The organism is Streptomyces sp. NPDC048288 (assembly GCF_043201555.1).
Taxonomy (GTDB): Bacteria; Actinomycetota; Actinomycetes; order Streptomycetales; family Streptomycetaceae; genus Streptomyces.
The window spans coordinates 1-50,681 of the sequence record NZ_JBICZD010000023.1; the positions used below are offsets into that span (position 1 = coordinate 1).

At 69.2% G+C, this 50,681-nt stretch carries 79 protein-coding genes and 3 pseudogenes (1 of these 82 running past the window's edge); 28 read left to right on the top strand and 54 right to left on the bottom strand.

The window, feature by feature from the left end; all coding sequences use genetic code 11:
- From ACGFZS_RS46695 to ACGFZS_RS46755, 13 genes and pseudogenes are all read right to left on the bottom strand, one after another.
- Positions 1-1,576: pseudogene (locus ACGFZS_RS46695) on the bottom strand (peptidase M23); the annotation flags it as partial.
- Positions 1,577-1,591: 15 nt separating this feature from the next.
- Entirely contained in the window at positions 1,592-2,017 is a 426-nt protein-coding gene (locus ACGFZS_RS46700; RefSeq protein WP_393800300.1) for a hypothetical protein, read from the bottom strand.
- Positions 2,018-2,031: 14 nt separating this feature from the next.
- Entirely contained in the window at positions 2,032-2,472 is a 441-nt protein-coding gene (locus tag ACGFZS_RS46705; protein WP_393800301.1) for a hypothetical protein, read from the bottom strand.
- A 120-nt stretch (positions 2,473-2,592) separates the two neighbouring features.
- On the bottom strand, positions 2,593-3,177 hold the full coding sequence (locus ACGFZS_RS46710; protein ID WP_393800302.1) for a phage tail protein: 585 nt from the start codon (positions 3,175-3,177) through the stop codon (positions 2,593-2,595).
- A gap of 10 nt (positions 3,178-3,187) precedes the next feature.
- Positions 3,188-3,643, bottom strand: a complete 456-nt coding sequence (locus tag ACGFZS_RS46715) for a hypothetical protein (protein WP_393800303.1) — start codon at positions 3,641-3,643, stop codon at positions 3,188-3,190.
- Positions 3,644-3,646: 3 nt separating this feature from the next.
- Positions 3,647-3,883 carry a hypothetical protein gene (locus ACGFZS_RS46720; RefSeq protein WP_393800304.1) on the bottom strand — a complete coding sequence of 79 codons (237 nt, stop codon included), beginning with the start codon at positions 3,881-3,883 and terminating at the stop codon, positions 3,647-3,649.
- A 15-nt stretch (positions 3,884-3,898) separates the two neighbouring features.
- Positions 3,899-4,237 carry an HK97 gp10 family phage protein gene (locus ACGFZS_RS46725; protein WP_393800305.1) on the bottom strand — a complete coding sequence of 113 codons (339 nt, stop codon included), beginning with the start codon at positions 4,235-4,237 and terminating at the stop codon, positions 3,899-3,901.
- Positions 4,234-4,575, bottom strand: a complete 342-nt coding sequence (locus ACGFZS_RS46730; protein ID WP_393800306.1) for a hypothetical protein — start codon at positions 4,573-4,575, stop codon at positions 4,234-4,236. Before ACGFZS_RS46730 ends, ACGFZS_RS46725 begins: the two co-directional genes overlap by 4 nt.
- Positions 4,575-4,949, bottom strand: a complete 375-nt coding sequence (locus ACGFZS_RS46735; protein WP_393800307.1) for a hypothetical protein — start codon at positions 4,947-4,949, stop codon at positions 4,575-4,577. Before ACGFZS_RS46735 ends, ACGFZS_RS46730 begins: the two co-directional genes overlap by 1 nt.
- 5 nt (positions 4,950-4,954) lie before the next feature.
- A complete protein-coding gene (locus ACGFZS_RS46740; RefSeq protein ID WP_393800308.1) occupies positions 4,955-5,494 on the bottom strand; it encodes a hypothetical protein in 540 nt (179 codons plus the stop codon).
- Position 5,495: 1 nt separating this feature from the next.
- Positions 5,496-5,876, bottom strand: coding sequence for a hypothetical protein (locus ACGFZS_RS46745; RefSeq protein WP_393800309.1), 381 nt, complete (start codon positions 5,874-5,876; stop codon positions 5,496-5,498).
- Positions 5,877-5,927: 51 nt separating this feature from the next.
- Positions 5,928-6,785: a P22 phage major capsid protein family protein gene (locus ACGFZS_RS46750; protein ID WP_393800310.1), complete on the bottom strand. Its 858-nt coding sequence runs from the start codon at positions 6,783-6,785 to the stop codon at positions 5,928-5,930.
- A gap of 15 nt (positions 6,786-6,800) precedes the next feature.
- Complete coding sequence (locus tag ACGFZS_RS46755) at positions 6,801-7,619, bottom strand: hypothetical protein (protein WP_393800311.1); 819 nt, start codon at positions 7,617-7,619, stop codon at positions 6,801-6,803.
- Between the two features lie 155 nt (positions 7,620-7,774).
- Here ACGFZS_RS46755 and ACGFZS_RS46760 point away from each other — a divergent pair, with 155 nt between their 5' ends.
- The 5 genes from ACGFZS_RS46760 to ACGFZS_RS46780 are packed head-to-tail and all read left to right on the top strand — an operon-like array spanning position 7,775 to position 12,423.
- Positions 7,775-8,677 (top strand): hypothetical protein, encoded by a 903-nt coding sequence (locus tag ACGFZS_RS46760; RefSeq protein WP_393800312.1) that lies wholly within the window; start codon positions 7,775-7,777, stop codon positions 8,675-8,677.
- 2 nt (positions 8,678-8,679) lie between these two features.
- Positions 8,680-9,207: a hypothetical protein gene (locus ACGFZS_RS46765; RefSeq protein ID WP_393800313.1), complete on the top strand. Its 528-nt coding sequence runs from the start codon at positions 8,680-8,682 to the stop codon at positions 9,205-9,207.
- Between the two features lie 26 nt (positions 9,208-9,233).
- Positions 9,234-10,460, top strand: coding sequence for a PBSX family phage terminase large subunit (locus tag ACGFZS_RS46770; RefSeq protein WP_393800314.1), 1,227 nt, complete (start codon positions 9,234-9,236; stop codon positions 10,458-10,460).
- Between the two features lie 14 nt (positions 10,461-10,474).
- Positions 10,475-12,196: a hypothetical protein gene (locus ACGFZS_RS46775; protein ID WP_393800315.1), complete on the top strand. Its 1,722-nt coding sequence runs from the start codon at positions 10,475-10,477 to the stop codon at positions 12,194-12,196.
- Between the two features lie 17 nt (positions 12,197-12,213).
- A complete protein-coding gene (locus ACGFZS_RS46780; protein ID WP_393800316.1) occupies positions 12,214-12,423 on the top strand; it encodes a hypothetical protein in 210 nt (69 codons plus the stop codon).
- A 5-nt stretch (positions 12,424-12,428) separates the two neighbouring features.
- Here ACGFZS_RS46780 and ACGFZS_RS46785 read toward each other — a convergent pair whose 3' ends face one another.
- From ACGFZS_RS46785 to ACGFZS_RS46880, 20 genes are all read right to left on the bottom strand, one after another.
- Positions 12,429-12,596: a hypothetical protein gene (locus tag ACGFZS_RS46785; protein WP_393800317.1), complete on the bottom strand. Its 168-nt coding sequence runs from the start codon at positions 12,594-12,596 to the stop codon at positions 12,429-12,431.
- 108 nt (positions 12,597-12,704) lie between these two features.
- Entirely contained in the window at positions 12,705-12,899 is a 195-nt protein-coding gene (locus ACGFZS_RS46790) for a hypothetical protein (protein WP_393800318.1), read from the bottom strand.
- Positions 12,896-13,189, bottom strand: a complete 294-nt coding sequence (locus ACGFZS_RS46795) for a hypothetical protein (RefSeq protein WP_393800319.1) — start codon at positions 13,187-13,189, stop codon at positions 12,896-12,898. Before ACGFZS_RS46795 ends, ACGFZS_RS46790 begins: the two co-directional genes overlap by 4 nt.
- A 20-nt stretch (positions 13,190-13,209) precedes the next feature.
- Positions 13,210-13,593 (bottom strand): hypothetical protein, encoded by a 384-nt coding sequence (locus ACGFZS_RS46800; protein ID WP_393800320.1) that lies wholly within the window; start codon positions 13,591-13,593, stop codon positions 13,210-13,212.
- A 143-nt stretch (positions 13,594-13,736) separates the two neighbouring features.
- Entirely contained in the window at positions 13,737-16,070 is a 2,334-nt protein-coding gene (locus ACGFZS_RS46805) for a type IV secretory system conjugative DNA transfer family protein (protein ID WP_393800321.1), read from the bottom strand.
- A 62-nt stretch (positions 16,071-16,132) separates the two neighbouring features.
- Complete coding sequence (locus ACGFZS_RS46810) at positions 16,133-16,516, bottom strand: hypothetical protein (protein ID WP_393800322.1); 384 nt, start codon at positions 16,514-16,516, stop codon at positions 16,133-16,135.
- Between the two features lie 21 nt (positions 16,517-16,537).
- Positions 16,538-18,310 (bottom strand): hypothetical protein, encoded by a 1,773-nt coding sequence (locus ACGFZS_RS46815; RefSeq protein WP_393800323.1) that lies wholly within the window; start codon positions 18,308-18,310, stop codon positions 16,538-16,540.
- Positions 18,311-18,448: 138 nt separating this feature from the next.
- Positions 18,449-19,042, bottom strand: a complete 594-nt coding sequence (locus ACGFZS_RS46820; protein ID WP_393800324.1) for a hypothetical protein — start codon at positions 19,040-19,042, stop codon at positions 18,449-18,451.
- Between the two features lie 3 nt (positions 19,043-19,045).
- On the bottom strand, positions 19,046-19,561 hold the full coding sequence (locus ACGFZS_RS46825; protein WP_393800325.1) for a hypothetical protein: 516 nt from the start codon (positions 19,559-19,561) through the stop codon (positions 19,046-19,048).
- Positions 19,558-20,463: a hypothetical protein gene (locus ACGFZS_RS46830; RefSeq protein WP_393800326.1), complete on the bottom strand. Its 906-nt coding sequence runs from the start codon at positions 20,461-20,463 to the stop codon at positions 19,558-19,560. Before ACGFZS_RS46830 ends, ACGFZS_RS46825 begins: the two co-directional genes overlap by 4 nt.
- The gene (locus tag ACGFZS_RS46835) at positions 20,460-21,365 is read right to left on the bottom strand and encodes a GIY-YIG nuclease family protein (protein ID WP_393800327.1); all 906 of its coding nucleotides are present in this window, start codon (positions 21,363-21,365) and stop codon (positions 20,460-20,462) included. The genes ACGFZS_RS46830 and ACGFZS_RS46835 overlap by 4 nt, the downstream gene beginning before the upstream one ends.
- Before the next feature lie 55 nt (positions 21,366-21,420).
- Positions 21,421-21,675 (bottom strand): hypothetical protein, encoded by a 255-nt coding sequence (locus tag ACGFZS_RS46840; protein WP_393800328.1) that lies wholly within the window; start codon positions 21,673-21,675, stop codon positions 21,421-21,423.
- A gap of 24 nt (positions 21,676-21,699) precedes the next feature.
- Positions 21,700-21,828: a hypothetical protein gene (locus ACGFZS_RS46845; protein ID WP_393800329.1), complete on the bottom strand. Its 129-nt coding sequence runs from the start codon at positions 21,826-21,828 to the stop codon at positions 21,700-21,702.
- On the bottom strand, positions 21,825-22,028 hold the full coding sequence (locus ACGFZS_RS46850) for a hypothetical protein (protein ID WP_393800330.1): 204 nt from the start codon (positions 22,026-22,028) through the stop codon (positions 21,825-21,827). Before ACGFZS_RS46850 ends, ACGFZS_RS46845 begins: the two co-directional genes overlap by 4 nt.
- 118 nt (positions 22,029-22,146) lie before the next feature.
- On the bottom strand, positions 22,147-22,278 hold the full coding sequence (locus ACGFZS_RS46855; RefSeq protein WP_393800331.1) for a hypothetical protein: 132 nt from the start codon (positions 22,276-22,278) through the stop codon (positions 22,147-22,149).
- The gene (locus tag ACGFZS_RS46860) at positions 22,275-22,667 is read right to left on the bottom strand and encodes a hypothetical protein (RefSeq protein WP_393800332.1); all 393 of its coding nucleotides are present in this window, start codon (positions 22,665-22,667) and stop codon (positions 22,275-22,277) included. Before ACGFZS_RS46860 ends, ACGFZS_RS46855 begins: the two co-directional genes overlap by 4 nt.
- A complete protein-coding gene (locus tag ACGFZS_RS46865) occupies positions 22,667-23,272 on the bottom strand; it encodes a hypothetical protein (protein WP_393800333.1) in 606 nt (201 codons plus the stop codon). The genes ACGFZS_RS46860 and ACGFZS_RS46865 overlap by 1 nt, the downstream gene beginning before the upstream one ends.
- Positions 23,269-23,481, bottom strand: coding sequence for a hypothetical protein (locus ACGFZS_RS46870; protein ID WP_393800334.1), 213 nt, complete (start codon positions 23,479-23,481; stop codon positions 23,269-23,271). Before ACGFZS_RS46870 ends, ACGFZS_RS46865 begins: the two co-directional genes overlap by 4 nt.
- A gap of 23 nt (positions 23,482-23,504) precedes the next feature.
- The gene (locus ACGFZS_RS46875; RefSeq protein WP_393800335.1) at positions 23,505-23,795 is read right to left on the bottom strand and encodes a hypothetical protein; all 291 of its coding nucleotides are present in this window, start codon (positions 23,793-23,795) and stop codon (positions 23,505-23,507) included.
- Positions 23,792-24,292, bottom strand: a complete 501-nt coding sequence (locus ACGFZS_RS46880) for a hypothetical protein (RefSeq protein ID WP_393800336.1) — start codon at positions 24,290-24,292, stop codon at positions 23,792-23,794. Before ACGFZS_RS46880 ends, ACGFZS_RS46875 begins: the two co-directional genes overlap by 4 nt.
- A 246-nt stretch (positions 24,293-24,538) precedes the next feature.
- Between ACGFZS_RS46880 and ACGFZS_RS46885 the strand changes: the two genes are divergently transcribed.
- The 5 genes and pseudogenes from ACGFZS_RS46885 to ACGFZS_RS46905 form a co-directional block, all read left to right on the top strand.
- Positions 24,539-25,270: a GntR family transcriptional regulator gene (locus ACGFZS_RS46885; RefSeq protein ID WP_393800337.1), complete on the top strand. Its 732-nt coding sequence runs from the start codon at positions 24,539-24,541 to the stop codon at positions 25,268-25,270.
- Between the two features lie 160 nt (positions 25,271-25,430).
- Positions 25,431-25,742, top strand: coding sequence for a hypothetical protein (locus ACGFZS_RS46890; RefSeq protein WP_393800338.1), 312 nt, complete (start codon positions 25,431-25,433; stop codon positions 25,740-25,742).
- A 233-nt stretch (positions 25,743-25,975) separates the two neighbouring features.
- Entirely contained in the window at positions 25,976-26,977 is a 1,002-nt protein-coding gene (locus ACGFZS_RS46895; protein WP_393800339.1) for a hypothetical protein, read from the top strand.
- Between the two features lie 71 nt (positions 26,978-27,048).
- Positions 27,049-28,452 carry a DNA-methyltransferase gene (locus tag ACGFZS_RS46900; protein WP_393800340.1) on the top strand — a complete coding sequence of 468 codons (1,404 nt, stop codon included), beginning with the start codon at positions 27,049-27,051 and terminating at the stop codon, positions 28,450-28,452.
- A 658-nt stretch (positions 28,453-29,110) separates the two neighbouring features.
- Positions 29,111-30,036, top strand: a pseudogene (locus ACGFZS_RS46905) (IS5 family transposase); the annotation flags it as partial.
- Here the strand turns inward: ACGFZS_RS46905 and ACGFZS_RS46910 are convergent.
- A complete protein-coding gene (locus ACGFZS_RS46910) occupies positions 30,035-30,799 on the bottom strand; it encodes a hypothetical protein (RefSeq protein WP_393800341.1) in 765 nt (254 codons plus the stop codon). The pseudogene ACGFZS_RS46905 and the gene ACGFZS_RS46910 sit on opposite strands and share 2 nt — an antisense overlap.
- A 232-nt stretch (positions 30,800-31,031) precedes the next feature.
- Here ACGFZS_RS46910 and ACGFZS_RS46915 point away from each other — a divergent pair, with 232 nt between their 5' ends.
- The 13 genes from ACGFZS_RS46915 to ACGFZS_RS46975 all read left to right on the top strand — a co-directional run bounded on the left by ACGFZS_RS46915 (position 31,032) and on the right by ACGFZS_RS46975 (position 38,261).
- Positions 31,032-32,336 carry an exonuclease domain-containing protein gene (locus tag ACGFZS_RS46915; RefSeq protein WP_393800342.1) on the top strand — a complete coding sequence of 435 codons (1,305 nt, stop codon included), beginning with the start codon at positions 31,032-31,034 and terminating at the stop codon, positions 32,334-32,336.
- On the top strand, positions 32,333-32,731 hold the full coding sequence (locus ACGFZS_RS46920; protein WP_393800343.1) for a hypothetical protein: 399 nt from the start codon (positions 32,333-32,335) through the stop codon (positions 32,729-32,731). Before ACGFZS_RS46915 ends, ACGFZS_RS46920 begins: the two co-directional genes overlap by 4 nt.
- A 568-nt stretch (positions 32,732-33,299) precedes the next feature.
- A complete protein-coding gene (locus ACGFZS_RS46925) occupies positions 33,300-33,833 on the top strand; it encodes a DUF3560 domain-containing protein (RefSeq protein ID WP_393800344.1) in 534 nt (177 codons plus the stop codon).
- Positions 33,830-34,243, top strand: a complete 414-nt coding sequence (locus ACGFZS_RS46930) for a hypothetical protein (protein WP_393800345.1) — start codon at positions 33,830-33,832, stop codon at positions 34,241-34,243. The genes ACGFZS_RS46925 and ACGFZS_RS46930 overlap by 4 nt, the downstream gene beginning before the upstream one ends.
- A complete protein-coding gene (locus ACGFZS_RS46935; protein ID WP_393800346.1) occupies positions 34,244-34,381 on the top strand; it encodes a hypothetical protein in 138 nt (45 codons plus the stop codon).
- The gene (locus ACGFZS_RS46940) at positions 34,378-35,157 is read left to right on the top strand and encodes a hypothetical protein (protein WP_393800347.1); all 780 of its coding nucleotides are present in this window, start codon (positions 34,378-34,380) and stop codon (positions 35,155-35,157) included. Before ACGFZS_RS46935 ends, ACGFZS_RS46940 begins: the two co-directional genes overlap by 4 nt.
- Positions 35,158-35,160: 3 nt before the next feature.
- Positions 35,161-35,334 (top strand): hypothetical protein, encoded by a 174-nt coding sequence (locus tag ACGFZS_RS46945; protein ID WP_393800348.1) that lies wholly within the window; start codon positions 35,161-35,163, stop codon positions 35,332-35,334.
- Positions 35,335-35,336: 2 nt separating this feature from the next.
- Positions 35,337-35,807 (top strand): hypothetical protein, encoded by a 471-nt coding sequence (locus tag ACGFZS_RS46950; RefSeq protein WP_393800349.1) that lies wholly within the window; start codon positions 35,337-35,339, stop codon positions 35,805-35,807.
- Positions 35,807-36,166 carry a DUF4326 domain-containing protein gene (locus ACGFZS_RS46955; protein ID WP_393800350.1) on the top strand — a complete coding sequence of 120 codons (360 nt, stop codon included), beginning with the start codon at positions 35,807-35,809 and terminating at the stop codon, positions 36,164-36,166. The genes ACGFZS_RS46950 and ACGFZS_RS46955 overlap by 1 nt, the downstream gene beginning before the upstream one ends.
- Positions 36,163-36,744, top strand: a complete 582-nt coding sequence (locus tag ACGFZS_RS46960; protein WP_393800351.1) for a hypothetical protein — start codon at positions 36,163-36,165, stop codon at positions 36,742-36,744. Before ACGFZS_RS46955 ends, ACGFZS_RS46960 begins: the two co-directional genes overlap by 4 nt.
- Complete coding sequence (locus ACGFZS_RS46965) at positions 36,741-37,154, top strand: hypothetical protein (RefSeq protein ID WP_393800352.1); 414 nt, start codon at positions 36,741-36,743, stop codon at positions 37,152-37,154. The genes ACGFZS_RS46960 and ACGFZS_RS46965 overlap by 4 nt, the downstream gene beginning before the upstream one ends.
- A complete protein-coding gene (locus ACGFZS_RS46970) occupies positions 37,151-38,092 on the top strand; it encodes a hypothetical protein (protein WP_393800353.1) in 942 nt (313 codons plus the stop codon). The genes ACGFZS_RS46965 and ACGFZS_RS46970 overlap by 4 nt, the downstream gene beginning before the upstream one ends.
- 10 nt (positions 38,093-38,102) lie before the next feature.
- Positions 38,103-38,261 carry a hypothetical protein gene (locus tag ACGFZS_RS46975; RefSeq protein WP_393800354.1) on the top strand — a complete coding sequence of 53 codons (159 nt, stop codon included), beginning with the start codon at positions 38,103-38,105 and terminating at the stop codon, positions 38,259-38,261.
- On the opposite strand, the gene ACGFZS_RS46980 is transcribed toward ACGFZS_RS46975, so the two are convergent.
- Positions 38,239-39,186: a hypothetical protein gene (locus ACGFZS_RS46980; protein ID WP_393800355.1), complete on the bottom strand. Its 948-nt coding sequence runs from the start codon at positions 39,184-39,186 to the stop codon at positions 38,239-38,241. The two genes, ACGFZS_RS46975 and ACGFZS_RS46980, sit on opposite strands and share 23 nt — an antisense overlap.
- Positions 39,187-39,601: 415 nt before the next feature.
- Here ACGFZS_RS46980 and ACGFZS_RS46985 point away from each other — a divergent pair, with 415 nt between their 5' ends.
- From ACGFZS_RS46985 to ACGFZS_RS47005, 5 genes are all read left to right on the top strand, one after another.
- Complete coding sequence (locus ACGFZS_RS46985) at positions 39,602-39,823, top strand: hypothetical protein (protein WP_393800356.1); 222 nt, start codon at positions 39,602-39,604, stop codon at positions 39,821-39,823.
- A 95-nt stretch (positions 39,824-39,918) separates the two neighbouring features.
- The gene (locus ACGFZS_RS46990; protein ID WP_393800357.1) at positions 39,919-40,293 is read left to right on the top strand and encodes a hypothetical protein; all 375 of its coding nucleotides are present in this window, start codon (positions 39,919-39,921) and stop codon (positions 40,291-40,293) included.
- A complete protein-coding gene (locus ACGFZS_RS46995; RefSeq protein ID WP_393800358.1) occupies positions 40,290-40,589 on the top strand; it encodes a hypothetical protein in 300 nt (99 codons plus the stop codon). The genes ACGFZS_RS46990 and ACGFZS_RS46995 overlap by 4 nt, the downstream gene beginning before the upstream one ends.
- 178 nt (positions 40,590-40,767) lie before the next feature.
- A complete protein-coding gene (locus ACGFZS_RS47000; protein ID WP_393800359.1) occupies positions 40,768-41,274 on the top strand; it encodes a hypothetical protein in 507 nt (168 codons plus the stop codon).
- Positions 41,275-41,326: 52 nt separating this feature from the next.
- A complete protein-coding gene (locus ACGFZS_RS47005; RefSeq protein WP_393800360.1) occupies positions 41,327-41,734 on the top strand; it encodes a helix-turn-helix domain-containing protein in 408 nt (135 codons plus the stop codon).
- An 84-nt stretch (positions 41,735-41,818) separates the two neighbouring features.
- Here the strand turns inward: ACGFZS_RS47005 and ACGFZS_RS47010 are convergent, their stop codons facing one another.
- The 19 genes and pseudogenes from ACGFZS_RS47010 to ACGFZS_RS47100 all read right to left on the bottom strand — a co-directional run.
- A complete protein-coding gene (locus ACGFZS_RS47010; protein ID WP_393800361.1) occupies positions 41,819-42,463 on the bottom strand; it encodes a nuclease-related domain-containing protein in 645 nt (214 codons plus the stop codon).
- The gene (locus ACGFZS_RS47015) at positions 42,460-42,873 is read right to left on the bottom strand and encodes a hypothetical protein (RefSeq protein WP_393800362.1); all 414 of its coding nucleotides are present in this window, start codon (positions 42,871-42,873) and stop codon (positions 42,460-42,462) included. The genes ACGFZS_RS47010 and ACGFZS_RS47015 overlap by 4 nt, the downstream gene beginning before the upstream one ends.
- The gene (locus ACGFZS_RS47020; RefSeq protein WP_393800363.1) at positions 42,870-43,298 is read right to left on the bottom strand and encodes a hypothetical protein; all 429 of its coding nucleotides are present in this window, start codon (positions 43,296-43,298) and stop codon (positions 42,870-42,872) included. The genes ACGFZS_RS47015 and ACGFZS_RS47020 overlap by 4 nt, the downstream gene beginning before the upstream one ends.
- Positions 43,295-43,597: a hypothetical protein gene (locus ACGFZS_RS47025; protein ID WP_393800364.1), complete on the bottom strand. Its 303-nt coding sequence runs from the start codon at positions 43,595-43,597 to the stop codon at positions 43,295-43,297. Before ACGFZS_RS47025 ends, ACGFZS_RS47020 begins: the two co-directional genes overlap by 4 nt.
- Positions 43,597-44,265 carry a helix-turn-helix domain-containing protein gene (locus ACGFZS_RS47030; RefSeq protein WP_393800365.1) on the bottom strand — a complete coding sequence of 223 codons (669 nt, stop codon included), beginning with the start codon at positions 44,263-44,265 and terminating at the stop codon, positions 43,597-43,599. The genes ACGFZS_RS47025 and ACGFZS_RS47030 overlap by 1 nt, the downstream gene beginning before the upstream one ends.
- Positions 44,262-44,468, bottom strand: a complete 207-nt coding sequence (locus ACGFZS_RS47035) for a hypothetical protein (protein ID WP_393800366.1) — start codon at positions 44,466-44,468, stop codon at positions 44,262-44,264. Before ACGFZS_RS47035 ends, ACGFZS_RS47030 begins: the two co-directional genes overlap by 4 nt.
- Positions 44,469-44,566: 98 nt before the next feature.
- Positions 44,567-45,064, bottom strand: a complete 498-nt coding sequence (locus ACGFZS_RS47040) for a LuxR C-terminal-related transcriptional regulator (RefSeq protein ID WP_393800367.1) — start codon at positions 45,062-45,064, stop codon at positions 44,567-44,569.
- Positions 45,039-45,362 carry a response regulator transcription factor gene (locus ACGFZS_RS47045; protein ID WP_393800368.1) on the bottom strand — a complete coding sequence of 108 codons (324 nt, stop codon included), beginning with the start codon at positions 45,360-45,362 and terminating at the stop codon, positions 45,039-45,041. Before ACGFZS_RS47045 ends, ACGFZS_RS47040 begins: the two co-directional genes overlap by 26 nt.
- The gene (locus tag ACGFZS_RS47050) at positions 45,359-45,919 is read right to left on the bottom strand and encodes a DUF1643 domain-containing protein (protein WP_393800369.1); all 561 of its coding nucleotides are present in this window, start codon (positions 45,917-45,919) and stop codon (positions 45,359-45,361) included. The genes ACGFZS_RS47045 and ACGFZS_RS47050 overlap by 4 nt, the downstream gene beginning before the upstream one ends.
- Positions 45,916-46,416 (bottom strand): hypothetical protein, encoded by a 501-nt coding sequence (locus ACGFZS_RS47055; RefSeq protein WP_393800370.1) that lies wholly within the window; start codon positions 46,414-46,416, stop codon positions 45,916-45,918. Before ACGFZS_RS47055 ends, ACGFZS_RS47050 begins: the two co-directional genes overlap by 4 nt.
- Before the next feature lie 19 nt (positions 46,417-46,435).
- On the bottom strand, positions 46,436-47,305 hold the full coding sequence (locus ACGFZS_RS47060; RefSeq protein ID WP_393800371.1) for a hypothetical protein: 870 nt from the start codon (positions 47,303-47,305) through the stop codon (positions 46,436-46,438).
- Between the two features lie 39 nt (positions 47,306-47,344).
- Positions 47,345-47,533: a hypothetical protein gene (locus ACGFZS_RS47065; RefSeq protein ID WP_393800372.1), complete on the bottom strand. Its 189-nt coding sequence runs from the start codon at positions 47,531-47,533 to the stop codon at positions 47,345-47,347.
- Positions 47,527-47,826: a hypothetical protein gene (locus ACGFZS_RS47070; protein ID WP_393800373.1), complete on the bottom strand. Its 300-nt coding sequence runs from the start codon at positions 47,824-47,826 to the stop codon at positions 47,527-47,529. Before ACGFZS_RS47070 ends, ACGFZS_RS47065 begins: the two co-directional genes overlap by 7 nt.
- A gap of 138 nt (positions 47,827-47,964) precedes the next feature.
- A complete protein-coding gene (gene ssb / locus ACGFZS_RS47075; RefSeq protein ID WP_393800374.1) occupies positions 47,965-48,468 on the bottom strand; it encodes a single-stranded DNA-binding protein in 504 nt (167 codons plus the stop codon).
- The gene (locus tag ACGFZS_RS47080; RefSeq protein ID WP_393800375.1) at positions 48,465-49,433 is read right to left on the bottom strand and encodes a hypothetical protein; all 969 of its coding nucleotides are present in this window, start codon (positions 49,431-49,433) and stop codon (positions 48,465-48,467) included. The genes ssb and ACGFZS_RS47080 overlap by 4 nt, the downstream gene beginning before the upstream one ends.
- Positions 49,434-49,606: 173 nt before the next feature.
- Positions 49,607-49,867: pseudogene (locus tag ACGFZS_RS47085) on the bottom strand (WhiB family transcriptional regulator); the annotation flags it as partial.
- Positions 49,864-50,379, bottom strand: coding sequence for a RusA family crossover junction endodeoxyribonuclease (locus ACGFZS_RS47090; RefSeq protein ID WP_393800376.1), 516 nt, complete (start codon positions 50,377-50,379; stop codon positions 49,864-49,866). The pseudogene ACGFZS_RS47085 and the gene ACGFZS_RS47090, both read right to left, overlap by 4 nt.
- Entirely contained in the window at positions 50,376-50,588 is a 213-nt protein-coding gene (locus tag ACGFZS_RS47095; RefSeq protein ID WP_393800377.1) for a hypothetical protein, read from the bottom strand. Before ACGFZS_RS47095 ends, ACGFZS_RS47090 begins: the two co-directional genes overlap by 4 nt.
- Positions 50,581-50,681, bottom strand: partial view of a DUF5131 family protein gene (locus tag ACGFZS_RS47100; RefSeq protein ID WP_393800378.1) — the final stretch only. The gene runs 826 nt beyond the window's last position; 101 of the gene's 927 nt are visible here — the last part of the coding sequence; its start codon lies beyond the right edge, outside the window; it ends in the stop codon at positions 50,581-50,583. The genes ACGFZS_RS47095 and ACGFZS_RS47100 overlap by 8 nt, the downstream gene beginning before the upstream one ends.

The following is a 50,681-nucleotide window of genomic DNA, read 5'->3' on the forward strand; positions in this document are numbered from 1 at the left end:
GCGCCTTGGTGACGTTCGCCTGAGCCTCGGCCAGGGCTCGCTGCCGGTCGGCGACCTGCTGGTCGGTGTCCGCGACTTTCTGCTTCGCGTCCACCACAGCCTTGGCGCCCTCAACGCCCGCCTTGTTCGCGGACGCCGTGTCCTTCTCCAGGCGCTGGGTGGCCAGCTGCTGCTCGCTGAGGGACTGGACGGCCTGGTCCTTGGCGAGTTCGGCCTGCTGGATCTGCAGTTGGGTGGCGGAGGGGTCGGAGCGGACCCGGGCCAGGTCCTCCTCGGCCTGCTGCACGGCGAGCGTCGCGGCCTGCTCGGACAGCCGGGAGTCCGCCAGGCTGTTGTTCATGTCCTGCAGGTCCCGGGTGGCCTGCCGACGCGCCGCGGTCAGGTCGAGTTGGGCCTGCTTCGCGTCGCGCTGGGCGGCGGTCAGGTCCCGTTCGGATGCGGCGACCTGCTGCTGGGCCTGCTTGACCCGCTCGGCGGCCTGGACCTGGGCGTCCGTGAGGGACTGCTGGGCCTTGGCGAGGGAGCGCTGCGCGTTCTCGACCTGCCGGGTCGCGGAGGCCGCCTTGGTGGCTTCGCTGGCCGCGGGCTGGAACGCTGCCTTGATGGCGTCGCTCACCCCGGACGTGCCGACCTTGATGGCGGCGAACGCAGTCCCCAGCAGCGCCACGGCGGGCGCGGCGGTCGCGGCGAGCGGGCCCATCTGGGCGATCGCCGACGCGAGGGAAGCGACCGACGGGAACGCGGCGATCGCCGCGGCCGCGAGCCTGGCGATCCGGGAGGAGAAGACGCCGAGCCCGGAACCGCCACCACCGTCGCCACCCAGACCGTTCAACCCTGCGGCGAGCGCGGCCAGGCCGATGGAGCGGACCCGAACGTTGACCGTGCGATCGCGGGTGAGGAACCGCAGCGAGTTCGCGGCGCCTTCCGTGTCCGCGCGAGCCTGGATCGTCATCTGCCGGCGGCGGGTCAGGTTCGCGATCGAGTCGGCAGCGACGCGGGTATCGACGTCGGTTCCGATCCGGATGGTGCGCCGCTGGATCAGGTTCTTGATCTCGTTGGCTGCGACGCGGGTATCGACGGTCGCCCGGATGTTGACGACCCGGTCCGCGGTCAGCTTGTCGAGTTTCGCCTTGGCCCGGTTGTAGGCGGCCTCGTTGATGGTGGGCAGGATGTTGATGTTCCGCTGCCCCGTCAGCGCGTTGATCTGGCCGCGGGCCTTGCTGTCGTCCAGGACGACGGTGACCTTGACCCGGCGGTCCTGCGTGAGCCGGGCCAGGCTCGCAGTGGCGGCCTTGTCGTCGAGTTCGACCGTGACCTTGAGGGTGCGGTCCTCGGTGAGTTTCCGCAGCTGGGTGGTGACGGCCTTGTCGTCGAGGGTCGGCTTGATCCGTACCCCGATCGGCTTCGCGAGTTTCTTGCTGATCGCGTTCCGGATCAGGTCCCCGGCCAGATCACCGGCGGTCTTGGCGGGGTCCCGGATCGCGGAGGGCAGCTCGGTGCGCAGCCGGTCGCCGAACTGGCTCATGTCCGGGATCAGCGATACCCGTGTCGAGCCGACCAGCGTTGCGTCCGACATGCTGCCCTCCCTCCCCTACTGCGGCTGTTCCTGCTGCTGCCTGACTTGCTCGAGTTCGCGGATCCTGGCCATCCACTGGTCGATCTCCGCCTGCTGCGCCGCCTGGTTGACCGGCCCCTGCTGGGGGGCGAGGCGGTCCAGGACGGCCCGGTTGCGGGCGTTGCGGGCCTCGGTGAGTTGGTCGCGTTCCTCGTCCGCGGCGAGCTTCGGCGGCTCCACCGGGCTCATGGCGGGGGGTTCGCCCTTCAGGTGGGCCTTCCACTGGATCTGGGCCAGCAGCTGCAGCAGGTTCACCGTGGTGGCCTGCATGTAGCTGACCTGGTTCCAGCGGCGCCCCTCCCGGTCACCGGAGGCCGCGGCCTTGGTGGCGGAGTCCTCGGGGAGGGCGACGACCAGGTCCCGTAGTTCGGACCAGGTCATCGTTCCCTCACCCCAGGACATGGCCCAGAACTCCTCTAGGCGGCGGCCGGGGTAGTAGCGCTGGAGGTCGGCCCGGACGGCTCCCGCGTGCTCTCGGAGGAGGTGGAGGAGCCAGAGTCTTCCCCCGGCTCGCTCCCGGCCTCCTTCTGCAGCTCCTCGAGGAGTTCGACCAGTTCACCGACGGTCAGCTTGGCGACCTTGACGAGGTCGTCGAACGCGCCGGCCGGGGTGGCGATCTGCCGCAGTACGTGGATGTTCTGGTCGCCTTCGGCTTCCTCGACGCTCTCGACGATCTCCAGGGGCCAGTAGTCCCGGGTCAGGAACGAGCACACCCGCTCTTCGGGGACGACACCCTCGGGCTGGTCTCCGGCGAGGGGGATCTCGAAGACGACGTCGACGTACTTGATGCCAGCGGCCTGGGCGCGCTGGGCGCGCATCTGCTGCAGGCGGATGACCTTGCGGTTGGGCTTGGACACGGCGGGTTTTCCTCTTCTTGGGCAGGGGCCGGGCGGGGGTCTTGCAAAGGGGGTGGTGGCCCGCTCGTGCCGCCCCCGCCCAAGGGATGTGAGCGCGAGCGGGCCACCAGTTCAGGGGGGTCAGGTCAGGGAGACGTTGGTGAGGAACCGCTGGACGGCCTGGCCGCCGGACGGGGCGGCGAGCGGCTTGAAGGTGAGCTCGAAGCTGCTGGCGTCGTCCGCGCTGCGCTTGCGGTTGCCGCGGTCGGACACGTCGACGCGGGCGATCATGATGCGTTCGATCTCGTCGCCCTCGATGATGTCGATGCCGAGCGCCCGCTCGATCCCCGGGGAGGCCTGGCCGGTACCGAAGGACAGGAACTGGGGGACGGCCGGCGGGCCGACGGCGGCGGCGGTGCTGGTCATGTCGTCGGCCTCGACCGCGTAGTACAGCTGGAGGAGGTCCGCGGTGGTCTCCAGGAACGTGATCTTGAAGGATCCGTCGCGGGACTTCACCCGGGTCTTCACCGGGGCCTCCTCACCCCACGCCATGACCTCGGTGCGGTCCTCGCCCAGGGCCTCCTCGAGACCGTCCGGGTGCATGTACCCGAGGTCGACCCAGCCCGTGCCCCACGCGGCGACCGGCGTGGTGGGCATGGTCGTGCCGACGGGGGCGACGTAGCACTTGCCCTTTACGCCGATCTTGATGTTGTCTGCGTTGCCCACGACGGGCCTCCTAGCTCTGGGTTCGGGGTGGGCGCACGCTCATCCCCAGGGTCATGCCGACCCGGCGGACACCCGTGTTGGGTTCCTCCGGGCGGTCCTGCGGTCCGGTCTCCTCCGAGGTGCCGACGACGATCCCGTCGGCGGTGGACTGGCCAGCCAGCAACTCCCACTCCGCGCGCACCCGGAGCGCGAGCCGCGTGGCCGCACCGAGAGCGGGCTTGGCGGGGGCGTAGCAGTCGACTGAGAACCGGGGCTGGTCGATCGCGCTGCTGTCCGCCCAGCCGCGCAGGCCTGCGGGGCCGCCGATCCGCAGGATGCGGACGATCCCGCCACGCTCGGCCAGCATCTGGTCGAACTCCTCGCCCTCGGGGAGTTCACCCACCACGTACGCGGACGTGCCGAGGGCGGCCTGCAGGAGGTCGATACCGACCTGCTTGCCGTCGGGGAGCTGGACTGGCGTGGTCACGGGTCAGGCCTTCGTACGGGATGTCTTGGCCGGGCCGGTGGACGCCTCGGTGGACGGGGTGGTGTCGTCCGGCTTGCTGCTGGGGGTCTCCTGCTCGGCGGGCGTCTCGTCCTCGACGGGGACGGCGAAACCGCGCCAGGTGTGCAGGGTGTCCCGGCGGACCTCGACGATGTCCCCGGGCTTCTTCGTCCCGTGCCAGAACGTGAGCCTGAGCTTGACCAGCTCGGCGCCGTCAGCCATGGCGGTACTCCTTCATCAGTGGTCGCCCCCAGCTGCGTCGAGAGCGGTCGAAAGGGTGTAGTGGGGCGGGTGGATGGCCCGGCCGGTGCGGTCGGTCTGCCGGGTGCCGTGCTCCACGTAGATCGCGTACGGCACGTTGGCTTCCACGGAGACCTCGCCGTCCGGGCCCGGCTCGGGGACACGGTGGATGGACGCCTTGTACCGGCCGGTGTCCACCGGGGCGGTCGCCTGGGCGACCTGCACGACGCGGTCCATGCGCTGCTCGAGGTCGTCCTGCACCACCCGTGTGTGCGGCAGGTTGTGGATGGCGTCCTCGTCCAACTCGACCGTGATGCTGACCTCGGTGCCGCTCATCCGCCCTTCACCTCCAGCAGGTTCACGGCCTGCCCGGACAGCGGGCCGGCGCCTTCGGCGTGCGCGGGCGCCCCGTCGACCTCCCACGTCCGGCCGTCCCACTGCACGCGCATGCTGGTGGTGATCTCGATGGCGCGGCGGGGCATGAGGAGGACCGCGCGGGTGGTGGTCTGGTCTCCGGCCTGCCTGCTGCGGGAGTTGGAGGTGTAGTCGATGGTGCAGCCCGGCACCGGGGTGGATGTCGGGTGGTCCCAGTCGCGGACGGTGGTGTTGTAGTCGCCGGCCACGAGAGCGGCTTCGAGGACGGTGACCGTCTGGCGTCCGATCGGCCCGGGCATCAGCCCACCACCAGAGGCCACATGGTCAGCAGCCCGGAGTTCCGGAGGACGGTGACGGCCTGCGGGGCGATCCTGGGTGCGGCGCCGGCGCCTTCGCCGACGGTGCGACGGGTGAACGACCTCGAACCCGCGCTCATGGACTGGAGGTCGTTGTTCGCGCCGGTCTCGTCGTCGCGGTCCATCATCCAGTGGACCTGCCGGACACACGCTTTGCGCAGGACTTCCTGCACGTCGGCGTCGGTGGGGTCGTACATGGCGCCGATCAGCGCGCCGTCGAGCGCGTCGGAGGCCTGCTCGAGCAGGCGCAGCGCGTTCGCCGGGGCAGGCTCGGGGGCGAGCCATTCCTCGAGGTCGCTGATCGTCGCGTACGCCATGGCCCCTACTCCCCTGCCTCGGCGTCGTCGAGGACCTGGACGTAGTCCTGGCAGTCGGCCTTGGTGGCGGTCTCGGCCTGCTCCGGGTCCATGCCGCGGGTGGCCGCGTAGGCGCGCCAGTCGGCGACCGGGGCGTTCTTGGCCGGCCGCTCGAGATTCTCGCCGTCGGCGGGCAGTTCGTCCTGGGCGCTGTCGCCGAGGTCCTCCTGCGCGGCCACCCACTCACAGAGCTGGGTGAGCGACAGGGTGGACGCCTGGGTGGCGTTCAGGCCGAGCGCGACCGCGTAGGTCGCCCACTCCCCTGCTGACGCGTCCTCGCCCGGCTTCTCCCCGGGGCTACGCCGGTGCGTGCCGACCCGGTTGACGGTGTCCGCCTCGGAACCGTGCTGCACGACCAGGGACTTGTCCCCGGCCTCCACGTCGGCCGGCTCGCCGTCCGCCGGGTGCAGCTGCCCGGAGGCGACCTGCTTGGCCATCTGCGGGGAGAGCGGGTCGTCCAGGGTGAGCCGCAGCCCACCCGTGCCGATGTACTCGCGGGAGGCCACGTCAGTTCCAGGCCTTCGGCATCCGCAGCACGGTGATGCTGCCGGTGAAGCCGGCGTCGAAGTCGACGTACAGCTTCGAGCCGTCCTGCTGGAACCGGGCGCTCGTGAACGGGCCGATGAACTCCAGGCCGGTGGTCGCGGCCACCGAGACCGCCAGGTCGCCCTGGCCGGCCATCCAGGCCTGGGTGCCGGAACCGGCGCGGACGGTGACGTTGTGCGCGGCGGAGTGGGTGTTGGCGACCCGCAGGATCGTGTGCTCCGGGTCGACGACGTCGATCTCGACACCGTTGGTGACGAGGGTCGCGTCGATGGTCGTGCCGGCCGGGCTGGTGAGGTGGCTGTTGGGCACGAGGTTGCTGTAGCTGACGACGGTGCGCGCCATGGTGGGTCCTCCTAGGGGATCAGCGCACGAAGGGTTCGGTGCCCTAGGGGCTTAGGCGGGGTTGATGAACGCGACGGCGATGCCGGTGGGGCGCAGGAGCTTGCCGCCGTAGACGTGCAGGCCGCGGATCGCGTCGGCGATGGTGGACTGCAGGCGCAGGGCCTCGGTCTCGAGGATCTGCTCGGCGTAGGTGATGGCGCCCGGGTAGCCTGCCTGGACGACCTGGGTGTCGCCGGACGGGTTGGGGGTGTTGTTCGACTCGAGGATGTCGAAGCCGGCGGCGCGGCCGACCATGCCGTTGCGGAGGCCTTCCTCGGTGCCGGACTCGTTGACCTTGATGAACCGGGAGTCCTTCAGCAGGGAGCCGGAGAACTCGGGGCTGACGACGACGTAGCGGCCTTCCTTGGGGACGCTGGCGCGGTTGAGCTTGGTGCGCAGCGGGACCAGGACCTTGTCGTAGGCGTCGGTCGCGGTGGTGTAGGTGTCGATCGGGGAGCCGGTGGAGCCGATGACGTTGGCGGAGGCGGCGCCGGTGTAGAGGGAGGCGACGAAGGCGTCGGCCTTGTCGCGGAGGCCGTAGGCGGCGTTCTGGGCCATCTGCGCCATGGGGTTGAGGAGGGCCTGCGCCTTGTCGACGTCGTCGAGCTTGAACGCGAAGGCCTTGGCCTCGGTGATGACGAGGTCGGTGCCCGCGGTCTCGACGTCCTCATAGTTGAGGGTGTCACCGGCGTCGTAGTCGAAGATCGTCGGGTCGCCGATGGTGGTGATGTGCACGCTCTGGCCGTGAGAGCTGATCTCGCCCTCGTAGTTGCGGTTGACGAGCTGCGGCTGGGCGTAGACGAGGCTGTTGCGCAGAGCCATCAGGAGCTGCGCGCTCCAGATCTCCGGCTTGAAGTTGTTGATCGACACGGAGGCTCCTAATGCCTACCGGCCGCCACCCAGGTACGCAGTGAAGCGACCCTCTTCGACGGCCTTTGCGATTTGTTCGGGGGACATCCGCGCCGCGTCCTCCGCGCCCAACTGCTTCTTGCCGCCCGGTGCACCGCCCATCGGGGCCCCGCCCGCGGGGATGGCGGGCTTCGGCTCGGCCGCCGGCTTGGCGACGGCGAGCTTCGGGTTCGCGTCCACCGCGTCCTTGACGGCCTTCTCCACGTCGGCTCCGAAGCTGTCGGAGGCCGGGTCGAGCTTGGCGATCGCGGTGGCGAATCCCCGGGAGTCCAGGAGCGCGTCCGGGTCACCGCCGTGCTTGGCGGCCGACCGGTAGACGGCGAGCTCCACCTGGGTCTGGCGGGCGCGGTCGTCGGACGCCTTGGTCCGGGCCTGCTCCTCGGCCAGCTTGGCGGTGAGCTCTTCGGGGGTGGGCGGCTTCTCCTCGCCGGTGTCGAGGCCGAACGCGGCGGCGACCTTCTTCATGAAGGCGGCCTGGTCGTCCTGGGCCTTCTTCTCAGCGTCGGTCCGCTTCTGCTTCTCGTCGGCGACCTCGGTGCGGAGGTTTTCGACGAGCTTCTGGAAGCGGGCGGGGTCGAAGTCGCCGTCGAACTTCGGGGCCTTGCCCGAGGGTTCGGTGGTCGGCTCCGTGGCCGGGGCGGCGGCGGGAGACGCGGGTGTGGCGGGCTGCGCGGGGGGCGTTGCGGGTGCGGCCGGCTCTGGCGGAGTCGGGGCGTTGCCTTCGGGCTGCTGCGGGGCGGCCGGCTGGGTGCCGGGGTCTGCGGGCGTGCTCGACGGCTGGGCGGGGGTCGACATCAGAGCCTCCTTGGGCTGCCTGGACGTGGTTGATCGCGGTGCCTTGCCCGCGCACGTCTGGCATGGATGCTAACCCAAACCCTGGCACTATGCTGCACAATCAAAGGTCAGAACGCAAGCTAGCCTTTGAATCCAAGGAAGAGAGGGGGGTTGTAGTGACCGAGACGTCGAAGAACATCGCCGACCTGGCCCAGCGTCAGCCCGCCCAACTCCGCGCCCTCGAACACCGCCACGCCGCGATCGCGGCCCGCCCACTGGCCAAGGCCCTCACCGACGCCGAGACCGACGCCACCCACCGCTGGATGCTGGTGACCACGCCCACGCAGGCCATCCCGTCCGCGGCCAACCTCCAGGCGCTCATCGAGCACATCCGCAAGAGCCTCCAGGCCGCCTTCTACGGGCAAGGCGCGTACGCCATGCGCGAGGCACAGCGCGCCGCCTACACCGCAGCCGCCCTGGGTATCCAGCACGCCTCCAGGATCACCGCACTTCTGCGCGGCGTTCCCTCCCCTGCCAACGTGCCCGTGGAGACCGGGCCGGTCGCCGACCGTGCCGCCGGGAACATCGCGGCCGCCGTGCAGGAGGAGCACTCCCACGCCCTGGCCCTGCTCACCACAGCCGGGCTGACCGCGTACGGAATCGCCGGGGTGAAGGCCGTGTTCTCCAGAGCACGGCGCGCGGTCACCCGCATCACCGCAGGGGTCGCCGTCGCCATCACGTCGGCGGCCGCCAACGCCGCCCTCACGCTCGCCCGCTACCTCGGCCCCGGGGTGCGGCTGCTGTGGGTCGCCGAGCCCGGCGCCTGCCCGGCGTGCGCGGCGTACGCGGGCCGCTCCATCCGCCCGGGCGGCCACTTCCCCGGCGGCTTGTCCCTGGACCCGGCCCGGACCGTGTTCCTCACGTCGATCCCGGGCCCGCCACGGCATCCGCACTGCAGGTGCAGTGTGATCGTCTGGCACCCCAACTGGCGTACCCGCGGCACCGCGCTGCCGGTGCTGCTGCAGCAGTTGGCCCGTGCCGGCCACCGCCCTACTGTCCCCGCCCAAAGGACTGCATGACCATGCCTAGCGGAACCATCAGCGCGGACCGCTTCGACGAGTTCCGCGCTCTCCATGCTCTCGGCTTGGGCCGAAACGCCATCGCACGCGAGATGGACATCGCTCAGGCCTGCGCTTCCCGTACTGCCGCATACCTGGGACTGACCTTCGACCGGACACAGATCCAGGCCGCCACGGAAGCACGTCTGGCTGATCTCGCGGAGCGGCGTAGCCAGTTGGCCACGGATCTGATCGAGGACGCCGAGCGGCTCCGTGAGCAGATGTGGGAGCCAGCGATCATCTACAGCTTCGGTGGCAAGGACAACACGTACGCCGAGGAGCCCGTCTCGGAGCCGCCGGCCGCGGACAAGCGGGCGTTGATGTCGACCGCGGGTATGGCTATCGACCGGTCGCTGAAGCTGGTGCCTGCGCAGGGCGAGGCCGGTACGGACAACGCGGTGTCGATGCTCGACAACCTCGCTGCTGGGATCGCTGCCCTGGCCGCGCAGAACAGGCAGCAGGCTGCGGACGACGCCGGCTCGGCGGAGTAGCGGTGCTCGCGGCCCCCGCTCTGGGCATGTCGCCGAAGCAGATCGACTTCGTCGCACACAGCACCGCCCGCATCAACATCGCTTCGGGGTCGATCCGAGCGGGGAAGACCATCTCCACGCTGCTGCGGTGGCTGATCTACGTGGCTTCAGCACCGAAGGGCGGGGAACTCGCGGTCATCGCGAAGACCACGAACACCGCGGCATCGAACGTGTTCATCCCGCTGCAGGACCCGAACCTGTTCGGGGCGCTGGCGCAGCACGTGCACTACACGCGTGGCGCTCCGACGGCAACGATCCTGGGCCGCCCGGTCCGCGTGATCGGTGCGAACGACGTCCGGGCCGAGGAGCGGCTCCGCGGTATGACGTGCGCTGGTGCGCTCGTGGACGAGGCCACGCTCGTACCGCAGGAGTTCTGGACGCAGCTTCTGGGCCGTATGTCGGTGCCGGGGGCGAAGCTGTTTGCGTCGACGAATCCGGGCTCGCCGGCGCACTGGCTGAAGCGGGACTTCATCGACCGCCGCGACGAACTCGGTATCCGCTACTGGCATTACACGCTGGACGACAACCCGTCCCTGGCCACGGACTATGTCGAAGCGATCAAGGCCGAGTTCGTGGGCCTCTGGTATCGGCGGTTCGTCCTCGGTGAGTGGATCGCTGCCGAGGGCGCGGTCTTCGACATGTGGGACGACGCACGCCACATCACCAGCACGCTGCCGGAGATCGCCAGGTGGATCGGCGTGGGCGTCGACTACGGGCAGACCAACCCGTTCCATGCCACGCTCCTGGGCCTGGGCCGGGACCGGAAGCTGTACATCGCTTCGGAGTGGCGGTATGACGGCCGGCAGCAGCGCCGTCAGCTCACGGACCTGGAGTACTCGGAGCGGGTGCGGCACTGGCTCGCGGACGTTCCCGGGATCGGCCCGGTGCGCCCCCAGTTCGTCACCGTCGACCCGTCCGCCGCGTCGTTCTCGGCTCAGTTGCGTCGGGACAAGCTGACGCCGACGCCGGCGAACAACGCGGTGCTGGACGGGATCCGCACCATGTCCAGCCTGCTCTCGGCGGGGAAGCTCCTCGTCCACTCCTCGTGCAAGGGCCTGATCGCGGAGATGCCGGGCTACGCCTGGGACGACAAGGCCGCGGAGAAGGGCGAGGACAAGCCCATCAAGGTTGCCGATCACGGGATCGACTCCACCCGCTACGTCACGTACACCACTCGAGCGTTGTGGCAGCGCCAGCTGGCCATGGCCGCCTAGGAAGGAACCACGTTATGCCGCTGCCGCCGTCCGGGAAGACCGTGTGGCCGCCCGTTCAGTTCCATGAGCCGTTCGCCGACATGGATGTGTGGCGGGCCTGGTACTCGGGTGACACGAACCATCTGGCGCTCGTGTACGGGGGGCCGGGTTCGTACTCGCAGAACCCGCGCGCCCGGGAGTTCTTCGACCTGAACAAGCCGTCGCAGTTCCGGGGCGGTCTGGTGGGGAGTCTGGCGCGCATGTTCTGGGGGGAGCCGGTTACTCCGGGGCAGCCGCAGTCGAAGCTGCACGTGCCGCTCGCCGGCGACATCGCGGAGTTGTCGGCGAACCTGCTGTGGGCGGACGTTCCGTCGGTCACCGTGGACACGGACTCCGCGAAGGACACGGAGGTGGCGAAGTCGACGACGGATCAGATCAAGCGGTACCTGGACGACCGTGGGCACGCGACGATGCGGGAGGGCACGGAGAAGGCGTCCGCGCTGTCCGGGGTGTATGTGCGGGTGGTGTGGGACAAGACGCTGCGGCCGCGCCCGTGGTGGGACGTGCTGGGCCCGGACGCGGTGGTCCCGGAGTGGAAGTGGGGGATCCTGACCGCGGCGACGGTGTGGACCGTGCTGGAGTCGCCGACGGGCGGCTCGGAGGTGTGGCGGCTGCTGGAGCGGCACGAGCCCGGGACGATCGAGTACGGCCTGTACCGGGGGGATGCGGACACCCTGGGCATGTCGATGGGGTTGGCGGACCATCCGGACACCGAGTACCTGGTGGCCCGGGTCGACGCGCAGGGACGGATGGCGACCGACGTGGACCGGCTGCTGGTGCATTACCTGCCGAACATCCGGCCGCAGCGCATGTGGGATCACATCCCGGACGCCGAACCGTTCGGCCGCTCCGACTTCGCGGGGATCGAGCCGCTGATGGGGTCCCTGGATGAGGCGTGGACGTCGTGGATGCGGGATCTCCGCCTGGGGAAGGCGCGGATCATGCTGCCGCAGAGCATGTTGGAGACGGACGGGCCGGGCAAGGGAGGGTTCTTCGACCTGGACCGTGAGGTGTTCGTGCAGCTGAACATGCTGGACGAAGGCTCTGGTGCGTCGTCGATGGCGATGAACCAGTTCGCGATCCGTGTCGACGAGCATGAGCGGACGTGCACGGCGTTGCGGAAGCAGATCCTGTCGTCCGCCGGCTACTCGGCGCAGTCGTTCGGGGACGAGGGCACCGTCGCGGCGACCGCGACGGAGGTGGTGGCGCGGAAGGAGGAGTCGCTGACCACACGCGGCACGAAGATCCTGTACCAGCGGCCGACACTCCTGGATCTGGTGACGACGACGATGTGGGTGGACGTCAAGCACTGCGGCGCGAAGGGCGTCGACCCGACCGCCGAGTTGACCGCCTCGTGGCCGCAGGCCGTACAGCCCGACCCGGAAGCCGTCGGCAGGACCCTGTCGTTCCTGGAGACCGCGGGCGCCATCTCCACGTACATGAAGGTGAAGACGCTGCACCCGGAGTGGGACGAAGACGAGGTGCAGGAGGAGGTGGCGCGGATCCGGGACGACAAGGCGGTGGCAAACCCGCTCCCGGCCGGCGACCCGTTCGGCACCAGCGGCAGCCAGGCGGATCCCGCGGCGACAGCCCCGGAGGACGGCGCGCCCGAGGACCCGGCCGCCGGGCAGGAACCCGGCGACCCGAACGCCCCCCAAGCCCAGGACGGGAAGCAGGGGCAGCAGGCGACGGCCTGAGCGGGAGAATGACGGGCATGACCGTGAACCACAGCACGGACGCCATGCGCTACGCCTACGGTCCGCTGCTCGGCCGGGAGCCGCTGGAGCATGAGCACATCCTGGCCAAGGACCCGATGTGGCTGGGCTGGCGGTGCCAGCTGCTCGGCTGCGGGTTCTTCAAGCCGGCCGCCGAGTTCGACGGCGTGGCGGTCCTGACGGGCGAAGGAGCGGGCGGGGGCTCGTAGGGCTGTCAGCGGCGGCGGACGCCCTTACGCATCGGCAGGCGCCGGTAGCGCGTCACCGGCCCGCCCTTCGTGGCGTGGGCCTTCCGGTGGGCGAACTGGCGCAGTCTCGGCGACGCGAAGAACAGCCTCCACTGGGCCTTGCTCTTGAATCCGGCGTGTTTCCGTCCCGGCATGTGATCACCTCCCCTCCCTCACAGGATGCCCGCCCGTCCCGGGATCGTTCCGGCGGGAGGCCGTTGGGTGCCACGTTTCCGCAGGTCGCACCCGAACCAGCGGGTAACTTAGGAGATGAGCGGCTCTGAGGCGAGAAGCTCCCGCCCGCGCCGCGCGTACCACTCCCCCACCGCCGCCTCCACGGCCTCCCGCACTTCCAGCACGACATCGTCGGCGTACATCTGCTCCCCGTCCTTCACCGGCAGGTTGTCGGGGCTGTGCACGGTGAAGGCGACGTCGACGCCTCGGAGTTCCTTGCTCACGAAGACGCGCCTTCCTTCCAGCCATACGCCTCGGCCAGAGCCCGCACCGTCTCGCACGGGAACGGGACGAGGTACTGGTAGCCGTCCCCACCGTCCTCGCTGCACGTCGGGCACTGGAAGCTGTCGGGGAAGCCGGTACCGTCCTGCCGTGGCTTGTGGACCTCAAGGAGCTTCCGGTCTCCCGCGCACCGACGCAACACCCACGGCTCCCACCACTGCTTCCCCGGGATCCGAGCCAACGTCTCCTTGCCGCCGATCTGCTCGAGGATCCAGCCGTACAGGTCAGGCATCCCGTGCCCCTCTCTGCGGCTCACGCGCGCGAATCGGAAGAGAACCGGTCCCCGACATGGCGGGCCTGGAAGTCGGCGCATTGAGTGCAGTAGTCGCAGGTCTCGGGGCGTCCGCAGCAGCGTTGCTGGGGTGTCTGCGCTGTCTCGTAGGTGGCTTCGAAGATGTCGGGCTTGACGGGGTGGAACTCGCCTTGGATGCCCTTGACGATCCAGTCGCCGTCGCTGGCGCGCATCTCGCCTTCGAGGGTGTGGATGTGGAAGACGTCGTGGGTGCCGTCGGTTGGGTGGGTGTCGGTGCGGAATGTGCCGCCGCCGTTGGTGATGAACTGTGCTACCTGGACGCTGTTGCCGTTGGTGAACTGGATGGCGTCGACCTCGATGGGCTTCTTGCGGTAGCGGGGCATGTGGGTCTCCGGTGGGTGTGGGTCGGCCCCGCCACCGGACGGGGGAAGTCGGTGGCGGGGCCGTGGTGCCTGGGGGTGGGGCGGGGGGACGACCGGGCCCTCAGGCGGGGATGAGTTGATGGTGTCCTACGGGCGGGGGTTTGTCAGAGGCGCTTCCCCTGCGGGCCGGGGCCGAGGGCGACGCGGACGGTCTTGCCTTCCGTGACGCGGTGGATCTTCCGGTTGGCTTCGAGTTTCTTCAGGGTGTTCGCGAAGGTGGAGTCGACGAGACCGGTGGCGGCGTGGAGGGCGGGCCGGTCCGTGTAGGTGATCTCGAAGTCGTCCTCGTCGACGTCGGTGCTGCCGTCGAGATATTCGAGGTGGAGGGGGTCTGCAGCATCACGGAGGGCGGTCAGGACCTTGTCCTCGGCGGTCAGGTCCTTCTGGGCGGGGAGGTTGATGCCGGGGGCGATGACGGGGCCGTCGTGGTCTTCGTCGCCTGATCCCTTCTCCTCGAAGCCGGGGATGGGGGTGTTGGCGATCTCTTCCAGGGTGCTGTCGTCCCAGTCGGGGAAGTCTTCGGGGACGGCGATGTGGTCGTGCTGGATGTGGGGGGTGGCGTCTTCGAGGGTGTCGATGCGCATCATGCCGGGGCGTCCTCCGCCGGTGGCGAGGTAGCCGAGTCCGAAGGTGCGGGTGGGGTCGTCTTCGGGGAGGTCGGGGTCGTAGATGAGGGACTGTTCGCCGTGCGGCCAGACGGCGGGGATCATGCCGGGGTCGATGCCTTCGAATCCGGGGGGCAGGTCGCTGAGGTTGGCCTGGTCGGAGTCGGTGCGCAGGATGATCCAGGATCCGCCCTTGATGAGGTTGGCGCGGATGGCCTGTTCGCTTCCGAGCTGGTCGAGGTTGATGACCTGGTTGATGATGACCCAGGGCATGCCCATGGAGCGGCCGAGGGTGGCGCCGGCCTTGACGATGGCGACGGCTTCCTTGCGGTTGGGCATGTTGGGGGCGAGGAGTTGGCCGGCTTCGTCGAGGATGGTGGGGCACCAGGGGCGCATCTTGGATGCTTGGAAGTTCTTGAGTTCGAGGCGGGCGGATTCGGCGATGCGCCATTGGAGGATGGCGTAGGAGATGCGGAGGGTGCCCAGGGCTCCGTGTTGGGTGAGTCCGGAGTGGGCGGCCATTTTGGTGATGGCGGGGTTGGATGATCCTTTGGGGTCGGCGTAGAGGATCGCGGCGCCGTTGGCGTGGTAGCCGAGGGAGACGACTTGGGTGGCTCCGCCCTTCCCGGATCCGGTGGTGCCGGCGATGACGACGTGTTGGCCGCCGATTTGCGGGTCGAATGCGGGGAGCATGGCGGGGTGTCCGGAGATGATCCGGCCGATGGGGAACCGTCCTCCCTTGGTCATCTTCAGGGAGTCGAGGCCTTGGAAGTCGTGTCCCTTCTTGAGGGGGTTGGTGTCCATGACGCGGATGACGGCTTTGCGGACGTCGTTGGGGTTGGGTTCGTAGGAGATCAGGGCGGGGGATTTACGGAGGTCTCCGGCGAGGTCGGTGAGGTCGGGGGCGCGGAGGGCGCCGCGCATGTCGTCGTCGGCGACGACCCAGGCGGCTTGTCCTCCGGTGTTGGGGTCGTCGGTGACGTGTTCGAGGTGGGTTTTCGGCAGGGTGCCGCCGGGGCAGGCGACGCGTCGTTTCCAGGCGCCTTCGAGGGTGTTGGGGTCGAGTTCGGCGGGCGGCTGGTGGTTGACGGTGAGGCGGGCTTCGCCGGAGTGGTCGCCGTGGCTGAGGGTGATCCAGGCGGGGTTGCGGCGGTAGACGGAGGAGACGGTTTCCTTGGTGACGGTGACGGCGTTCCCGGCGGGGGCGATGATGCGGCCGGTCCAGCGGTCGGTGTAGACGACGACGTCGGTGAGGACTTGTCCCTTGTGGATGCCGGTGTCGGGGTTGCTGATGTGGCGGTGCCAGTCGGCGAGGATTTCGTCGGCGACGGTGACGGGCCCCAACGTGTGGTTGATCGCGGTGAGGGTTTCGGTGCTGGTGGTGGGGTGGGTGTGGTGGCGGCCGAAGATGCGGCGGAGTTTGAGGGGGATGAGGGCGACGGCGGCGCACCAGCCGAGGGAGAGGATGCCGGGGATGGGCTGGTGGGCGATGTCGAGCCAGCCGGCCATGAGGGCTTCGGCGGCTTGGGGGCCGCCGGTGAGGCCGAGGCCGAGGGCCATGCCGGTGGTGACGGTGGAGATGCCGAGGGTGTCGCGGTGGGCGCGGGCGATGTCGATGCCGGGGAGGTCGTTGGCCCAGGTGCCGAGCCGTCCGAGGTAGTTCGCGGCCACGAAGGTGGCGCCGGCCAGGTAGGTGCCTCCGGCGATGGTGGCGGCTGAGGGGTCGAGGAGGGGGGTGATGATGCCGGTGGCGATGGGGAGGAGGGCCTGGGTGATGGCGGCGGCCCGCTCCGCGGTGTCGGTGCGGGGTGCGGTGCGGGTGTTCGTGGACACGGGGTGTGCTCCTTGTCTGGGATGAGGGGTGGCCGGGTGGTGGGCGGTGGTGGGGTGGCGGGTTACTGCTGTTCGAACCAGTCGCGGGAGACGTTCTCGAGGCCGTCGACGGTGGAGCGGTCGAAGGCTTCCTGGAAGTTGCCGTGGGTGGTGCGGGCCTGGTCGGCGACCGTCTTGGCCTGGCGGGCGGTGTCCTGGCCCTTGACGGCGTAGGACAGGATGCCGTCGGAGACGCCCTGGATGACCTTGGACAGTTCGGAGGCGTCGGCGACGGAGTCCTTGTCGACGCTCTGGGCTGCCATCGCGTCGGATTCCTTGCGGGCGGCGGTGGCTTCGTCGTCGATGACCTTCGCTGCTGCCTGGATGTCGGTGGCGTTGCGGGTGACCTTCTTCTCGAGGGCGGCGACCGCGCGCTGGAGTGACTTGTAGGTGAGTTCGGTGGCCACAGGGGGGGCTCCTTGGGGGTGTCAGGCGGCGAGGGCGGTCTCGGTGGGGGTGACGCCGCGGTCGGTGTAGAACTTGAGCTCGGCGGGCTTGGTCTCGTCGCTGTCGACGACGGCCTGGTAGAGGGGCGCGTACCGGGTCTGGATGTTGGACAGGACGGCCTTGGCGAAGTCGTGGGCCTTGACGGCGGTCTTGTTGACTTCGTCGGCTTCCTCGGCCTGGGCCTTGGCGTTGTCGGCGAGCCGGGTGAGGGCGGCGACGAGTTTCTCTCCGCCCTTGACGTTCTTGGCCTGTTCGGCGAGGTTCTGGCATTCGGTGGCCTGGTCGCGGGCCTGCGCGGCGAGGGCGCGGGTGGCGTCGGCGACCTGGGCGAGGCCGGTGATGCGTGCCTCGAGGCGGCCTTCGTACTGCTTGAAGCGGCGGAGCTCGCCGCGGGAGACCTTGTTCTTGAGGAAGCCGTCTCCCAGGGTGATGGTGGTGGCGTCGATGCCCTGGGCTTGGATGGGAGTCGGCGTCTTCATGAGCGGGTCCTCCAGGGGGGCGTTGTCGTCGGTGATGGTGATGGGCTGGCCGTTCACGACCGTCTTGAGCGGGGGCCGGCCGTCGCCACCGGTGTTCTCGGTGCCGCTGGTGGGCTTGGCCGGATCCGTGGGCTTGGTGTTCCTCTCGGCGTCGGCCTTGGCGGTCTTGTGGTCCTCGTGGGCCTTGTCGAGGCGGTCGTGTTCCTTGGCGTTCTCGTCCTTCTTGTCGCGGTAGCCGTCGGCGACGCCGTCCTTGTAGGCCTTGACGTGGTCGACGACGTTGCGGACGCTGCCGCCGTCCTTGTGGCCGATCTCGCGGGACTTCTCCAGCGGGGTCCGGGTATCGGCGGAGGAGGTGCCGGTGTGCTTGCCCGACGCGCCCTGCCCGCCCGGGTGGCCGGCGCCTCCGGTCTTGCCGTCCTTGCCGTGCGCTCCGCTCTTCCCGTCGGCGCCCTGCTTGCCCGTTCCTCCGCTGCTGCCGGAGCCGGGGGCGTGGCCCGGCTTGTCGGTGGAGTGCTTGGGCGCCTTCGTCTTCGAATCGCGGCTGCCGTCCGTGTGCTTGCCGGAAGTACGGGACCCGTCGGCGCCCGCGGCCCCGGACGATCCCTTGCCGCCCTGACCGTGCTGGCCGCGGCCGCCCGACTGCTTCCTGGTGTCCGCTCCGGCAGGGCCGTGGCTTCCCGACCGGCCGCCGGACCCGTCCCGGCCGTGCGTGTTCGACCGGTTCCCGCTGGAATTCACGGGCCCCTTGCCGTGCGAATTGCCGCCCGACTTACTGCCGTTCTGCTTGGTTCCGCTACCGGATCCCATGGAATTCTTCACCAGGGCAGGTCCGGACCTGCTGAATGTGGTGGTGCGGTTTTCCTTGACCTGGTGGGAATTGGCTTTCGCTTTCCTCAGGTCGAGGCGCTTGTTGGCGGTGCCTCCGCCCTTTGCCCAGCGTTGCGCGCCGGCCAGCCACCACGCCTTCCAGATGGATCCCTGGGCTTTCCGCTGCCGTCCGTCGGGGTCGTTGGCGGTGGCCTGGTCGGCGTCCCGGTACGACGCGGAGGACACGCCCGGGGCGGAGCGGTCCAGGACCCCGTCAGCGCCTGCGGGGGTGTCGGTGCCGGTGGTGGGGACGATGTCGAAGGTGGCCCGGGCGGGTTCCACGGCGGACACCATCGACGCGAGGAACCCCTTGGACGGGGTCTGCCCGGTGGCCGCCGTGGTGGCCGGGGTGTTGGGGGGATCCGGTGGTCCGGGGGTTGCTGCGGGGACCGTGTCGGTCGCCATCTACCGCTCCTCGTGTGTGACTGAACGTGATTACTTACTCCCGGCCGTGGCAGTGAAGATCCCTTCCGCGTGATCACAGTGGAAGGCGTCTTCACTGCTCCACAGGGCCGGAAGCAAGGAGTAAGTAACCAGGGGCCGTTACTGTGTGTTAGTTCGCCTGGCGCGGCTGGCGGCCATGACGACGAGCAGACCGCCGCCGCCGGCGATGGCCAGCAGACCGGTGGAGTTGATGCCTACGCCCCCGCTGCCGGTGCTGGTGGAGGAGCCGGCCGCGGCCATGTCCGTGCCGTCGCTGTCGTCGGCGAACTGGCTCTGGCAGTCGGCCACCACGGACTTGTAGGTGACGCCCATCTGCTTGCCGACCAGACCCTTGTCGGCCTCGATGCAGGCGTTGACCGCCTTCTGCCGGGTGGCGTCCGCGGTGGCCTTCTCCTTGCTCTGCGCGACGGTCGCCTTGTTGATTTCCTTCAGCTTCTCCAGTTCCAGCTTCTTCATCTGGATCTCGAGCGCTGCAGTGTCCTTGGCGTCCTTCGCGGCCTGCGCCGCATTGGACTCGTACCAGAAGAATCCGGTACCGGCGACGGCGAGCGCAGCAACCGTGATCGCGATCTTTCCGCGCTTGGTCAGGCCGGGCTTTACCGGCCGCGTGTAATTCCCGTACGGGCTGGCCTGGGGAGCGGTGCTGGGGGCGAATTCGGGGCCGAATTCCTGGTCGAACTGCTCGGGGGTCACTGCTCATTCTCCGTTCTTGCGTGCGGTGCCGGCGGCGTGGGTGATCAGGTTGCTGACGTGCTGGACCGTGCGGTCCTGGTGGTCGTTCCAGGCGAAGAACGGCTGGTGGTAGCCGTGTTCCTGGAGGGTCTGCTGCAGGTAGTCGACGGCCCGGGCCCGCCCGGTCGGGGTGACGTGCCCGGTGCGTTCGAGGAAGGTCTGGGCGCCGCGGATGCACATCCGGCCGGTCGGGCTGAAGTCCAAGCTGCGGCCCCATCCGTAGCGGTCGAGGACCGCCAGGGTCTGGGCGAGGTGGTCGGACGGGATGAGAGGGGTGGGGTTCTGCCACAGGCCGAGGGCTTCCATCTGGTTGCGGAAGCCGGCGGGGATGAGCAGGTGCCAGCGCGACGGCCAGTCCGGTGCCGCGTGGACCGGGCCCGGGCGGGTGGCGGGGTGTGTCCGCGGGCCGAAGGGGGCGCGGCCGGGGGCCGCGGGCGGGGGCGCCGTCCGCAGCCTGGCGGTCGTGTGTCGGAGGCTCACAGGTAGCCTCCGTCGGTGGTGTTGCGCTGCTTGATACGGGACAGGACGGTCCGTACGTATCCGGCGTCCGCTTCGATGCCCTGCTGCGCGAGGCGCTTCACGATTTGCGGCGCTGATGCGGTGGGCTCCGCCGCACGGACGATACGGACCGCTTCAGCCTTCGATACGCCCTGAAGCGAGAGCGTCTCGCCGTCGTGCAGCAGGGGCGCCTCACGGATGATGCGGGGCGTCTCAGCGGGAATGAGTGGCACGCTGATCTGGTGCGCCTCATAGGTGTGATCTGCGGTTTCACCGTCCGCTTCAGTGCGCTGCGGGGCGTCGGGTGCGACGGTCAACTCCAGGGGGCGGCTCCTGTGTAGCTCCCGGGCGCGGTCCTGCCGCATCACTTCGATGTCGAAGTCGGTGGACACTTCCGCCATGAGGAGCTCGGCGCGCATCGTGCGGCGCCGCATCTCTGTGGCGTGCTGCGCCTCTTCGAACGCCAGACCGCGTTCCATTGCGGCGAGGGTGGTCTTCTCCGCGTCGGTCAGTGCGGCGGGGTCCCGCATGTCGGCGAGGGCGAGGGCCCAGACGACCTTCGATCCGACGGGCAGGAACGGTCCGGCGAAGGCCATGGCGAGGTTGCCGTTGGCAATGCCGTGCCAGACGAGGAAGAACCCGACGGCCAGGAGCGCGGTCCATCCGAAGAGGGCGACCGGCCACTTCTTCCCAGCGAGGCGTACGCCGCGGTATTCGGCGTAGATGACGGAGCCCCATACGGCGTCTGCGCATGCGGCAACGGTGATCCCGGCGGGGCCGGCTCCGAGCAGGTCGAACAGGCTCCACGTCGTCCAGATCAGGGAGCCGAAGGACAGGAGGGATGCGAGTTTGGTGAGGGGGGACTTCTTGCGGGCGGTGTTCACTGGTCCTCTTCCTTTCGGGCGATTCGGTTCTGGTCGGCGATGAAGTCGATGAGGGCGCCGTCGTAGGCGAACCACTCGGTGTTGCTGATGCGGAGGTCGGTGAACTGCTTGTGCAGTTCGCGTTCGAGGGACTGGCCTCCGTCGAGGAGCAGGACGACGTTTTCGGCGCGCAGCGCGAGGGTGCGGATTCGGCGCTTCAGGTCGGTGGTGGTGCCGATCTTCAAGCGGTTCCCGTTGCGGATGAAGTAGACGAGCGGCGCGTGCTTGCGCGCGGGGATGGTCCACCCCGTCTGTGCCGGGCTGTCCTGGCTCTGTGGTGTGGCTACGGGGTCGGGGTCGGTCAGTTGGTAGCCGAGGCTGGTAAGGACGGCGCTGAGTCGCTGCCGGCGGAGTTCCTTCTGGCTGGCGTCGTGGATGGCCGAGGCCTGCTCGTCTTCGCGTGCCTGGATGGCGTCGATGACGGCCTGGTCCTCGGCGGGCAGGAACCGGCTTCGCATCCACGCCGACCACGTGACCTTGGAGTAGAGGGCAGCCAGTCCCAGGAGCAACCAGATACCGATCCGGTTGGAGTGAACGGATGCTGCAAGCGACGCGACGAGTAGGACGGTGGCGTGCGCGAGGGAGCTGAGCTTTCGGTAGGTTCGCTGGGCTCGGCGGTCGTAGAAGACTTTCTGTTCTTCTCGCAGGCTTATGGGCCAGAGGATGGCCATGCCTATGGTTAGGGCCCCCAGGCAGGCCGTGGTGAACGGTTCGGAGGACCACATCCTGTGCCAGATGGGCGACTGCACCGTGATTGCGGTGTAGAAGCAGAGGCTGGCCGCCTGCGTGGTCCAGCAGAGACCGAGCAGGATTCGCTCCACGATGCGGGCGGCTTTGCCAGTGGGCCGCGGGATGGCGGTCATGGGGGCTTTGGTGTCCTTTCGGTTCAGGCGGCCTAGAGGGTGGTGGCCAGTCAGGTCAGAGCTGGTTGCGGTCGACGGTGAAGTACATGACGGACGCACCGGCCAGCTCGGGGTGCTGGCGGAGGATGCCGTCGTAGACCCACTGGAAGAAGTCACCGCGGGTCCAGTTGGCGGGCGGGGTGGTGGTGCCGCTGATGCAGTAGTCGGCGCTGACGCCGGGCCGGAGGGCCTTGGCGACGGTCATGGCGTAGAAGTGGCTGCCCTGCTGCTGGTCGGCCGTGCTGACGGCCTGTTCCTGGGTGACGGTCACGGGGATCGGTGTCCTTCCTGGTGGTCAGGCGGCGAGGTCGTGGTCGGTGGTGGTGGGCGGGCCGGGCTTGGCGACGGCCTGGAACACCTCGTATTCGGTGTCGTCCCAGTCGGCAGGGTTGCCGTGCTCGTCGCGGAACTCCTGGCCGGTCACCGCGCGGACCCGTTCTTGCGGGCGGCCGCGATGCCGCGAGCGAGGGTCTCGGCGCCCTGCTTGGCGCTGAACAGCACGGACAGGGCGACGGTGCTGGTGATGAGGACCGGCGTGTTGTGCTGGGCGACGGTCCAGGTGAGCCGGGCGGTGAGGATGATGGCGATGGCCCAGATGATGATCTGGGGGGTCTTCTGCTTCACGGTGGTCCTTTCGCTGGTCGGGTTGGGTGGTGGTTCTGGTCTGGCTCGGGGCCGCCCCACCTCGGGGGCGGTGGGTGGGGCGGCCTCGAGCCGGGCCAGGGGCCCGGGGTTGTGGTGGTCAGAAGGCGTTCGGGAGGTCCTTGCAGGAGTCGCAGGTGCCGCCGTTCCAGTCGTCGAACCAGGTGCCGCAGCGGTTGCACTGGCCGGCGTAGGCGATCAGGGCCCGTAACCGGGCCAGTAGACGGTTCACGGCTGGGAGCCCTTCGGGTGGTCGAGGGTGTGGTTGGCGGTGGCGGCGCTGTTCCTCAGGTCGGGGTCGGTGAGGTTGTGGGCGGTGAGCCAGCCCTGGTGGGCTGCCTGCTTCTGGATGTCGAGGGGCAGGTGGCGGAGGGCGGGGTTGGTGTCGGCGTTGGTAAGGCGTGCGATCAGGTGGCCGATGGCGGCGAGGACGTCGGTTCCGTCACCGGAGCCGGCCAGGGCGGCGATCAGGACCTGGGTGGTGTTGCGGTCGAGGCGGTCGTGGGCGATGAGGCGGATGCCATCCCGGATCAGGTCGACGCCCGGGTGGATGCCGGCGAGGTCGGTGCCGTCCACGGACGGGACGGCGTTGCCGCTGGTGCTGGGGAACGGGCCGGACATCAGACGTCGTCCTCGTCGGCCAGCGAGTCGTGGACGTTGTCGCCGAACGTGGCGTCCAGCGCGCGTATCACGTCCATCGGATCCGTGTCCGGGTTCGGGTCGTTCATGACGTCCGCGCTGATCTGTCGGACGTCGAAGGTGGCGAACGCGTCGTTGACCTGGTCCCAGATGTCGGTGTCGTTCTGAGCGACCGCGGCCGCCGACCACTCGCCGCCGGGGATGGTCTCCTTCTCCCAACCGGCGATTCGGGCATCGGCTACGGCGGCCATCCTGTCCATGAACTGCTGGTCGGTGTCGTCCGGCTGGGATGCGGCGTGCGCGGTCTTGGAGTCGATGGCGTCGGCCAGCGCCTCGATCTGCTTCGCGGTGAGGTCGATGCTGTGGCAGCGGCTGACGTTCTCACCGGTCGCGTGCGTCGGCCCGAGGTTCAGGCGGACGGTACGGGAGTCGGTGTCGTTGAACGTCGACGCCAGGAGCAGCGCCTCGTGCAGGTGGGCGATGGCCCGGTTCCGGGCCTCCTTCTGCGCGTCGCACAGCGGGCAGTCGGGCATGAAGTACGGGCTCGGGCCGTGGGAGTGGCCGACGAACGGATTCTGCATGGTCACCAGTCCTCCCCCGGGATCCGGCCCTCACGGAGCGCTTCGGCTTCCTCGAGGTACTCCTCCGCGTGGCGCAGGGCGATCGGGACGGTGGCAGCCGCCTGCTTCCGGAGGTTCTCGGAGAGCGCCGGGTCGGCGGCCGCCTCCCTGGCGGACTGCGCGTTCCGCGCGGACCGGGCGGCGCACTTCTCACGGTCTGCGGCGAGCTCGTTCATTTCGCGACGCGACATGCGGGCCATCAGCGGGCACCGTCCTTCCGGCCCAGGTGCCGGCGAAGCTGCGCGACCTGCTTCTCGCCGCCGCCGTGCCACCACACGTAGGTGTTCATCGCGGTGAAGCCCGCGTTGAGGGCAGCCCACTGGTACGAGGCGGCTGCGGTGTAGTTCAGGCCGGCGATGAAGGCGCTGACGGCGAGGAACCCGCAGGCCATCCACCGCTCCATGCGGCCGGACAGGATGCCGACGACGCCATACGCGGCGAACACGGCACCGACCGCGGTGACGATCCGGGTGGCGATGTCTACCATCACGCCGCCACCGCCTTCAGGACGCGGTCGGATCCGGTCCAGACGGCGCCGGTGTAGTGGCGGCCGGCGGTGTGCAGGTCCTCGACGAGGACGGCGAACTGGGCCGCGTTGCGCTTCAGCACGCGGCGCGCCTCGGACGCGTCGGTGACGACCTCGAGCACCCGGAACGTCCCGGACGCGTTGTCGTACACCGTGCCCTGGGCACGCGGACCGAGGTCCTCGGCCAGCTGCGCGGCCTCGTTCTCGGTCTGCTCGGCGTCGCCGCCAGCGCGACGGCACTGCGCGGAACGGGCGTACAGCTCGTCGACAGTCCACTGGCGGCCGTCACTGTCGATGCCGTCGTAGCGGCCCTCGACCATGTTCCGGGCGGCGGACGCGTACCGGCGGGCCTCCGCGAACAAGCTGCGGGACGTACGGCCGGCGAAGTCGGTAGTGGTCGGGGTGATTGTGCTGGTGGTGGCGTTCTGTGCGTCCACCGTCTGTCCGATACGGTTCCTCATGGCAGTCGCTCCTGTTGAGGCGGGTAGCGATCTGTCGGGTCCTTCGGGGCCCCTGAGCGGCCCGGGTGTGTCACCACCTGGGCCGTTTGGCGTTTCCAAGGGCCTTCGTCGTTGCCGACAACCTCAATGTAGACTACCCGCGCCATGGAGCGCTACTAGTAGCGCAGGAAGTTTTCTTCGACTAATCTCAGAGGTGCACCGCTGCACGCATGGAGTGCAGCGCATGACAGTGAGAGGAGGTCGACCATGGCCAAGAACACCGGGTACTCGGAGATTGCTGAGCACTTCCGTCGGCAGATCCGGGACGGGACGCTCAGGCCCGGCGACACCATGCCGAGCTACACGAAGGTCAGCGAACAGTTCAATGTCGCGCACACGACCGCGCATCGCGCCTTCAGGCAGCTCAAGATGGAGGGCCTGACGCTTTCAAAGCCTGGTGTAGGGACAGTCGTGGCGGCGCCTGCAAGCACCGCCATCAGCACCCGAGTCGCCTTGCACGCGGCTACCGGTAGCGCCATGGAGAGCGGCGAGCAGTCGCGGATTCTCGAAGTGGGCACTGTGGGTGCGGACGCTTTGGTCGCGCCACGGTTGGAGGTGGAGCCGGGCACACCCGTACAGGTTCGGCGCCGGCTCGTCAGCCGAGACGGCGCGCCAGTTCACCTCAGCAGCAGCTACTACCCCGCCTACGTGATCGCGGTGACTCCGGAACTCAGGGAGCCAGTGTCCACGGGGGCTTCCAGGGAGTTGGCTGCTTCGCGGCTTGGGTCCGCCCAGGCCGAGGTCCTCGAGGAGGTGACAAGCCGTCACGCGACGGCTGCGGAGAAGGATGCGTTGGGGCTGACCGCTGGTGAGGTCGTCGTAACGCAGGTGGTTCGCACGGTGGTTCTGGAAGACAGCCGGGTCGTGGAGGTGGCCGTCAAGGTCGCTGAAGGCTCCACGATCCTGCGTTGGACCACTTCGTTGCGTCCGCAGGAGTAGAACCTAATACGGCCGACCGCACCAGCGGCACGGCCGGCCGCCCTACATGCCGCTGCCCTGCGAAGACGTCGGCAGTAGGGAATCCCGCTAGGAGATTCGTCATGAGCGTATCGCCTTCGCTTCGCATGGTGCGAAGTGACGCGAGTTTGCGTGGACGCCGATGAGTCCGCGCAACCCCGAAAACGTCGGAGAGACCCGCCTTCCCCCTGCCGTGACCTTCGGCACGGGGGCAGAACTGCTGGTCAGACTGAACATCGTTCAAAAGATCACCCGCGAGGGCGTGCGCCACATTGCCACGTCCGAGCGGTATGAGAAGCACTGGCCGTTCGGGCCGGACAAGGACAACCCGTACGGGGAGGCCGCCGGCGCGCTGCTCATGGCCACCGGTCCGTTCCTCAAGTTCTTCCGGGACATCTACAACAACGTGGACGACGACGGGAACCTCATCCGCCCAGTCGCCAAGAAGCCGTGACCGTCTCGGCCCTGGGATCGCAGCCCCAGTGCCCGGATACGCGAACGGCCGGGTCATCGGAGCCGCAGCAGCTCCTCGCCGGCCGTTCATGCAAGTCACAGCGGGTTGCACCCCGCTGGTCCCAGAGATTCACCCCAGAGCAGAAGTGAGGGTCTCCTAATGCAGGAGGTTACCGGGTGCCACGCGCCATGTGGCAAGTCCCCCCACGTTGATCACTCCCACGGGGGTGCGCGGTGAACATCGAACGTGGCCCTCGGAAGGACCGCGGGTTCGTCATCCTCGACAACGCCCTGGTCCAGGACAACCGGCTCTCCTTCGGAGCCCGCGGTCTGGCGGAGTACCTGCTCAGCCTGCCGCCCGGGGCCAGGGTGGATATCCGATCGTTGGCTGCGGACAACCCTGAAGGCCGCGATGCGATCGCTGGCTACATGAACGAGTTGGAGACCGAGCGCTACCTGGTGCGGACGCGTACGCAGGGCGAGCGCGGGCGGTTCGTCACGACCACCACGATCTACGAGGAGCCGCAGGATCCATCCGCCCTGCCGGCCAGCCTGCCGAAGCCGTGGAGCAAGGCTAAGAAGGCCGATCGCGGTCATCTGGCTGCCGTGCCGGAAACTTCGGCTGCTCATGAGTTTTCGCAGGTGGGACCGAATCCCGCTCGACCGGACTTCGGTGGACCGGATGTCGGTCGACCGGGTCCCGGTGGACCGGATGTCGGAGGGACGGGAGTTAACCCCTACGGGGTTAAAGAACCCGGGGGAAGAACCTCCTCCTCCCCCGTGCGCGAGGACGATTCCGCCGAAGCGGTGGCAGAACCGGGAGGAGGGGGAGGGGTGGATGCTCCGCAGCAGGAAGAACAAGCTGCAGCAGCGGCCGCGTTTGTGGACCGGCTGCCGTACGGGGGTCGTCTTCCCGGTCCCCGGCAGCGCGACTACCTGATCACCGCGGTGGCCGCCGCCTTCGCAGCCGGCTGGCCGGAGTGGCAGCTGCGAGTGCAACTTACGGAGGAGACGGCGTCGGCGAAGTCGCTGGCGGCCGTTTACCGGCATCGTCTGGACCCGGGCAACCTGCCAGCTGCTCCCCCGCTCCCGAAGCCGCGTAACGGCGATGAGATCGATTCCGTGGCCGGTGTCGGTCAGTACGTGAAGTGCCTGGGTTCGGCGTGCGGGCATCGGAAGATGCTGCCAACACCGGACGGACTATGCCGGGACTGCCGAGAGGATGTGACCGCGTGAGCTCGGAGGGAACATCCGCAGCAAATCAGACCAGCATGAAGTGCCCCACTCGGACGCCCGAGGAGACGATCGTGTCAGCTCCGTACTACACCGCCGACGGCGTCACCCTGCACCTGGGGGACTGCCTGGACGTACTGCCCACCCTCGCCGACGCCTCCGTCGACGCGATCGTCACCGACCCGCCCTACGAGCTCGGCTTCATGGGCAGGTCGTGGGACGCCTCCGGCATCGCCTACAACGTGGACGTGTGGCGGCAGTGCTGGCGGGTGCTGAAGCCCGGCGGCCACCTGTTGGCGTTCGGTGGAACCCGCACCTACCACCGAATGACGTGCGCGGTCGAGGACGCCGGCTTCGAGATCCGCGACAGCCTTCACTGGATCTACGGCAGTGGCTTCCCCAAGGGCCAGGACATCGCGAAGTCCATCGACCGGCACCGTGACGACCGCGCCCAGATACTGCAGGTGACCGCCTGGCTTACCGCAGCACGCACCGCAGCCGGATGGACCGTGAAACAGATCGACGACCTGTTCGGCTTCAACGGCATGGCTAGCCACTGGACCGCGACTGCCAGCAAAGCAGCATCGGTCCCGACTCCCGAGCAGTGGGACCAGCTGCGCGACTCCATGGGTTTCGACGACACCGAGATCCGGCCGCTCGTCGCCGAACTGAACGCGCGCCGCGGCACCCTCGGCGAGACGTGGGGTCAGCGTGAGGTGATCGGGCAGGGCTTCCGCGTCCGCCGTGAATCCGACGTGCAGTTCACCGCGCTCAGTGACGGCGCCTACGACCTGACCGCACCCGCCACCGAGGCCGCCCGCCAGTGGCAAGGCTGGAACACCACGCTCAAGCCCGCGCACGAACCGATCGTCCTCGCCCGCAAGTCCACCGGCTTCAACACGACCGTCGCCAACGTCCTCGAACACGGTACCGGCGGGATCAACGTCGACGCCTGCCGAACGGGGGCTGGGCAGGACTACCGAGACAAGTGCGCCTCCGTTGTCGGCATCACCAGTCCCCGCAACGGCGACACGCTCGGCGACTGGACCGGCACTCGCGAAGACTCCGCACATCCCGCCGGCCGCTGGCCCACCAACATCCTCCTCGGCCACGGCCCGGACTGCGCTGACACCTGCAGCCCCGGCTGCCCAGTACCAGAGTTCGGCGCCGAGGCCCGTTTCTTCCCCGTCTTCCGTTACGAGGCCAAGGCCCCCGCCTCCGAACGACCCCGGCTCGCCGACGGCACCGCGCACACCACCGTCAAGCCGCTCGCCCTCATGTCTTGGATCGTTCGGCTCGTCACCCCGCCCGGCGGAACCGTCCTCGACCCGTTCGCCGGATCCGGGACGACCCTGGAAGCGTGCCTGGTTGAGGGCTTCACCGGCGTTGGAATCGAGCAGGACGAAAAGCACGCGGAACTGTGCCGTGTTCGGTTGGCGAAGCCGATAGAAGCCACGCTGTTCGGCACGGTGGCGTAGCCCGGCGCTGTACCTGGACGACGAACAGACCGGCAAGCATTGCGCGACAATGCTTTAGCGGATACGTTGTTCTGCATCGGGGGCACCGCCCGAACTACCAGGAACGTTCGGTGCCCCCGCGCACCCAGATTGTGGCCGGGTCACGCCATCATCACCGACCCGAAAGAACCCCAACACCCCATGACCGGCCACGATCTGACCCGTTTCTACGCCTTGCTGCCCCTGCTTGCCGTCCTGGCGGCTCTCCAGCCCACCGCGTTCACTTCCGTTGCCAACGCCCTGGGGATGCTCGCAGCGATCCAGCAGTTCACTAGGACTCCCCCTCATAGCTGAGGAGCACCACATGATCCGTACCACGTACCGGGGCCGTGCCATCAAGGTCCTGGCCGCCCGCGGTAAGCCGTACCACCGGAAGATGGTCATCAACGGTCGCACCGTCAACCATGCTTGGCAGGGTGACGACACCCAGGGCCTGAACTGGTTCAAGCAGGTCATCGACAAGCTGGACGCTGCCGGGCCGGGGAACAGCACCAGCCAGCCCCCGTACGAGCGGCACTGGTGGGAGCCCGGCACGTTCGACGTCAACCCCAACGGGCACGTCACCCGCCCCGGTGGGGTCTGCGTGTGTACGCGGTGCGTCATAGAACAGGGCCCTGACGTGCGAGAACACCGCTACCCCTCCGACATGAGCGATGCCGAGTGGGCACTCATCGCGCCGTTGCTGCCGCCGCCGGCCGCCACCCTGCCCACCGGCGGTCACCCCGAGGTCTACGAACGGCGCGACGTCGTCGACGCCGTACGCTACGTCAACCGCACGGGCTGCCAGTGGAGAGCGGTCCCGGCCGACTTCCCGCCCTGGGCCACGGTGTACCGGTGGTTCCGCAAGTGGCACGCCGCCGGCGTCACCACCCGGATCTGCGCCGAACTGTACGAACAAGTGCGGCTACGGGAGGGCAAGAACCCGCGGTCGGTGACCGTGGTCGTCGACTCCCAGACCGTCAAGGCCGACGCCACCGTCCCCAGGACGACGTCCGGGTATGACGCGGGGAAAAAGGCGACAGGCAGGAAGCGGCACCTCGCCGTGGACACGAGGGGCCTGCCGGTGATGATGATGGTCACCCCCGCCAACCTCCACGACGCGCACGCCGCCCGCGACTTCCTCTTCCGGCTCCGCCTGACCCACCCCGAAGTCACCCTCGTGTGGGCCGACTCCGCCTACGGCGGGGAGCTGGTCCCCTGGGCCAAGGACCGCCTCCGCCTCACCCTCAAGACCGTCAACCGGCCCAAGACCAAGGGATTCGTCTTGTTGCCCAAGAGATGGGTGGTAGAGCGCAGCATCAGTTGGATCATGAGGGCCCGCCGCAACTGCCGGGACTACGAAGCACTTCCCCAGCACGCCGAAGCCCACCTCGCCTGGACCGTCATGGCCCTGATGACACGCCGACTGACGAAACCGGTGGCCGACTGGCGTGAACCTAAGCCTCCACCGCCCCCACCGGCCCCGCCCCTGCGAGTTCGCCTGCACCCCTGGACTGTTCGCCTCGCCCCCTCACCCCGGTGACCACCAAGTACCGAGGGCGCTTTACTCCAGGCGGCGGGTTCGGCCCACGTGCCGCAGCGCCTCGTTCACCGCTCCCTCGGGCACGTCGACCAGCACACGGCTGACGACCTCCGGCAGCACCTCCCGGTACAGTTCCCGGCCCATCTCCCCCCGCTCACGCCAGACCTCATCCGAACCGTCGACGTCGGGCAGTGTCGTCCGGGCCGCCTCCACCAGAAGGTCCGCGAACGCTGTGCCGGTCATCGTCTGGCCGGCCGCCCCGGCCACCGCCTCACGCACGGGCTCCAGCCCGGCGCCCCGCACCGGGACCCGCGCCAGCAGCGTCTCCCGGTCCGGGAGCTCGAACACAGTGCCGGTGCGGGTGTCGTACGCCACGTGCGATGCGAACGTCCGGACCGCGTCCTGCTGCTCCCGGCTGACGCCCAGGGCCTCCTTGAGTCGCTGGGCGCGGGCCTTCGGATCCCCGAGTTCCTTGCAGGTCTCGGCATCTGCGAGGAGGGCACCCACCATCTCGCCCCGTTCCAGCAGGCCCGCCAGACCCGCGGCCGCGCACTCGACCTCGGTGTAACTGGCCGGGAAGGTCGTGTCATCGAGCGTTTGGCCCACGGCCGCACTGCACCAGCCCTGAACCGCCAACGGCCGGGCGTCACCGTAGAGCAGCACGCTCTTGTCCGCGAAGGTGATGTCGGCGATCCGGAAGTGGGAGCGCTGCGACAGCCACTGATGCAGTGCCTGGCGGTCGCCGGTGAACGTGTGCGTAGTGGGGCTGATGGTGGTCTCAGGCATGCCCCGATTGTTCCCTATCTGCCTCCGCCCGTAGGCCCGAACTCGGCACCTGAACCAGGTCCCCAGGGTCAGCGACCGCCCAGCACGCCACCAGCATCAGGGACTCGGCAGGACGTACTGGCCAGCCGTACTTGAAGAAGGACGGCGGCCCGCAGAAGCGCCACCCGAGTCGCAGAACGTCACCGATCAGGCAGAAGCACAACGGCTTCTGACGGATCTGAAGAAGCAGCGGTTGAAGCCGGCCGACGGGCAGAAGCCGGTCGCCATGCTGCGTGTGTACCGGCGTGGGCACGGCTGGGGCGAGTTCCCTCTGTACGATCCGGCGGCCGCGGCGGAGATGCGGCCGCTGTCGACGAAGCAGCAGGCGGCTATGGAGGCGCGGCGCATCTGTCCGAAGTGCGGGGAGGTGCGCAATCACGTCGTGTACGGGCAGTGTGGGCCGTGCCAGGTGAAGGAGCGCGAGGAGCACATGGCGTTGCAGGCCCGGACCTGCTGGAAGTGCCGGCGGGTGTCGGCGGCTCCGCTTCCCTCGGCGGCTGGGATTCGCGGGGTGCAGGATCGGTGTACGCCGTGTTGGGTGTGGTGGCGGCTGCAGAAGCAGTTCGAGGCCGAACGGGCGGCTGTGTGGCGGCGTACGTGCCCCGGGAAGGGCTGCGAGGTGGTGACGGCCACCGACGAGGAGATCGCCGCTGTGCGGGCCGACCGATCTCACCGGGTGGGCTGGGTGCCGCGCTGGTGCCCGCCGTGCGCCGAGCGGGACGAACGGGAGCGCGCCGAGCGGCAGCGGGCGTACGAGGAAGCCCAGGCGCGGGCCGTCGAGGATCGGCGCCGGCAGATCGCCGCACTGGAGGAATGGGCGCGAACCGTCCTCGCCGACCCGGACACCGTCATCCTGGACACGGAGACCACCGGCCTTCACGACGAAGCCCGCATCGTCGACCTCGGCGTATACAGCATCAACGACGACGTCCTGATGGACACGCTCATCAACCCGGGCGAGCCGATCCCCGCCGACGCCACCGGCATCCACGGCATCACCGACGGCCAGGTGGCTGGGGCGCCATCGTTCGGGGACACCCTCGCGCAGTTGGAGTCGGCACTGGCCGGCAAGCGGGTCCTGATCTACAACGAGCCGTACGACGTCGCCCGACTGCGGCACGAGTTGACCCTGCACTACCTTGAAGGCATTGCTCAGGATGCCGCGCGGCAGGTAGCCGAATCGGGTGTCGCGCCCGTGGAGTTGCGCGATCAGTCCGTGGCCGAGGCGATGAAGCAGGCAGATGCGTGGCTGGACCGGGTCCGTTTCGAAGACGCGATGATCCCGTACTCGGACTGGTACGGCGACTGGTCGGAGTACTGGGGCAACTACAGCTGGCAGCCCCTGTACGGCGGAGACCACCGGGCTATCTCGGACTGCCGTGCAGTCGTGGAACGGCTCCGCGAGATGGCGGCCGGGCCGGTCCCACTCGTGGGAAACGGCTGGGGTGGGGCGCGGGACGATGAGTCCGTGCCTCTCGCCCCAAGGAGCAGCCCGTGACCGAGCAGACCACCGACGCCAGCATCGTGGCGTGGACGGACCAGGCGATCGAGCGGCGCGAACTCGCGCTGAACAAGGTGCCGTCCGGCCGCCGCTGGTACGTCGACCCGGCTGACGGTCGGGTCGCGGAGCCGGACGGCACGTGGGCGGACGGCAGCGACCGGCTGCCCAACCGGCACGGCATCTGGACGCTCCTCCTGGACCCCGCCGAGATGCTGCGGCAGTGTGCTCGGGACCGCGGTCTGCTGGCCCTGCACGGTGGGCGTGGGCATTCCTGCCCTGCCTACGACTACGACGGCGACCTGGACGAGCAGGCCCGTTTCTACGACCACGAGGTTTGCCCCGTCGTGCAGAACCTGGCGGAGGCGTACGGCTGGAAGGCGAAGGCCAGCTAGTCGTCGGCCGGGGTCCACGGAGGGTCGTGGGGGACGCAGGTTCCCCCACACGCCCAGCAGTCGAAGTCGTAGACCCGATACTTGTCGGTCCACCAAGAGGCGACAGGTTCTCCCCAGACGACGTTCTCTTCGCCGCACCATCCGCAGGTGAACAGGAAGTTCACGGCTCTCCCTCGTGTGTCCCTGGGTACAGCATGGGGCGCGGGCGGGGCGTGCGGTAGAGGACGGCGGGCGGCTGGGGGAACATGCCGGGCCGGCGGGTGGAGGATGGTGGGGTGTTCCCGGGTGTCCGGGAGACTCCGTGAGAGCGCCTCCATGACCCGTTTCCTGTCCGGGTAGAGGCAAGCTGGTTGATCGCCCCCGGCCTTCGGGTCGGGGGCATCTTCATGTCCGGCCGCGGTGGGCGTGACGCTACAGGCAGACCACACCATCACCATCACGGGCATTGCTCGACAATGCTTCACGCGATACAATGGACGGGTTCAGTTCACCCTCCCCAAGCCAAGGGAACAGCCCGCGCCATCAGCGGGACGCTGGACCACTACACCCCGAACCGCCGGGAGACGGCATGTCCGACAGCCCCGAACGCCGCAAGGCCGAACGCCTCCAGCAGCGCGCCGACCAGTTGAACAAGACCGCCGAGCAGCAGAGTCAACGGGCCTTCGACGCCTACGGGCGGTTCGCCGGCGGACAGCCTCTCCTCACCGGCCACCACTCCTACCGCAGCGCCCGCCGCGCCAAGAACCGCGCCAACGCCGCCTCCGACCGCGCCATCGACACCTTCAAAGCAGCCCAGCAGGCCACCCGCGACGCGAAGTGGGCGACGGCGAAGGCCGACGCCAAGGACGCGATCACCGCCGTCACCAGCACCCGCACCCGCCCGTGGGAGCCGGCCGACTTCCAGGTTGGCGACATTGTCACCGTGCGGGTCTTCGAGACCAGCACCAGCACCTACCGCGTGAAGCGGGTCAACAAGAAGACGCTCACCCTCGACGGCGGTGGAGGCGGCTGGGACGACCCGAAGCGCGAGTACGACCGGGTGCTGTCCCGCACCCGGAACGGGGTCACCATCACCAACCCTGCCGACGGAGACACCGCATGATCCACGAGACCCGGTTCCTCATCAGCCGCAAGCAGTTCGCCATCGACCTCACCACCATCACCGGCAAGCAGCACCCCCGCGGCGACCTCCACGCCTACAGCGGCCGTGCCAACGCCGTCTGGTACCGGCGCAAGGACGGTGTCACCCGGGCCTGCATCGGCACGCTGATGCTGTTCAGTCACTACCTGCCCGAGCCCCTCGACCTCGAGGACCCGCACGCGGTCCTTTCCGCGGACCTGGACGGCCGGTACGGCGGGGACTGCGACGGGCGTTGGGACGGCGAACGCTACTGGGGCGCCCAGGAGCCGGCCGTGATGGAGCAGCACCTCGCGATCCTGCGGCCGATGCTCACCGACTACCCGTCCGCCCCCGCCTCGCACGACGGCTGGTGGACCTTCCAGGGGGCCTGAATGCCGCTGCCGACGATGCCCGGGCTCCTCGCCATGGCCGGCCTGCTGTGCGCCGCCGTGGCGGCCGTGTGCTTCGTCGGCTTCGCCATCACCGGACTCCACGCCCTCACCCGCCACCGGAACACGGAGCGCACATGACCACCGAACCGACCCCCGAGACCGCCCGCTTGCACGACGAGATCCTCGAAGGCAGGGCTGAGATCGCCAAGCTGCGCGACCTGCTTGGCAAGGAGAAGCAACGCGCGGACTCCGCCATCGCCCGCGAGGAAGCGGCCGAGGAGGCTGCCGCTGTCCCGGTTGCCACGCTGCCCGCAGACCGGGCCGCGCTTCGTGACCGCATCCGCCGCGTCCTCTGCGAGCGCGACGGCAAGGACTACCTGTGGGGCACCGACATGCTGGAGCCCGACGAGTACGGGGAGGACGCCGACGCGGTCCTGGCCGTGCTGCCCGTGTCCGGCCGGGCCACCACGCTCCGATGGGCCGCCGACTTCGCGAAGACCGTCGCAGAGAAGCTGCGCGCCCACCACGAGTTCGAGCGCAGCAACGGCGCCCTGGACGTGATGACCGAGCTGCGCCGTCTGACTGGCGAGGCGGAGCAGGACGAGCCCGTCGTCACCGTGCACGCCGCGGACAACCTCAGCCCGGCCGCGCAGGAAGCGCTCGGAGCCCTCGTCGCCGTCGCCAAGCGGCAGTTCGGGGAGGCGCGGCAGGACCCGACACCGGACACCGAGGCGCAAGCTCACGCCTGCACCGAGTACGACACCTGGTTCGACCGCACCGTCTGCGCCGAGCCCTGCGGGGCGATGCACACCCGGTGCAGCAACTGCGGCGCGGCCATCGACGGCTGCACCTGGTTCGACACCGCCGCCACCGCCGTCTCGTCTGGGCAGCCCGACACGAACCTGGAGACCTGACCGATGGCCACGACCTCTGGCGGTTTCACCGGGATCAGCCTCGCGGGCACCTGGCAATGCGGCAACTGCGGTGCGACCGGCGACGGCTGGTACGACCCGGAGGACGGCGAACTCGTCCTCCACGACGAGAACGGGCAGTCGTTCGAACCCGCCGACCACGTGTGCGGGGAGGCCTGACCGTGTCCGATCTCCTGCCTGAGGCCCTCGCCGAGTACCTCATCAACCGCGACGACCAGCGCGCCCGGCGGATCGAGGAGTTCCTCGCCAAGCTCACCCCGCGCGAACGCGGCCTGGTCCACGACGCCGCCGTCATGGGCTTCTTCCAAGGCCTGCAGCGCGACCGCGGCGACAGCATGCCGAAGGACCCGCAGACCGTGGCCCTGGTCATCGACGCCTGCTTCGCGTACGAGGACCTGTACGTGTACGTCAACGCCGACCTCGCACCATACCCAGCGACCAGCACATACACGGTGGAAACCCCACGCCGCGACGAGTGGGGCCGGTGGAGCCCGGTTATGGACGACACCGACTGGGCGCGTGACCGCTGGCAGACGGCGATCGAGCACTCATCCGGCCGTCGGTTCCGGATGGTCCGCGCGGACACCGTGTACACCGTGACCGCCGAACACAACCCCGACGAGGAGGCGTAATGCCGAAGCGAATCCAGCGCAAGCGCACCCGCGGGTGGCGTGCCCCTGAAGGCACCCTCTACGTCGGCCGTGGTACCCGCTACGGCAACCCATGGGCGGTCACCCTCGACCGCACCCGCGGCTGGCGTGTCCATCCCGCCGACGACACCTCGGTGCTGTCGCCCAACATCGTCGGCTGGTGGGAGTCCCGGCACCGCGCCCACGAAGTGGCCGTGGAGAAGTTCCGCGAGTACGCCGAGTCGACCGTCGGCTACGCCGCCCGGGCCCGAGCCGAACTCGCCGGACACGACCTGATGTGCTGGTGCCCCGAGACGCTTCCCTGCCACGTGGACGTTCTGCTGGAGGTGGCGAACCAGTGACCTCCCCGGACGATCCCGCGTGGCGGTGGGAGTTCCGCTGCGAGGACTTCGTGTACGCCCGCCTCGCCGACGCCCAGACCGCCGCCGAACAACTCCCGCCCGGGCCCGCCCGCGACACCGAACTCCACCGCGTCGACTCCCTGTACCTGATCGCCTCCCAGCACAACATCTGGGTCGACGCCCGCGGCCAGTCCGCCGGCCGCTGCATCACCTGCTTGATCGCCGACGGCGGCGTCCCCTGCCTCACCATGACCGGCCTCGCCCGCCTCTTCCACCAGCACCCCGACTACAAGCCCGGCTGGAACCGCATCATCGACGACCCCGGGAACCGCGCTGGCACGTACACCGAGTACAAGAAGCGGTCCACGATCTACGAGCGGCGCGCGGCCGTGCTGATCCCGTTCTACGAACTGTTCGACCTGCAGCGCGACCGGGACGGCGAGTACTGGCAGTGCCGTACCTGCCCGGCCCGCGGCAAGAGCCACCGGCCGCTCCTGCCCGGCGGCTACGACTATCCGTACGCGATCGACGACGCCACCCGCGACCACCCCGCCTGCCCCGAAAGGACGACCACGTGAGGGCACTGACCGTTAAGCAGCCGTGGGCGGCCGCCATCGCCCATGGCCCGAAGCGGATCGAGAACCGCAGCAAGCCCATCCCGCCCGCGCATCTCGGCACCACGATCCTCATCCACGCCGGCGCTGCCGAGGATACGAACGCGCTCCCCGCCGACATGGTTCGCCAGTGGCCCCGTCACTTCCGGGCGGTCGTCGCGGTCGCCACCCTCGTGTCCTGTCACGAGGCGGTCGGGCCGCTGTGCTGCGCGCCGTGGGGGTTCCCCGGCCAGTGGCACTGGGCCCTCGATGACGTTCGGCCTGTACCGCACCCGCCGCGGCCCGTGCGCGGCCAACTCGGCCTGTGGACCGTCGACGACGACGTCCTGGCCGCCGTCCAGCAGCAACTCGACCTTGAGAGGACCACCACGTGAGCCAGAAGACGCGGGCCCGAGACCTCCTCATCGCCCTGATCTCCCCCAAGAACGCCGACCTCGCCCGCACCAGCCCCGAAGACGCCGTCGACGCTGCCATCCACGAAGCCATCCTCAACCGGCCGGCGCTCCGCACCTGCCTCGTCCCCGGCTGCATGCGCCAGTACGACGCCGTGTCCTGCCTGAACGGCGACCAGCCGCCGAGGCCCGAATGGGACGGGCGCGGCTGGGCGACCCTCGGATCCGGCACCATCTTCCCCGCCGGCGGCCACATCTGCCCCGACCACCGCCAGCTCGTCACCGACCACCTGCCCCGCCGACTGAAGCTGCCGAACGACCGCTGGGGCGTGGAATGTGCCTGCGGCTGGACCACCACCCCGCAGACCTGGCACGGCGTCCTGCGCGCCCTGTGGGAGCAGCACCTCCTCACCGAGGACGGAAAGCTGCCCGCGATGCCTCCGCTCACCGACCCCGAGCACCGTACCCCGCTGGCCAAGCACACCGACGCAACGCTGACCGACCTGTACGACCGGCTGTGGGACGCCGAAGCCGACTACCAGGACCTGAAGGACTTCGCCCGTACCTGCTTCAACCTGTACACCACTGCCGTACCCGCGCTCCTCGGCGCGAAGACCTCCCTCGAGGCCCTCCGTACCCGCATCACCCTCGACTCCAGGGACTGGGCCCACGACAAGCTGGACGCCCTGCTGTACGCCGTCCTCGTCGGCTGGGACTGCGAGAACACCGACGAGGGCCACGTCCACGACGACGGCTGCGCCGGCGACCAGGGCCTGTGGGAGATCAGCAGCACGCACGGCATCCGCCCATGGAACAGACGATTCAGGCCGGTCAGCACCGGTGGTGGGTCGCCAACGCCATCACCACCGCCAAGCAGATCGAGGAAGGCGCCAAACGGCGGGAGGCTGACGGCAGCATGAGGGGCGGCGAGTGACCGATCCGGGCGTGTACGCGCGCCTGGACGGCCTGCAGGCGGCCCTGTCCCGGCCGACGCCGGCCCCGCTGGACGGGCAGGAGGCCATCGATCTGGACGACGCCGAGGCCGACCCTGCCGGGGACAGGGATGCTACGCAGGAGGTCCTGTGGTGACCGGGGTGTCGCTGTCGTCGACGAGCCGGTCCGGGGACAGCGCGTACTGATAGATCAACTCGTTCAGGGTGTGCACACCCCAGTGGGCTTTCAGGGCGGCGATCGTCTCCTCGAGTTTCCGCTTGGACACGCCGATCTTCTTCGCGGTGGCCGCCTGGGAGACACCCGAGCACACCAGCCGCATCACCTCCCGCTCCTCGCGGGTGGTCCGTACCCCTTCCGGGCGGGCCGGGGCCTCGTTGCGGGCGTGGCTTCTGCGGGACGGGCGGACTTCCCCGGTCCAGGGCTGGGCGCGGCGCCAGGTGTTGTCGTAGACGGCGGCGAGGACGGCGACGGCGGCCGGGTCGGTGACCATCCACGCGGAGTGGGGTGGGCTGCCGGCCACGATGTGGTCGGACACGAACGCCGCCCGCCGGTCCACGATGATCATTCGTTCGAAGTCGCCGACCAGCGTGCGGTACTGGGCGGGCCGGCCACCGGTCCGCGTCGACATGGTCCGCGCATACTCGGCGGTGATCGGGTGGTCCCGGACCGTGTCCCGGTAGATGGTCCGCATCTCCACCCCGCGGTCCAGGGCGGCGGTGTCGCGTTCCACCGCGATGCCGAGCAGCTCCTGCGAGCGGGGGCCGCCCGGCTGCGCGGCGAGGATCTCCCGGCGTGCACTGCCCACCACGTCCTTGATGCGGGCGTTCACCAGTGCCGGATCGGACAGGTATTCGCTGCCGCCCTGGCCGGCGGCCCGCAGGGTGACGGCCTTGTAGTCGCGGTGGAGGTCGTTGACGAGGTCGGGCATGCCGGACATCCAGTCCAGGCGGCGGCGGATCTCGTCGATCTGGTCCAGCACCTTGCGTTGCACGGCCCGCTGGGGATCGAGGGCGACGGGCCGGTTGGGGTCGGTGGCGTCGATGAACCCCCACGTGAGCAATTCCGTCCAGGACCGCTCATCGCGTGCTCGGAATTCATCGACAAATTCCCATTCCTGGCGGGCAATTGCCGCATACAGGCGGTAGGCGCCATCCGACAAACCCCAGCCATCACTACCGTGCGCACTAGGTATGGCCAACGCTCATTCCCCCGACGAAACCAGAAAGATCAACTGCGGATTCCCGCACCGCGACCACCCGCACGAAACACCAGTTGAAAGCGCACCCACCATACGACACCGTTGACGTGGGGCGTCCCCCGACGCTCGTACACCGCATCCTCCCCACACCCCCACGCGTCTAACTGCCAGGAACACAAAGGGGTTGGGGATCGCAGCAGGATGCGAATTACGAGAATCGGGTCAGACGCCCCGTTATCGTGCCCACACAAACCCACATCCACAAAAGGAAACCCACATGGCAAATACGCGACGCCACACCCGAGCACTCGCCGCCCTCGCCCTCACCGCCGGCCTCCTCACCACCGGCGCCATCGCGGCCGCCGACATCATCGCCACCCCCCAGGGCGACACCGCCTGGGGCGCACCCGCCGGCGAAGACCACGACCCCACCACCGCCACCGACACCACCACGGACACCGGCACAACCGTCACCCCGCTCGACACCGCCTGGGGATAGCCTCCCCCGCAGCCCGGCAGCCGTGCCCCCAGCACGCTGCCGGGCCCACACCAGGCCGAGGGAACAACCCGCCCGATCGGCGAGACCGTAGAGGCATGCCCAAGACTCTCGCCATCGACTTCGACGGTGTCATCCACGCCTACTCCAAGGGCTGGCAGGACGGCACCATCTACGACCCGCCACTCCCCGGCTCTCTCGAAGCCATCCGCAGCCTCATGGAGACGTACGCCGTCTTCATCCACACCACCCGCGACGCCGGCGCCGTAGCCGGATGGCTCGCCGACCACGGCTTCGACACCGTCCTGGACGTCGACGGGCCCACCCACCCCAAGCGCCAGTTCTGGAACGACCTCGGCGCTCTCCTCGTCACCGACCGGAAGCTGCCCGCCGTCGCCTACATTGACGACCGCGGCATCCGCTTCACCAACTGGGACCAGGCCCTCACCGACCTGCAGGACGCCACCCAGTGACCGAGCACCAGGAACCCGAGGACGGCCAGTACGCGATGGTGATGCCAATCGTGCTGGCCAAGAGCAACGGTGGCGCCTTCGACGATGCGGCCGTAGTCGCCGGCATGACCTGCGGCGCGCTGGAGCGGGAGCTCGCCATGACCGCGCTGCTGCGAGCGATACCGAACCAGCGGTACATCGACATGGCCCTGCTCCAGCAGGTCGATCTGATCGCGATGAAGCACGGGTACGTGACCAAGCCGGGCGACATCGACGAGGCGTCCGGCTGGCAGGTCGTGGCCTTCGACTGGGCGTAGCAGGACCAGATGTCAGTGGGCCGTGGCACGCTGTCTCCAGTACACCGCCCGCCTCGTAATCCCCCGTCGAGGCAAGCGGTTGCGTTCCCGAACCCCTTGCGGCTTCCAGATCTGGAAGCTACGTTGGTGTCATGAGGTCAGGGGAACAGCCCCAGACCCCACCGGAAGGAACCGGTCCATGCTCAACAGCATCTCCAGCAGCAGCGACCTCGCCACCGTCCTCAACGCCCAGCCCCTCACCGACCAGGACGCCCGCGAGACCCCGCGCGACTGGCTGGACGGGATCTGGGTCGCCGGTGAGGTCTACCCGCTGGACGCCGCTGCCACCACCGACACCCTCGCCGTCCTCGCCAACGGCACCGGCGCCGTCTCCTGGTCCCCCAAGGGCGCGTACTGCTCCGGAAGCCACCGCACCGCCGTCGAGTCCCAGGCCGGACACTGGTGCGCCGCCGACACCGACAGCGTCGCCTTCGGCGACGACGTCCGCGGCGTGACTCGCGACTGGCGGCAGGTCACCGTCTGGGACTCCAACGGCTACCTGGAGCACACCGTCTACGGCACCCTGGCCGAGGCCAAGGAGACCTTCGACCGTGAGAACGCGGAGATGAGCCACGACTGGAACGACCAGGAAGCCCTCACGGACGACGACGAGGAAGACGAGATCTACCCGTCCCTCCTGCACTGACCAGCCTGCGCCCCCGGTGCCTGCCGGGGGCTTCTTTCTGCCCGGAGACGCTATGCCCGAGACCACCTACACCGACCCGCCCGGCATGCCTGCGGACGAACGCATGTCGGCCGCCGAACTCCGCGTCGTCCGCGAGTTCCTCGGGCTCACCCCCGAGTGGCTGGCCAGCCACCTGAGCGTGTCTGCTCGGACCGTCCGCCACTGGGAGGCCGGCAAGTACGCCATCCCCGACGGCGTGCGTCTGGAGGTCGAGGACCTGGAGGCGCGCACCGGCGAGTTCGTGACCGGGGTTGTCGAGAAGCTGATGGACCTCCCCGACCCCGGCGTCATCACCTACCGGGACGATGCCGAGTACCACGCCGCGCACCCGGAGAGCGAGTTCCCGGCGTCCTGGCACCGCGCCGTCGTTGCCCGGATCGCGCAGGACGTCCCAGCCCTGGCCATCGCCTACGCAGGCTAAGGAAGAACGAAAACGGCCCGCTGCTCAGTGAAGAGCAGCGGGCCGTCACGGGTGCCCCCCCGGGTGGTCGCCCCACCGTACGCCTCACCCACCAGCAGGCACCAGAACCTGCGCAACCCGAGCAGCCACCGCCGCAGCGCGCGCCGGGTCCAGCACCTTCGGCGCCGTGGCCAGGGTCGGTACCAACCAGTCCGGGCCCAGCACATGGACCGTCCCCGACCATGCCGGCACCCGTACCTCCAGGCGGCCGCCCTCGATCGGGGAGCCGTGGACGACGAGCAGCGGCCACACCACCACCCCCGGCAACGCGAGCGCCTTGTGGAGCCGGGCCGCGTACTTCCCGACCGCCTCGACCTTCTCGTGCCGGTCCTCCTCCCCGCACCACACCCGGCCATCCACCAGACGCGTCCGCCACCCGGCGTGCCAGCGTTTCGAGTCCAGCACCACCACCGCGGTCCCGCACGGGGACACGAGGACGTGGTCCAGGTCGTGCCGGAACCCCGGTATCCGGAGGCCGTGCCAGACGCGCCAGCCGGCCGGTAATCGCGCCAGCAGCGCCGCGGTCCACTGCTCCCCCACCGCGCCGTGCGCGGCCCGGACGGCGAGCCGGTCGGCGCGCGCGGCCTCCGCGTTCAGCCCAACCCAGGCGAGGACCTTCCGGCGGACACCCTTCCGGGCCTTCTTCTGCCTCCGCGCCGCCCACTCCAATGGCGACTGCCCCGCGTTCACCGACCGCCTCCCTTCGTGTACTGGCCCGGGTTCGTCCACGACAGCTCGTACACACAGCCCTCCCGCGGGGCGTCGTAGTCCTCCGGCCCGCACACCCACACACGCTTCGGCCGTCCGTCACGGTCCACCATGGCGTGCACCGTCACACCGCCCACATTCATCCACCACACCGACGTGTCCAGCTGCTCGACGTGCAGCCACGACCCGACCACGAGTTCGTCGAACTCCGTGCCCTCGAGGACGTGGGTCCGCGCGTACTCGCTGTCCGGGTTCTTGCCGGCGTACGCGGGATCCGGGGTCACCGTGTGGGAGCGTCCTCCGACGCCTTCACGCTGCCCGGGGACCCGCCCGAGGTATTCGTAGACCAGGAGCCGCCACCGGCCGCCAGCACGTCGCAGTGTGCTGCTCAACTCTCCTCCCCGTCCTCGCTGAAGTAGCCCTCGGTATCCAGGCCGAGCTCGGCTCGGATACGGCCCATGCGCTCCCGGTTGTCGCCGCAGCAGTCGCACAGCAACTTCACCTCGGCGCGGATCCGCTCCAGCCGGGCCCGCAGCACTTCCGGGTCGTCATCCTCCGGCCGGTAGCCGGGGGCCAGCATCCGCTCGTACTTCGGCCAGTACGCCAGGCACGACGGGCACGTCACCTCCGTACCCTCCGGGAGCGGGCCCTGCATCATGGACTCCCCGCACAACCCCATCCCGGTCGCCCACGCATCGAACATCGGCAGCCAGCTGTACACCGACAGGTGCACGCCGTCCGGGTCGTCGGCGATCGGTGTGGCCCGCACGGGTCGCAGGTAGCGTCGGGTCTTGTCCAGTTCGGTGGTCTCGGTCACGATCGTCCTTCCCGGCGGCCCAGCCACCCCTGGTAGTAGTCGAAGCCCAGGGCGTCTGCGGTGCCGCCCATCACGTGGCCGCCGAGCACGATCCCGAGGGCACCCCGCAGCCCGACCAGCTCCCCGTGCAACTGCTCCTTGACGCCGTTGCACACGCCGGGGTCGGGCTGCAGTTCCTCCAGCCTCTGGGAACGCCGGTGCAACTCGGCGGCCAGCGCCTCCGCGGCCACCTTCACCGCGTCGGTCCTCTGCTTCCCCCGCACGACCAGCCGGACGCCCGGCCAGATCGGAACCCTCATCAGGGCGTCACCTCCCCGATCGTGAGGCGCATGCCGCAGCAGCGCAGGATCCTGGCCGCCCACCACAGGGTGATCTTCGCGTGGCCCTGCAGCATCTGGTTCAAGTACTTCGTGCTCACCTGCAACTCGCGCGCGACCGAGGCCTGCGAACGGCCCGACGCCTTCAGCGCCTTCCGAACCTCCAGGCGCAGTGCCTCCGTGAGGATCTCGGCGTCCTGCTCCGGACGGGTGGCCGGCACCAGGGTGGCGTCCACGGCGATCATGCGGGCACAGCGGGCGCCCTTCAGCCACTCCCGGACCTCTGCCGTCGACACCATCACTTCGGCCTCCGGGCCCTTCTCCCTGGCTTCCCGGATCGTGCACATCTCCCCGACGAAGCTGACCGCGTCCTGGGCGTAGTACAGCTCGGTGGACAGCCGGTCTACCTCGGCCCTGGCCTCGCTGGCCGTCAACTCGGCCGAGTCGGCGATCTCCTTGCGGAGCTGGTTCCGCTCCCGGATGAGCGCCTTGTTCTCGTCGGCGTAGCCGTTCCGGCAGGTCTCCCAGTACCGGACACGCGCATCCCGCTCCTTCAACTCCGGGCGGAGCACCTCGAGAACGAGGTCCGCTGCCCCTGGGTGTGCGTCCAGGGCTTCTCGGACGCGCCATTCGGTGTCGGTGCTGCTCATGCTGCCTTCCTGGTCTTGGCGGGGCGGGTCCGGAGACGGGTTCGGGGGCGGGCGTGGGCGCGTCGTAGCCGGCCGCGGCGGACCCGCGCCACCACCGCTTCCACGGCCAGTCCGGTGAGGACGGAGATGACCAGGCAGGAGAACAGGCCGGTCACGGTGAACGTGCGGGTACCGGTGGCGCGTAGCCACACATACGCGGTCACGGCGGCTATCCCGGCGACGAGGGCGCACTGCGCGAGGAGAACCCTGCGCTCGGCACGACCCGATACGGTTGATCGTTCTTTCCCGACGGCGGCCATGTCTAAGATGTCCGTTTCTTGGTGGTGAGTAGGCCGTGCCGCGCAGCCACCCGGACCGCGGCGGACCGCCGCTCGGCCACAGGCAGATGCGTGACACCGAGCCGCTGGTAGATCCGCGTCAGGTGCGACCCCACGGCCTGCGGCGACATCCCCAACCGAGCAGCCACGACAGCGATCGGCTCGCCCGCTTCGACTGCGGCCAGCACCCTGGCCTGCGACGACGTCAGCGACAGCCCGGACTCGGGCATCCGCCACCGGTCCGACAGCAGGTAGTCCATGTCGACGCGCAGGCCGGTGCAGACGCGCAGGAACGTGCGCAGTGAACCCACACCGTCCTGGACACGCCGTACCGTGGCCCGGTCCAACCCGGTCAGATCGGCCAGCGCGGCCTCGGACAGGCCGATCGCCTTGCGTTCCGCACGGACCCGGTCCCCGATGTCAGCGAGGACCTCCTCGAGATGACCGAGACCCAGATCAGCCAGTGACGGATGCGTCGTCATACGCCCTCCCAACATCCAGGGCCCGCGGGATGGTGATGGACTCGAGGTGGACCAGGCCGAGCCGCATCGCGACGGTGACGGCCTGCGTACGGTCGTCGACGTGGAGCCGTCGCATGATGACCGCCATCTGCGACTTGATCGTGTTCTCCTTGGTGCCCAACCGGGAGCCGATCAGCTTGTTGCTGTAGCCGTTCGCTGCCAGGCCGAGGATCTGCAGGTGCCGGTTCGTGAGACGCGGCTGATACGGGTCGGGCCCGCCGCACACAGGCGACGGGCCCGACTGAACCGGCGCGGTCACGATGCACCCTCGTACGGCTGCAGGACCGCGGCGCCGGGCACGTACAGCGGATGCCGCGGCTGCCCGGTCGCCGTCGTCCCCAGACACGACAGGGCGACACCCTGCGCGGCCAGAGCAGCGGTCACGGCGGTGCCGCGGTCGTGCTCGGCGCCGCCGGCACCCCACGCCGCGACCACACGGCCACCGGTACGGACGGCCTGCCGTATGAACGCGTCGTTGTACCGGCCCACCGGATCCTCGTGATGCCGCAGCACCCGCGGGTCGGTGGAGCGGACCGCGAACAGGTTCACGACCACGATCCCGCCGGCGCCCTCGCGCTGGGCGAAGGACAGGCAGCGGCGGATCGTCGGGTCCTCGACGAACGCGTCCGCCGTGGACGGGTTCAGCATCAGCCACACCATCGGCGCCTTGGCCGGGTCCCAGATCCGGGTGAGCAGGTACCGGTAGACGCGGGCCGGGTCGAACACGGCGGCCGCGGTCCCACCGGCCAGGTCCTCGCGCTGGTCAAGGGTGACGTCCAGGTCCATGCCGGTGGGCATCATCTCGAGAACGGTCACGCTGGCCGCTCCTCGGTCCACTCGCCGCCCGGCGCATCGCGGTGCAGCAGGGCCTCCGGCATCCGATACTTCGCCCGCCCGCCCTGGTTCGCCCGCAGGAACGCGTCGCTGTTGTCGCGATCCTCCTGCGAGGCGTAGTGGATGACGTATCCGTCGGTGCACCTGATGCCCCACAGGCAGGCGTCCTGGCGCCGTTGGCGTTCCTCGTCAACGTGCGCGTTGTGCAGGTCGCAAGCACGCTCGCCGCCGACGGTCTCGCGCCAGTCCTCGACCTTCTGCCTGTTCTCCCGGTACAGAGCGCGCAACTTCGCCGGATCGTCGGCGATGGCCTGCAACTTCGAGGACTCGAACCGCGGCCCGTAGTTCTCAACAGCGTAGCTGTACGAGCCCTCCCACTGGACCTTGTGGACGAAGCCCTCGAACTCCAGGAAGTCGTAGTCGGACCAGTCGGTGGGGTTCTGGATGTTGGTGGTCTGGGTCTCGGGTGTGGTGGTCATGGGCGGGTGGTCTCCTTGGTCAGTGGGCGTTGTACTGCTCGGATCCGTCCGGGACGTGGCCCTTGCCGCCGCACGCGGAGCAGGCCTTGACGGTCGCCGAGTGGACCAGGCCGAGCCAGAAGTCGATCTGGTCGTCCCACGCCTGCAGGGCCTGCTCGTAGTTGTCGGCGGGCACGTCGGCCGGGACGGGCAGGTTGAGGTTCCGGGTGACGGTCTGTCGTACATGGCGGCCCGTCTTCAGCGGCTTCCCGGTACGGGCGCTCAGGTCGGCCTGCCAGCGCGTTTGCGGCTGGTCGAAGTCGACGTTGATGACGACGTGGAGGCCGGTGTAGCCGTTGTAGCCGTCGAAGCAGTGCCGGACGTTCGGCATGGTCTTGATGGCGTCGTGCAGGTGGGCGCGCAGTCCTGGGAGGCGGCCGGGGAACAGGTGCCGGTACTCGGGCCGTCCTGCCAGGGCTTGCGGCAGGTTCGCGATCCACTTGGGCTCATCCGGTCCGGGCGGCTCGCGTCCCTCGAGGACCATGACCGGCCCGTCGTATACGTGCTCAACGGCCGGCTGGGCCTCCTGCACGTTCGTGTACAGCGTCCACAGGGTGTCGCTCTCCCGGTCCCGGCGCTCCTCCCACTCCTCCACGGTGAGCGTGGCCGGGTAGCGAACGGACTCGGCGTTCGGGTCGGTCAGCCGGTAGCCGACAGTCTTCGGGCTGGGCTGCGCGGTCAGGGTGAGACGGGACGCCTCCTGGGTGGTGACCCACCAGTCGCCGTGCAGTTCGGTCATGGGTTGGCCGTCGGCGAGCCGCTTGATGTCGGTGACGTACCGGATGCTGTGGGGCTGGGGCAGGTGGTAGAGCCAGCGGCCGTCGGGGGTCTTCAGGGCGTACACGGTCACGGTGGCGGGGGCCTTTCGTCGGGGTGCGTGGGGAAGGGTTCAGGCGGTGGGGTCGGTGAGGATCCGGTAGGCGTCGGCGCGGTAGCCGAAGCCGGCCCACCGGGCGGCGTGTTCGGCCGCGAGGTGCTTGAGGTCGGCCCGGGCCTGCGCTTCGTCCCCAGCCGGGACGGTGCGCAGGCCGTCGGGGACCGTGTACTGGTCCGGGTCGACGAGGCGGAGGGTCACCACGGCAGGACCGCAGTCCCGAACACCACGTAGGCGATACCGCCGAGCAGCACGCTGTCGGCCATGCGGGCCGCGTCGGCGATCCAGTCGAGGCGCTGGTTCTGGATCTCGGTCTCCCACTCCAGGATCGGGACCCGGCTGAGGAGGGTGCCCAGCTTCCCGTGGGTGTTGGTGCGGTGTTCCAGGCTGTAGAACCGGTCGGCCTTGACCTGTTCGGTGAGGGCCGCGATGTCAGCGTTCAGGGTGTCGAGTTCGGCCTGGTAGTCGCGGTCGATGCTGGTGTCGGGAATGAGCATGGGTGTCCCTCGGGAGATGGGTGGGTGGGACTCAATACCTACACAATATCGCGAGGGGCATTGTCATGCAATGCTTACGTGCGGCCATGAGAAAGGGGTCCAGCCCGAAGACCAGACCCCCGGCACACCACCAGCAGCTCAGAACGGCGGTTCCTCCGGCCACCCACCCGGGCCCTGCTGCCCGGACGCCGGCGAAGCACCCCACGGATCGTCCAACCCCTCCCGGGACGACGCCTGCCGCGCTGCCGCATACGCGTCCTGCTTCCCACGCCCCGAACCACCCGATGCCTTCGACACCTTCGCCGTCGCCGACCGCAGGCTGGGGCCGATCGCGTCGATCCGGACCGAGATCTTCGACCGCTTCTGCCCGGTCTGCTTGTCCTCCCACGACTCCTGGACCGCGCGGCCCACCGCCACGACCTCGAGGCCCTTGTCCAGGGACTCCACGATGTTCTCGGCGAGCTGCTTGAAGGCCTTGCAGTCCCAGTACGTCGTGTCCGCGTCGGTCCACTCGTTCGTGGCCTGGTCCTTCACCCGCCGCGAGGTGACGATCGTGAACGCCGCTACCGCCACCCCGGACGGGCTGAACCGAAGCTCAGGGGCCGCGGTGAGCCGGCCCGTCAACGTCATCGTGCTGCTCATGCCGCTTCCTCCATCTCGTCCTGCTTCAGGGTTCGTTCACGCGGTATGTACGCGCGCCGCCACAGGCGCCGTCCGTCCGTGGCCGCGCGCTCCTTGATGCGCTCCCACTGCCGCTCGGCAGCCGCCGGGGTCACACCGAGCCTCGCCGCGATCTCCGTCGTGGTGTCGTTCGTCCACTCGTACAGGTGCTGAAGAACCTCGCGCCGGTCCTCGATACGCACCAGGTCGACGGACTCGCCCATCAGCCATCGGGCCGGGATGTTCCCGCCTTCCGTCGTGACCGGCGCCAAGGCGTCCGTGACGGGTGCCACGGTCGGTTCGTCAATCGTGTCGTCGTCCCACGACAGCGGCCCGTGCCAGCCCTGCGACCGGGCGTAGACCCTGGTGTCCTCCGCCTCACCAGCGTCCACGCCAGCGTGCTCCGGCTGAAGGTTCCAGCACTCGTCGTACAAGGCCCGGATGCGCGCTTCCACAGCCTGCGTGACCCTGGTCTGGGCGCGGAAGCTGCGGCTGATCCAGGACTTGTGCACGCCTATCCGCTGCTCCAGGACCCCGGCTGGCCAGCCGATCCACATCAGGGCCCTCAACCGCCGGTGCGTTCCCGTCGCGTCCACCGCGGCGAGCGTGCGAATCTCCCGCAGCGAGGCGGGCGCCGGGACCGAAAGGATCTTCTGCTCGCTGGTCCGGGTCAGCGGCTCTCCCCGCATCACGCGGTAGAAGGTGTTCCTGCCGACCGGGAGCATGCTGACGATCTCCGGGTCCTGGAGGCCGGCCTGCCGGAACTTCGCCAGGTGAGCAGCAGCGCGCTGTGCCGACACCATGCCGGGCCGGCCCGTGGTGCGAAGCAGTTTGTTGCGCTTCTGCTTCCTGCGGCGGGCCTCCAGGCACTCCTGTCGCTTGCAGCCGTAGTCGGCGCACGACGGATCACCGTGCTGCACGCGACTGTTCGCGGGGCGCTCCTTCATGCGGTCTGCACCTCCCCGCCGACCGTGTCCTGGAACCGCCGGATAGCCCGGCTCAACACGCCGTGGTCCACACCCATCTCTCCGGCGATCGACTTCTGCGACCGCCCGGCGCCCAGCTGCTCCTCGATCCACGACTGCCGGTTCAGGCACATCGTCATCGTCGAATCCGGCACCCGGGTCAGGGCACGGCGCTCGTCTTCGTCGAGACCTCCCCACACGCCGGTGTTCTGGCCGCTGTCCAACGCCCACTCCAGGCAGGGGCCCTTGATGGGGCACCAGTCGCAGATCCGCTTGGCGTCCTTGATGGCGTTGGTGATTTGCGTGCCGCGGCCTTCGGGGAAGAAGACGCCGGGGTCGGTCTGGGCGCACAGGGCGAGGGTCCAGTCGGGCGCGGGCGTGGCGTTCTTTGTGGGGAGGCGGGTCGTGGCGGTCATGCGGTGGCTCCGGGAAGGGTGTAGAGGCGGATGATCGCGCCGGGCTCGGCGAGGGCTTCGGGGTGCTCGCCGGGGTAGACCTTGCGGACGTGGGACTCGATGACGCGGCCGTCGTCCTCCCATGCCTTGGCGGCGGTGATGGCGTCGAAAGTCGAGCGCTCGAGCTTGTCGATGTCGGGGCTGACGGCCGGGTAGGTGCGGCGTCGCTTCGGGGCGCTGGTGGGCTTCGGCATGGTGAAGGTGATGTCGGCGCGGACCGGGCCGGCGAGTCGCTGGGCGTCGCCGCGGAGGATGGCCGCGGTGATGGCTTCGGTGACTGCCTCCCGCCAGGGCTTGACCTTCTTGGAGGACTCCCGCATGAGGGGGATGGCCTTGCCGGTCTTCTTGCTGCGGCCCCAGCCGACGGGGGATTTGCTGCCCTGGGGGCCGGGGAGCCCGTGGACGGCGATGGCGAGGCGGGGTTCGGGCTCCCACTCGTACGCCTCGGATAGGACGGGGGCGGTCATCGTCATCGGATCTCCGGGGCGGGGAGTTGGAGGTCGCGGGCGAGGGCTTCGCGGGCGGCTCGGTCGTAGGTGGGGTCGTGGATGAAGCGGACGACGAGCGCGATGCGGGAGCGGAGGACGGCGAGGTCGTCTTCGGCGGTGGCCAGGAGCGCGGTGTGCCGGGTGCAGAGCTGGCCGGCGAGGTCGTCGACGTAGGCCTCGTTGGTGTCAGGCATCGGCTGCCTGCTTGGGGTACTCGCGGACGCGGAGGTGGGTGGGCCAGTAGTCGGGGTTGCCGCCCTTGGTGTCGCCGTGCGCGGCGACGGTCT

Excerpts from the sequence above, each read along its gene's own strand:
- ACGFZS_RS47030 (WP_393800365.1), bottom strand. The coding sequence starts at position 44,265 with ATGAGCAGCACCGACACCGAATGGCGCGTCCGAGAAGCCCTGGACGCA.
- ACGFZS_RS46930 (WP_393800345.1), top strand. The coding sequence starts at position 33,830 with ATGATCCACGAGACCCGGTTCCTCATCAGCCGCAAGCAGTTCGCCATC.
- ACGFZS_RS47080 (WP_393800375.1), bottom strand. The coding sequence starts at position 49,433 with ATGAAGGAGCGCCCCGCGAACAGTCGCGTGCAGCACGGTGATCCGTCG.
- ACGFZS_RS46910 (WP_393800341.1), bottom strand. The coding sequence starts at position 30,799 with ATGCCTGAGACCACCATCAGCCCCACTACGCACACGTTCACCGGCGAC.
- ACGFZS_RS46935 (WP_393800346.1), top strand. The coding sequence starts at position 34,244 with ATGCCGCTGCCGACGATGCCCGGGCTCCTCGCCATGGCCGGCCTGCTG.
- ACGFZS_RS46755 (WP_393800311.1), bottom strand. The coding sequence starts at position 7,619 with ATGTCGACCCCCGCCCAGCCGTCGAGCACGCCCGCAGACCCCGGCACC.
- ACGFZS_RS46800 (WP_393800320.1), bottom strand. The coding sequence starts at position 13,593 with ATGCCCCGCTACCGCAAGAAGCCCATCGAGGTCGACGCCATCCAGTTC.
- ACGFZS_RS46765 (WP_393800313.1), top strand. The coding sequence starts at position 8,680 with ATGCCTAGCGGAACCATCAGCGCGGACCGCTTCGACGAGTTCCGCGCT.
- ACGFZS_RS46730 (WP_393800306.1), bottom strand. The coding sequence starts at position 4,575 with ATGCCCGGGCCGATCGGACGCCAGACGGTCACCGTCCTCGAAGCCGCT.
- ACGFZS_RS46700 (WP_393800300.1), bottom strand. The coding sequence starts at position 2,017 with ATGTCCTGGGGTGAGGGAACGATGACCTGGTCCGAACTACGGGACCTG.
- ACGFZS_RS46870 (WP_393800334.1), bottom strand. The coding sequence starts at position 23,481 with ATGAACGAGCTCGCCGCAGACCGTGAGAAGTGCGCCGCCCGGTCCGCG.
- ACGFZS_RS46835 (WP_393800327.1), bottom strand. The coding sequence starts at position 21,365 with ATGACCGCCATCCCGCGGCCCACTGGCAAAGCCGCCCGCATCGTGGAG.
- ssb (WP_393800374.1), bottom strand. The coding sequence starts at position 48,468 with ATGAGCAGCACGATGACGTTGACGGGCCGGCTCACCGCGGCCCCTGAG.
- ACGFZS_RS46945 (WP_393800348.1), top strand. The coding sequence starts at position 35,161 with ATGGCCACGACCTCTGGCGGTTTCACCGGGATCAGCCTCGCGGGCACC.
- ACGFZS_RS47025 (WP_393800364.1), bottom strand. The coding sequence starts at position 43,597 with ATGAGGGTTCCGATCTGGCCGGGCGTCCGGCTGGTCGTGCGGGGGAAG.
- ACGFZS_RS46795 (WP_393800319.1), bottom strand. The coding sequence starts at position 13,189 with ATGCCTGACCTGTACGGCTGGATCCTCGAGCAGATCGGCGGCAAGGAG.
- ACGFZS_RS46990 (WP_393800357.1), top strand. The coding sequence starts at position 39,919 with ATGCCCAAGACTCTCGCCATCGACTTCGACGGTGTCATCCACGCCTAC.
- ACGFZS_RS46815 (WP_393800323.1), bottom strand. The coding sequence starts at position 18,310 with ATGGCGACCGACACGGTCCCCGCAGCAACCCCCGGACCACCGGATCCC.
- ACGFZS_RS47040 (WP_393800367.1), bottom strand. The coding sequence starts at position 45,064 with ATGACGACGCATCCGTCACTGGCTGATCTGGGTCTCGGTCATCTCGAG.
- ACGFZS_RS47055 (WP_393800370.1), bottom strand. The coding sequence starts at position 46,416 with ATGACCACCACACCCGAGACCCAGACCACCAACATCCAGAACCCCACC.
- ACGFZS_RS47095 (WP_393800377.1), bottom strand. The coding sequence starts at position 50,588 with ATGCCTGACACCAACGAGGCCTACGTCGACGACCTCGCCGGCCAGCTC.
- ACGFZS_RS46940 (WP_393800347.1), top strand. The coding sequence starts at position 34,378 with ATGACCACCGAACCGACCCCCGAGACCGCCCGCTTGCACGACGAGATC.
- ACGFZS_RS46720 (WP_393800304.1), bottom strand. The coding sequence starts at position 3,883 with ATGGCTGACGGCGCCGAGCTGGTCAAGCTCAGGCTCACGTTCTGGCAC.
- ACGFZS_RS47070 (WP_393800373.1), bottom strand. The coding sequence starts at position 47,826 with ATGCTCATTCCCGACACCAGCATCGACCGCGACTACCAGGCCGAACTC.
- ACGFZS_RS46860 (WP_393800332.1), bottom strand. The coding sequence starts at position 22,667 with ATGTCCGGCCCGTTCCCCAGCACCAGCGGCAACGCCGTCCCGTCCGTG.
- ACGFZS_RS46885 (WP_393800337.1), top strand. The coding sequence starts at position 24,539 with ATGGCCAAGAACACCGGGTACTCGGAGATTGCTGAGCACTTCCGTCGG.
- ACGFZS_RS46780 (WP_393800316.1), top strand. The coding sequence starts at position 12,214 with ATGACCGTGAACCACAGCACGGACGCCATGCGCTACGCCTACGGTCCG.
- ACGFZS_RS46880 (WP_393800336.1), bottom strand. The coding sequence starts at position 24,292 with ATGAGGAACCGTATCGGACAGACGGTGGACGCACAGAACGCCACCACC.
- ACGFZS_RS46785 (WP_393800317.1), bottom strand. The coding sequence starts at position 12,596 with ATGCCGGGACGGAAACACGCCGGATTCAAGAGCAAGGCCCAGTGGAGG.
- ACGFZS_RS46890 (WP_393800338.1), top strand. The coding sequence starts at position 25,431 with ATGAGTCCGCGCAACCCCGAAAACGTCGGAGAGACCCGCCTTCCCCCT.
- ACGFZS_RS47090 (WP_393800376.1), bottom strand. The coding sequence starts at position 50,379 with ATGACGATGACCGCCCCCGTCCTATCCGAGGCGTACGAGTGGGAGCCC.
- ACGFZS_RS46735 (WP_393800307.1), bottom strand. The coding sequence starts at position 4,949 with ATGGCGTACGCGACGATCAGCGACCTCGAGGAATGGCTCGCCCCCGAG.
- ACGFZS_RS46775 (WP_393800315.1), top strand. The coding sequence starts at position 10,475 with ATGCCGCTGCCGCCGTCCGGGAAGACCGTGTGGCCGCCCGTTCAGTTC.
- ACGFZS_RS47005 (WP_393800360.1), top strand. The coding sequence starts at position 41,327 with ATGCCCGAGACCACCTACACCGACCCGCCCGGCATGCCTGCGGACGAA.
- ACGFZS_RS46985 (WP_393800356.1), top strand. The coding sequence starts at position 39,602 with ATGGCAAATACGCGACGCCACACCCGAGCACTCGCCGCCCTCGCCCTC.
- ACGFZS_RS46770 (WP_393800314.1), top strand. The coding sequence starts at position 9,234 with ATGTCGCCGAAGCAGATCGACTTCGTCGCACACAGCACCGCCCGCATC.
- ACGFZS_RS46925 (WP_393800344.1), top strand. The coding sequence starts at position 33,300 with ATGTCCGACAGCCCCGAACGCCGCAAGGCCGAACGCCTCCAGCAGCGC.
- ACGFZS_RS46725 (WP_393800305.1), bottom strand. The coding sequence starts at position 4,237 with ATGAGCGGCACCGAGGTCAGCATCACGGTCGAGTTGGACGAGGACGCC.
- ACGFZS_RS46955 (WP_393800350.1), top strand. The coding sequence starts at position 35,807 with ATGCCGAAGCGAATCCAGCGCAAGCGCACCCGCGGGTGGCGTGCCCCT.
- ACGFZS_RS47000 (WP_393800359.1), top strand. The coding sequence starts at position 40,768 with ATGCTCAACAGCATCTCCAGCAGCAGCGACCTCGCCACCGTCCTCAAC.
- ACGFZS_RS46745 (WP_393800309.1), bottom strand. The coding sequence starts at position 5,876 with ATGGCGCGCACCGTCGTCAGCTACAGCAACCTCGTGCCCAACAGCCAC.